General features: G+C 71.4%; 55 protein-coding genes, 4 tRNA genes and 3 pseudogenes (1 of these 62 only partly in view). 28 read left to right on the top strand and 34 right to left on the bottom strand.

What is annotated here, in order from left to right:
- The 4 genes from ACFKCF_RS32000 to thrC all read right to left on the bottom strand — a co-directional run.
- On the bottom strand, nt 1–1,111 hold the 5' portion of the coding sequence (locus ACFKCF_RS32000; protein ID WP_394498981.1) for a thiolase family protein. It extends 56 nt beyond the left edge of the window; 1,111 of the gene's 1,167 nt are visible here — the first part of the coding sequence; the start codon lies at nt 1,109–1,111; its stop codon lies beyond the left edge, outside the window.
- Between the two features lies 1 nt (nt 1,112).
- Nucleotides 1,113–2,474, bottom strand: coding sequence for a class I adenylate-forming enzyme family protein (locus ACFKCF_RS31995; RefSeq protein WP_394498980.1), 1,362 nt, complete (start codon nt 2,472–2,474; stop codon nt 1,113–1,115).
- Nucleotides 2,475–2,481: 7 nt separating this feature from the next.
- Entirely contained in the window at nt 2,482–3,090 is a 609-nt protein-coding gene (locus ACFKCF_RS31990) for a biotin transporter BioY (protein ID WP_394498979.1), read from the bottom strand.
- Nucleotides 3,091–3,193: 103 nt separating this feature from the next.
- Nucleotides 3,194–4,258 carry a threonine synthase gene (gene thrC, locus ACFKCF_RS31985; protein ID WP_394498978.1) on the bottom strand — a complete coding sequence of 355 codons (1,065 nt, stop codon included), beginning with the start codon at nt 4,256–4,258 and terminating at the stop codon, nt 3,194–3,196.
- A gap of 64 nt (nt 4,259–4,322) precedes the next feature.
- Here thrC and ACFKCF_RS31980 point away from each other — a divergent pair, with 64 nt between their 5' ends.
- On the top strand, nt 4,323–5,156 hold the full coding sequence (locus ACFKCF_RS31980) for a MurR/RpiR family transcriptional regulator (RefSeq protein ID WP_394498977.1): 834 nt from the start codon (nt 4,323–4,325) through the stop codon (nt 5,154–5,156).
- On the opposite strand, the gene ACFKCF_RS31975 is transcribed toward ACFKCF_RS31980, so the two are convergent.
- The 4 genes from ACFKCF_RS31975 to ACFKCF_RS31960 form a co-directional block, all read right to left on the bottom strand.
- Entirely contained in the window at nt 5,140–5,679 is a 540-nt protein-coding gene (locus tag ACFKCF_RS31975) for a GNAT family N-acetyltransferase (RefSeq protein WP_394498976.1), read from the bottom strand. The two genes, ACFKCF_RS31980 and ACFKCF_RS31975, sit on opposite strands and share 17 nt — an antisense overlap.
- A 79-nt stretch (nt 5,680–5,758) precedes the next feature.
- The gene (locus ACFKCF_RS31970; RefSeq protein WP_394499099.1) at nt 5,759–6,316 is read right to left on the bottom strand and encodes a helix-turn-helix domain-containing protein; all 558 of its coding nucleotides are present in this window, start codon (nt 6,314–6,316) and stop codon (nt 5,759–5,761) included.
- A gap of 36 nt (nt 6,317–6,352) precedes the next feature.
- Complete coding sequence (locus tag ACFKCF_RS31965; RefSeq protein ID WP_394498975.1) at nt 6,353–6,646, bottom strand: DUF6204 family protein; 294 nt, start codon at nt 6,644–6,646, stop codon at nt 6,353–6,355.
- On the bottom strand, nt 6,643–7,281 hold the full coding sequence (locus ACFKCF_RS31960; RefSeq protein ID WP_394498974.1) for a TetR/AcrR family transcriptional regulator: 639 nt from the start codon (nt 7,279–7,281) through the stop codon (nt 6,643–6,645). Before ACFKCF_RS31960 ends, ACFKCF_RS31965 begins: the two co-directional genes overlap by 4 nt.
- Before the next feature lie 116 nt (nt 7,282–7,397).
- Here ACFKCF_RS31960 and ACFKCF_RS31955 point away from each other — a divergent pair, with 116 nt between their 5' ends.
- Nucleotides 7,398–8,381 carry a DUF1838 family protein gene (locus tag ACFKCF_RS31955; protein WP_394498973.1) on the top strand — a complete coding sequence of 328 codons (984 nt, stop codon included), beginning with the start codon at nt 7,398–7,400 and terminating at the stop codon, nt 8,379–8,381.
- Nucleotides 8,378–9,388 (top strand): nitrilase-related carbon-nitrogen hydrolase, encoded by a 1,011-nt coding sequence (locus ACFKCF_RS31950; RefSeq protein WP_394498972.1) that lies wholly within the window; start codon nt 8,378–8,380, stop codon nt 9,386–9,388. Before ACFKCF_RS31955 ends, ACFKCF_RS31950 begins: the two co-directional genes overlap by 4 nt.
- Here the strand turns inward: ACFKCF_RS31950 and ACFKCF_RS31945 are convergent.
- A complete protein-coding gene (locus ACFKCF_RS31945; RefSeq protein WP_394498971.1) occupies nt 9,385–10,377 on the bottom strand; it encodes an ABC transporter substrate-binding protein in 993 nt (330 codons plus the stop codon). The two genes, ACFKCF_RS31950 and ACFKCF_RS31945, sit on opposite strands and share 4 nt — an antisense overlap.
- Nucleotides 10,378–10,784: 407 nt before the next feature.
- Between ACFKCF_RS31945 and ACFKCF_RS31940 the strand changes: the two genes are divergently transcribed.
- From ACFKCF_RS31940 to ACFKCF_RS31930, 3 genes are read left to right on the top strand one after another with little or no spacing between them, the layout of a single operon-like run.
- On the top strand, nt 10,785–13,565 hold the full coding sequence (locus ACFKCF_RS31940) for a nitrate- and nitrite sensing domain-containing protein (protein ID WP_394498970.1): 2,781 nt from the start codon (nt 10,785–10,787) through the stop codon (nt 13,563–13,565).
- A complete protein-coding gene (locus ACFKCF_RS31935; protein ID WP_394498969.1) occupies nt 13,562–13,960 on the top strand; it encodes a roadblock/LC7 domain-containing protein in 399 nt (132 codons plus the stop codon). The genes ACFKCF_RS31940 and ACFKCF_RS31935 overlap by 4 nt, the downstream gene beginning before the upstream one ends.
- A 6-nt stretch (nt 13,961–13,966) precedes the next feature.
- Nucleotides 13,967–14,362, top strand: coding sequence for a DUF742 domain-containing protein (locus tag ACFKCF_RS31930; RefSeq protein WP_394498968.1), 396 nt, complete (start codon nt 13,967–13,969; stop codon nt 14,360–14,362).
- A gap of 263 nt (nt 14,363–14,625) precedes the next feature.
- On the opposite strand, the gene ACFKCF_RS31925 is transcribed toward ACFKCF_RS31930, so the two are convergent.
- Nucleotides 14,626–14,991, bottom strand: a complete 366-nt coding sequence (locus tag ACFKCF_RS31925; RefSeq protein ID WP_394498967.1) for a YybH family protein — start codon at nt 14,989–14,991, stop codon at nt 14,626–14,628.
- A 70-nt stretch (nt 14,992–15,061) separates the two neighbouring features.
- Here ACFKCF_RS31925 and ACFKCF_RS31920 point away from each other — a divergent pair, with 70 nt between their 5' ends.
- The gene (locus ACFKCF_RS31920; protein WP_394498966.1) at nt 15,062–15,946 is read left to right on the top strand and encodes a LysR family transcriptional regulator; all 885 of its coding nucleotides are present in this window, start codon (nt 15,062–15,064) and stop codon (nt 15,944–15,946) included.
- Here ACFKCF_RS31920 and ACFKCF_RS31915 read toward each other — a convergent pair.
- Nucleotides 15,943–17,013: an FAD-dependent oxidoreductase gene (locus ACFKCF_RS31915; RefSeq protein WP_394498965.1), complete on the bottom strand. Its 1,071-nt coding sequence runs from the start codon at nt 17,011–17,013 to the stop codon at nt 15,943–15,945. The two genes, ACFKCF_RS31920 and ACFKCF_RS31915, sit on opposite strands and share 4 nt — an antisense overlap.
- An 85-nt stretch (nt 17,014–17,098) precedes the next feature.
- On the opposite strand from ACFKCF_RS31915, the gene ACFKCF_RS31910 reads away from it, so the two are divergent.
- On the top strand, nt 17,099–17,785 hold the full coding sequence (locus ACFKCF_RS31910) for a TetR/AcrR family transcriptional regulator (RefSeq protein WP_394498964.1): 687 nt from the start codon (nt 17,099–17,101) through the stop codon (nt 17,783–17,785).
- Here the strand turns inward: ACFKCF_RS31910 and ACFKCF_RS31905 are convergent.
- On the bottom strand, nt 17,769–18,521 hold the full coding sequence (locus ACFKCF_RS31905; protein ID WP_394498963.1) for a MerR family transcriptional regulator: 753 nt from the start codon (nt 18,519–18,521) through the stop codon (nt 17,769–17,771). The genes ACFKCF_RS31910 and ACFKCF_RS31905 overlap by 17 nt on opposite strands.
- Before the next feature lie 224 nt (nt 18,522–18,745).
- On the opposite strand from ACFKCF_RS31905, the gene ACFKCF_RS31900 reads away from it, so the two are divergent.
- The 5 genes from ACFKCF_RS31900 (at nt 18,746) to ACFKCF_RS31880 (ending at nt 20,171) form a co-directional block, all read left to right on the top strand.
- Nucleotides 18,746–18,816, top strand: a tRNA-Ala gene (locus ACFKCF_RS31900).
- Between the two features lie 13 nt (nt 18,817–18,829).
- Nucleotides 18,830–18,902: transfer RNA gene (locus tag ACFKCF_RS31895), tRNA-Leu, on the top strand.
- A 12-nt stretch (nt 18,903–18,914) separates the two neighbouring features.
- Nucleotides 18,915–18,987, top strand: a tRNA-Glu gene (locus tag ACFKCF_RS31890).
- Between the two features lie 38 nt (nt 18,988–19,025).
- Nucleotides 19,026–19,107: transfer RNA gene (locus ACFKCF_RS31885), tRNA-Tyr, on the top strand.
- A gap of 242 nt (nt 19,108–19,349) precedes the next feature.
- Nucleotides 19,350–20,171, top strand: coding sequence for a nitroreductase/quinone reductase family protein (locus tag ACFKCF_RS31880; RefSeq protein WP_394498962.1), 822 nt, complete (start codon nt 19,350–19,352; stop codon nt 20,169–20,171).
- A 13-nt stretch (nt 20,172–20,184) separates the two neighbouring features.
- Here ACFKCF_RS31880 and ACFKCF_RS31875 read toward each other — a convergent pair whose 3' ends face one another.
- The gene (locus ACFKCF_RS31875; protein WP_394498961.1) at nt 20,185–20,889 is read right to left on the bottom strand and encodes a DNA polymerase beta superfamily protein; all 705 of its coding nucleotides are present in this window, start codon (nt 20,887–20,889) and stop codon (nt 20,185–20,187) included.
- A 108-nt stretch (nt 20,890–20,997) separates the two neighbouring features.
- Here ACFKCF_RS31875 and ACFKCF_RS31870 point away from each other — a divergent pair, with 108 nt between their 5' ends.
- Nucleotides 20,998–21,447, top strand: coding sequence for a MarR family winged helix-turn-helix transcriptional regulator (locus ACFKCF_RS31870; protein ID WP_394498960.1), 450 nt, complete (start codon nt 20,998–21,000; stop codon nt 21,445–21,447).
- A gap of 39 nt (nt 21,448–21,486) precedes the next feature.
- On the opposite strand, the gene ACFKCF_RS31865 is transcribed toward ACFKCF_RS31870, so the two are convergent.
- Nucleotides 21,487–22,140, bottom strand: coding sequence for a response regulator (locus tag ACFKCF_RS31865; protein WP_394498959.1), 654 nt, complete (start codon nt 22,138–22,140; stop codon nt 21,487–21,489).
- On the bottom strand, nt 22,128–23,252 hold the full coding sequence (locus tag ACFKCF_RS31860) for a sensor histidine kinase (protein WP_394498958.1): 1,125 nt from the start codon (nt 23,250–23,252) through the stop codon (nt 22,128–22,130). Before ACFKCF_RS31860 ends, ACFKCF_RS31865 begins: the two co-directional genes overlap by 13 nt.
- Nucleotides 23,253–23,383: 131 nt before the next feature.
- Between ACFKCF_RS31860 and ACFKCF_RS31855 the strand changes: the two genes are divergently transcribed.
- Together ACFKCF_RS31855 and ACFKCF_RS31850 are read left to right on the top strand one after the other, a co-directional pair.
- The gene (locus ACFKCF_RS31855) at nt 23,384–23,761 is read left to right on the top strand and encodes a DUF6069 family protein (protein WP_394498957.1); all 378 of its coding nucleotides are present in this window, start codon (nt 23,384–23,386) and stop codon (nt 23,759–23,761) included.
- A pseudogene (locus ACFKCF_RS31850) lies at nt 23,758–24,513 on the top strand (alpha/beta hydrolase); the annotation flags it as partial. The gene ACFKCF_RS31855 and the pseudogene ACFKCF_RS31850, both read left to right, overlap by 4 nt.
- Nucleotides 24,514–24,825: 312 nt before the next feature.
- On the opposite strand, the gene ACFKCF_RS31845 reads toward ACFKCF_RS31850, so the two are convergent.
- Nucleotides 24,826–25,572 (bottom strand): NADPH-dependent F420 reductase, encoded by a 747-nt coding sequence (locus ACFKCF_RS31845; RefSeq protein WP_394498956.1) that lies wholly within the window; start codon nt 25,570–25,572, stop codon nt 24,826–24,828.
- 122 nt (nt 25,573–25,694) lie between these two features.
- Here ACFKCF_RS31845 and ACFKCF_RS31840 point away from each other — a divergent pair, with 122 nt between their 5' ends.
- Complete coding sequence (locus ACFKCF_RS31840; protein ID WP_394498955.1) at nt 25,695–26,597, top strand: helix-turn-helix domain-containing protein; 903 nt, start codon at nt 25,695–25,697, stop codon at nt 26,595–26,597.
- 38 nt (nt 26,598–26,635) lie between these two features.
- Here the strand turns inward: ACFKCF_RS31840 and ACFKCF_RS31835 are convergent, their stop codons facing one another.
- From ACFKCF_RS31835 to ACFKCF_RS31825, 3 genes are all read right to left on the bottom strand, one after another.
- Nucleotides 26,636–27,559 (bottom strand): RNA polymerase sigma-70 factor, encoded by a 924-nt coding sequence (locus ACFKCF_RS31835; RefSeq protein WP_394498954.1) that lies wholly within the window; start codon nt 27,557–27,559, stop codon nt 26,636–26,638.
- Nucleotides 27,556–28,488, bottom strand: coding sequence for an NAD-dependent epimerase/dehydratase family protein (locus ACFKCF_RS31830; protein WP_394498953.1), 933 nt, complete (start codon nt 28,486–28,488; stop codon nt 27,556–27,558). The genes ACFKCF_RS31835 and ACFKCF_RS31830 overlap by 4 nt, the downstream gene beginning before the upstream one ends.
- Before the next feature lie 80 nt (nt 28,489–28,568).
- Nucleotides 28,569–29,477, bottom strand: a complete 909-nt coding sequence (locus ACFKCF_RS31825) for an RNA polymerase sigma-70 factor (protein ID WP_394498952.1) — start codon at nt 29,475–29,477, stop codon at nt 28,569–28,571.
- Between the two features lie 161 nt (nt 29,478–29,638).
- Between ACFKCF_RS31825 and ACFKCF_RS31820 the strand changes: the two genes are divergently transcribed.
- Nucleotides 29,639–30,979 (top strand): FAD-binding oxidoreductase, encoded by a 1,341-nt coding sequence (locus tag ACFKCF_RS31820; RefSeq protein WP_394498951.1) that lies wholly within the window; start codon nt 29,639–29,641, stop codon nt 30,977–30,979.
- A 188-nt stretch (nt 30,980–31,167) separates the two neighbouring features.
- Nucleotides 31,168–31,377, top strand: coding sequence for a hypothetical protein (locus ACFKCF_RS31815; protein WP_394498950.1), 210 nt, complete (start codon nt 31,168–31,170; stop codon nt 31,375–31,377).
- A 191-nt stretch (nt 31,378–31,568) separates the two neighbouring features.
- Here ACFKCF_RS31815 and ACFKCF_RS31810 read toward each other — a convergent pair whose 3' ends face one another.
- Complete coding sequence (locus tag ACFKCF_RS31810; RefSeq protein ID WP_394498949.1) at nt 31,569–33,122, bottom strand: SMI1/KNR4 family protein; 1,554 nt, start codon at nt 33,120–33,122, stop codon at nt 31,569–31,571.
- Nucleotides 33,123–33,201: 79 nt separating this feature from the next.
- Nucleotides 33,202–33,840 (bottom strand): TetR/AcrR family transcriptional regulator, encoded by a 639-nt coding sequence (locus ACFKCF_RS31805; protein WP_394498948.1) that lies wholly within the window; start codon nt 33,838–33,840, stop codon nt 33,202–33,204.
- 81 nt (nt 33,841–33,921) lie between these two features.
- Between ACFKCF_RS31805 and ACFKCF_RS31800 the strand changes: the two genes are divergently transcribed.
- Nucleotides 33,922–34,590, top strand: coding sequence for a GAP family protein (locus ACFKCF_RS31800; protein WP_394498947.1), 669 nt, complete (start codon nt 33,922–33,924; stop codon nt 34,588–34,590).
- A gap of 1 nt (nt 34,591) precedes the next feature.
- Here ACFKCF_RS31800 and ACFKCF_RS31795 read toward each other — a convergent pair whose 3' ends face one another.
- Nucleotides 34,592–35,215 carry a TetR/AcrR family transcriptional regulator gene (locus tag ACFKCF_RS31795; RefSeq protein WP_394498946.1) on the bottom strand — a complete coding sequence of 208 codons (624 nt, stop codon included), beginning with the start codon at nt 35,213–35,215 and terminating at the stop codon, nt 34,592–34,594.
- An 84-nt stretch (nt 35,216–35,299) separates the two neighbouring features.
- On the opposite strand from ACFKCF_RS31795, the gene ACFKCF_RS31790 reads away from it, so the two are divergent.
- Nucleotides 35,300–36,721 (top strand): FAD-dependent oxidoreductase, encoded by a 1,422-nt coding sequence (locus ACFKCF_RS31790; protein WP_394498945.1) that lies wholly within the window; start codon nt 35,300–35,302, stop codon nt 36,719–36,721.
- Here the strand turns inward: ACFKCF_RS31790 and ACFKCF_RS31785 are convergent.
- Together ACFKCF_RS31785 and ACFKCF_RS31780 are read right to left on the bottom strand one after the other, a co-directional pair.
- Nucleotides 36,687–37,724, bottom strand: coding sequence for a BtrH N-terminal domain-containing protein (locus tag ACFKCF_RS31785; protein ID WP_394498944.1), 1,038 nt, complete (start codon nt 37,722–37,724; stop codon nt 36,687–36,689). The genes ACFKCF_RS31790 and ACFKCF_RS31785 overlap by 35 nt on opposite strands.
- Complete coding sequence (locus ACFKCF_RS31780; protein WP_394498943.1) at nt 37,721–38,527, bottom strand: MerR family transcriptional regulator; 807 nt, start codon at nt 38,525–38,527, stop codon at nt 37,721–37,723. The genes ACFKCF_RS31785 and ACFKCF_RS31780 overlap by 4 nt, the downstream gene beginning before the upstream one ends.
- 182 nt (nt 38,528–38,709) lie before the next feature.
- Between ACFKCF_RS31780 and ACFKCF_RS31775 the strand changes: the two genes are divergently transcribed.
- On the top strand, nt 38,710–38,940 hold the full coding sequence (locus tag ACFKCF_RS31775; protein ID WP_394498942.1) for a DUF6289 family protein: 231 nt from the start codon (nt 38,710–38,712) through the stop codon (nt 38,938–38,940).
- Nucleotides 38,941–39,133: 193 nt separating this feature from the next.
- Here ACFKCF_RS31775 and ACFKCF_RS31770 read toward each other — a convergent pair whose 3' ends face one another.
- Complete coding sequence (locus ACFKCF_RS31770; RefSeq protein WP_394498941.1) at nt 39,134–40,126, bottom strand: SMI1/KNR4 family protein; 993 nt, start codon at nt 40,124–40,126, stop codon at nt 39,134–39,136.
- 180 nt (nt 40,127–40,306) lie between these two features.
- On the opposite strand from ACFKCF_RS31770, the gene ACFKCF_RS31765 reads away from it, so the two are divergent.
- From ACFKCF_RS31765 to ACFKCF_RS31755, 3 genes are all read left to right on the top strand, one after another.
- A complete protein-coding gene (locus ACFKCF_RS31765; protein ID WP_394498940.1) occupies nt 40,307–40,678 on the top strand; it encodes a pyridoxamine 5'-phosphate oxidase family protein in 372 nt (123 codons plus the stop codon).
- An 11-nt stretch (nt 40,679–40,689) separates the two neighbouring features.
- The gene (locus ACFKCF_RS31760; RefSeq protein ID WP_394498939.1) at nt 40,690–41,547 is read left to right on the top strand and encodes a haloalkane dehalogenase; all 858 of its coding nucleotides are present in this window, start codon (nt 40,690–40,692) and stop codon (nt 41,545–41,547) included.
- 114 nt (nt 41,548–41,661) lie between these two features.
- Nucleotides 41,662–42,003 (top strand): dihydrofolate reductase family protein, encoded by a 342-nt coding sequence (locus ACFKCF_RS31755; protein ID WP_394499098.1) that lies wholly within the window; start codon nt 41,662–41,664, stop codon nt 42,001–42,003.
- Between the two features lie 289 nt (nt 42,004–42,292).
- On the opposite strand, the gene ACFKCF_RS31750 is transcribed toward ACFKCF_RS31755, so the two are convergent.
- Together ACFKCF_RS31750 and ACFKCF_RS31745 are read right to left on the bottom strand one after the other, a co-directional pair.
- Nucleotides 42,293–42,676, bottom strand: a complete 384-nt coding sequence (locus ACFKCF_RS31750) for a GntR family transcriptional regulator (protein ID WP_394498938.1) — start codon at nt 42,674–42,676, stop codon at nt 42,293–42,295.
- Entirely contained in the window at nt 42,673–43,572 is a 900-nt protein-coding gene (locus tag ACFKCF_RS31745) for a hypothetical protein (protein ID WP_394498937.1), read from the bottom strand. Before ACFKCF_RS31745 ends, ACFKCF_RS31750 begins: the two co-directional genes overlap by 4 nt.
- A 552-nt stretch (nt 43,573–44,124) precedes the next feature.
- Between ACFKCF_RS31745 and ACFKCF_RS31740 the strand changes: the two genes are divergently transcribed.
- The gene (locus tag ACFKCF_RS31740) at nt 44,125–44,709 is read left to right on the top strand and encodes a DinB family protein (protein ID WP_394498936.1); all 585 of its coding nucleotides are present in this window, start codon (nt 44,125–44,127) and stop codon (nt 44,707–44,709) included.
- Here the strand turns inward: ACFKCF_RS31740 and ACFKCF_RS31735 are convergent.
- The 3 genes and pseudogenes from ACFKCF_RS31735 to ACFKCF_RS31725 all read right to left on the bottom strand — a co-directional run bounded on the left by ACFKCF_RS31735 (nt 44,706) and on the right by ACFKCF_RS31725 (nt 47,114).
- Nucleotides 44,706–45,143: a Tn3 family transposase gene (locus ACFKCF_RS31735; RefSeq protein WP_394498935.1), complete on the bottom strand. Its 438-nt coding sequence runs from the start codon at nt 45,141–45,143 to the stop codon at nt 44,706–44,708. The two genes, ACFKCF_RS31740 and ACFKCF_RS31735, sit on opposite strands and share 4 nt — an antisense overlap.
- Before the next feature lie 104 nt (nt 45,144–45,247).
- A pseudogene (locus tag ACFKCF_RS31730) lies at nt 45,248–45,945 on the bottom strand (Tn3 family transposase); the annotation flags it as partial.
- A 431-nt stretch (nt 45,946–46,376) separates the two neighbouring features.
- Complete coding sequence (locus ACFKCF_RS31725; protein ID WP_394498934.1) at nt 46,377–47,114, bottom strand: phytanoyl-CoA dioxygenase family protein; 738 nt, start codon at nt 47,112–47,114, stop codon at nt 46,377–46,379.
- On the opposite strand from ACFKCF_RS31725, the gene ACFKCF_RS31720 reads away from it, so the two are divergent.
- A complete protein-coding gene (locus ACFKCF_RS31720; RefSeq protein WP_394498933.1) occupies nt 47,080–47,376 on the top strand; it encodes a hypothetical protein in 297 nt (98 codons plus the stop codon). The genes ACFKCF_RS31725 and ACFKCF_RS31720 overlap by 35 nt on opposite strands.
- A 257-nt stretch (nt 47,377–47,633) precedes the next feature.
- Here ACFKCF_RS31720 and ACFKCF_RS31715 read toward each other — a convergent pair whose 3' ends face one another.
- From ACFKCF_RS31715 to ACFKCF_RS31705, 3 genes are all read right to left on the bottom strand, one after another.
- The gene (locus tag ACFKCF_RS31715; protein ID WP_394499096.1) at nt 47,634–47,807 is read right to left on the bottom strand and encodes a Tn3 family transposase; all 174 of its coding nucleotides are present in this window, start codon (nt 47,805–47,807) and stop codon (nt 47,634–47,636) included.
- A gap of 453 nt (nt 47,808–48,260) precedes the next feature.
- A complete protein-coding gene (locus ACFKCF_RS31710; protein ID WP_394498932.1) occupies nt 48,261–50,198 on the bottom strand; it encodes an AbfB domain-containing protein in 1,938 nt (645 codons plus the stop codon).
- Between the two features lie 534 nt (nt 50,199–50,732).
- Nucleotides 50,733–51,119, bottom strand: coding sequence for a hypothetical protein (locus tag ACFKCF_RS31705; protein WP_394498931.1), 387 nt, complete (start codon nt 51,117–51,119; stop codon nt 50,733–50,735).
- A gap of 173 nt (nt 51,120–51,292) precedes the next feature.
- On the opposite strand from ACFKCF_RS31705, the gene ACFKCF_RS31700 reads away from it, so the two are divergent.
- Complete coding sequence (locus ACFKCF_RS31700) at nt 51,293–51,466, top strand: hypothetical protein (RefSeq protein WP_394498930.1); 174 nt, start codon at nt 51,293–51,295, stop codon at nt 51,464–51,466.
- Nucleotides 51,467–51,670: 204 nt separating this feature from the next.
- Here the strand turns inward: ACFKCF_RS31700 and ACFKCF_RS31695 are convergent.
- Nucleotides 51,671–53,245, bottom strand: a pseudogene (locus tag ACFKCF_RS31695) (IS1182 family transposase).
- Between the last annotated feature and the right edge of the window lie 182 nt (nt 53,246–53,427).

Raw genomic sequence — 53,427 nt, 5'->3', positions numbered from 1 at the left:
CGAGCCCGCCGCCCACCGCGGCCGCCGCCAGGCCCAGGGTCCCCGGCGGGGCGCCAGCGCGCACGAGGCGGCTGAACAGCCGGGTCACCACGACCGCGCCGGTCGCCCCCCACGGATGCCCCAGGGCCAGCGCACCGCCGTCGGCGCACACCCGATCGTCGTCCAGGGCGTCGATCCCGAGCGCGTCGGTGACGGCCAGCACCTGCGCCGCGAACGCCTCAACGATCTCCACCGCCACGACCCGTTCCAACTCCACCCCCGCACGCGCCAGCACCCGCCGCACCGCCGGCACCGGGCCCCATCCGGGCAGCTCGGGATCGCACCCGACGACGGACCCGGCCACCAGCCGCATCCCCGGCAGACCCGCGCGCAGCCGCTCGGGCACGATGGCCACGGCCGCGGCGCCGTCGCTGACCGGGGAGGAATTACCGGCCGTCACTGTACCGTCCGCCACGAACGCCGCGGGCAGCCGGGCCAGCGACGCCGCTCGCAGCGGCCGGGGCCGCTGGTCGTCGCAGCGCCCGCCGATCGGGACGATCTCCTCCTTGAACCGGCCCGCCTCGCGGGCGGCCAGCGCCCTGGCGTGGCTGCGGCAGGCGTAGGCGTCCTGGCGCGCCCGGCTGACGCCGCGCGCCCCTGCCAGCGCCTCGGCGGCCGGCCCCATGTCGGGGTCGGGGTGGCCGTGCGGTGCGAAGGGCGCCCTGGGGTACGGCTCCGCCGCGCCCCGATGGGTACGCAGGGGCGCGGTCGAGGCGCTCTCCGCCCCTCCCGCGATCACCAGGTCCATCTCCCCCGCCCGGACGGCCTGGCCGGCCACCAGGATCGCGGCCAGCCCGCTGCCGCACTGCCGGTCCACCGTCAGGCCGGGCACCTCGTGCCCGAGGCCCGCCGCCAGCGCCGACACCCTGGCCACGTTCCCGCCGGGCCCCATGCAGTTGCCCAGCACCACGTCGTCCACCCGCCGCCCGGCCAGCTCGCGCGCCACGGCGGCGATCACGGGAGCGGCCAGCCGATCGACCGTCAGGTCCTTGAACGCGTGCCCGGCGGTCCCGATGGGGGTGCGCCGGGCGGCCACGACGACGGGCTGGTGGCGCAGGTAGGAGTCGCGCATGTCAGATCAGCCGCCGGATGTCGGGGTCGCCGCCCGCCAGCCGGGCCGCGACCAGGGCGCGGGCGGGCTTGCCCGTCTGGGTGCGCGGCAGGCTCGGCACCGCGTACCAGCGGCGTGGCCGCTGCGCCTCGTCCAGGCCGCCCCTGGCCGTCGCCTCGAGCAGCGCGCGCGGCGGCGGCGTGGCGCACTCTGCCTCGATGACCGCCGTGACCACGGCACCCAGCGACGGGTGCGGCGAGCCGATCACGACGATGTCCCCCACCCCGGGCACCTTCCTGAGCACCTCCTCGACGTCCTCGGGCACGACGGTGGCGCCCCCGGTCTGGATCGCGCCGTCACCCCGGCCGCGTACCCGCAGCATCTCTCCTACCCGGTACGGCTCCGCCACGTCTCCCACGCTCGCCCAACCGTCGGCGTCCCGGCGCAAGGGGCCCGCGGCGCCGCCCAGGTATCCCTCGGCCAGCCACGGCGAACGCGCCCACACCTCGCCGAGCCCGCGAGCCCGCCTGACCTCGATCTCGACGCCCGGAAAAGGGCGCAACCCGCCCCCATCGGTGTCCACCGCCACGAAGGACAGCTCCGTCGCCCCGTAATAGGACACGACCCGGACCCCCGCCCGGACGGCCGCCGCCCGCGTGCCGGGGTCGAGGGCCGCGCCGCCGACGACGGCCACGCGCAGCGCCCCCGGGTGCTCCAGCACGTCGGGCAGCCGGTGCGGCACCAGGTGCACGACCGTGGCCCTGGCCAGCAGGCCGGGCAGGGCGCGGGCGGGCTCGCGGCCGGGAAGCAGGGCCGTCGCCCCGGTGGCCAGGGTGTGGACGGCGGCGAAGGCGTACAGGCTGGAGACGAGGGGGCCCGGGATCAGCACGACGTCGTCGGGGCCGATCCCGGCCAGCTCGCCGAGATGGGGGAACGACCCCGTCCACGACGCGCGGGTGCGCACGACGGCGCGCGGCCGGCCGGTGCTGCCCGAGCTGAAACACGCCCACGCCCGATCCCCGGGCGCCGGATCGTGCCGCACCGCCGGACCCGCCGCCCCGGGCAGCGGCGCGTCCACGTAGCAGCCGGGGCCGGCCGCGGCGGTGACGCTCGACCACCGCTCCCGGCTCCAGGAGGGGTCGCCCACCAGCGGCGTCGCGCCCGCCAGGTCGGCCGCGAGCACGGCGGTGAGCAGCTCGACCGGGTCCGCCAGGCCGATCGCGACCAGTGCGCCCGGGCCGATCCCCCGGCCGAGCAGGTGGCGGGCGGCGGCGTGGATCCGTTCGGCGAACCGGGCGTAGGTGAGCTCGCCCTGAGGGCCGCACACCGCCGGGCGCGAAGGGCGCTCGGCGGCGTGCCGCATCACGTGTTGTGCTACGGGCATCGAGCGGTCAACGCCCCCCGCCGGAGCGCAGCCGTTCGCGGTGCACGGCCGGGACCGCGTCCGGGTAGGCCCGCTGCGTGCCCCTGGCCACGACGGACGCCAGCACCACCTTGATCAGGTCGCCGGGCAGGAAGACGAGGCTGGACACCGCCGTCGCGCCCAGGGACACGCCCGTGACGAGCGACTGGACGGGGATGCCGAACAGGTAGATCACCCCGATCCCGCCCACCAGGCAGGCCGCCATCAGCGGGAAGATCCCCGGGTTGCGGCCCGCGCGCTCGACGAGCCAGCCGGTCACCGCCGCGCCGGGGATCCAGCCGATCAGGTATCCGGCCGACGGCATGGCGAACACGCCGAGCCCGCCGCGCCCGCCCGCCAGCAGCGGCAGGCCGGCCGCGACCAGCACGAGCAGCACCACCACGGCCAGCGCGGCCCGCCATGTGCCGAGGATCGCCCCCGCCAGCATCACGCCCAGCGTCTGGAGCGTGATCGGGACCGCGTTGCCGAACAGGTTGAGCGAGCCGGGCACGCCCAGCACCGCGATCAGCGCCGCGAACACGGCCACCCGCGCCAGGTCGCCCGTGGGGAACCCGCGCCGCTTCGATGCATCCGTCATGGAGTCGATCCCACACCAGATCCGCACGCTTCAGGCATGGAGAGATCCCACAACTTTCCGGGTGTTCCTCTGCGACCGATCGATACCCTCTCCACAACTGGGGTCAGGCTGCCAGGCGGAGGGCCCGGGCCACGTCGGAGGCGGACGAGGAGGTCTCCGTCGAGGAGTAGCCGCCGCGCAGGGAGGCGTCCAGGTCCTTCAGGCCGTTGCCGCTGAGCGTGATCACGATCCGCAGGCCCGGCTCCAGCAGGCCCCGCTCGTGCCGGTCGAGCAGGCCCGCGACCCCGGCCGCGGAGGCCGGCTCGGCGAAGACGCCGTCGCGGCGGGCCAGCAGCCGGTACGCGGCGAAGATCTGCTCGTCCGTCACCGCCCCGATCAGCCCGCCGGACTCGTCGCGGGCGGCCACGGCGCCGTCCCAGGTGGCCGGGTTGCCCACGCTGATCGCGGTGGCCGCCGTCTGCGGAGCCGGCACGGGAGCGCCGTGAACCAGCGGGGCCGCTCCGGCCGCCTGGAAGCCCCACATGCGCGGCAGCCGGCCGGCCAGGCCCGCGCCGTGGTAGTTGCGGTAGCCGCCCCAGGTGGCGGTGATGTTGCCGCCGTTGCCGACCGGCAGGCAGTGCACGTCGGGGGCCTCGCCGAGAGCGTCCACGATCTCGTAGGCGACCGTGCGCTGCCCGGCCAGGCGCAGCTCGTTGCCGACCGAGTTGACCAGCGCGATCGGGTGGTGGTCGGCCAGCTCGCGGGCCACGCGCAGGCAGTCGTCGAAGTTGCCGTCGATCTCGACGATCTCGGCGCCGTAGCGTACGGCCTGGCTCAGCTTGCCGAGCGCGATCCGTCCCTTGGGGACCAGCACGGCGGCCGTCACCCCGGCGCGGGCGGCGTAGGCGGCGGCCGAGGCGCTGGTGTTGCCGGTGGAGGCGCAGATGACGGCCTGCGCGCCGGCCTCGGCGGCCTTGCTGATCGCCACCGTCATCCCGCGGTCCTTGAACGAGCCCGTCGGGTTGGCCCCCTCGACCTTCAGCCAGACCTCGCACCCCGTGAGCTCCGACAGGTGCGCGGAGCGCAGGAGCGGCGTGTTGCCCTCATTGAGCGAGATGGAGGGGGTGTCGGCGGTGACCGGCAGCCAGCGCCGGTAGTCGCTGTCGATCAGACCATGCCAGGTTCTCATGCCCCGAACCGTAACATTCGTTTCGCGAACATGGGTAGCTGGGCTTGATGTAACATTTGTCATTGTGGAGAACGATCCGGTGGCCGACCGCCTCAGCGCCGTCTATCCCGAGCTGCCGCCCGGGGAGCGGGCGATCGTGCGGGTGCTGCTCGACGACTATCCGTTCGCGGCGCTGGGCTCGCTGCGGGCGCTGGCCGAGCGCGCCGGGGTGAGCCCGCCCACGGCGTCGCGGCTGTTCGACCGGCTGGGGTACGGCGGGTTCGCCGACTTCCAGGCCGCGGTGCGGGACGGGGCGCGGGACCGGTCGCGGCTGCTGGAGTTCGTCACGCGCGCACCCGACGCCCCCGCCACCAGTCCCGAGCTGCGGCAGGCCGCCGAGGACCTGCGCGCGGGGCTGGACGGCACGCTCGCCGCCGCCACGGACCCGCTCCTCGACGCGTCCGCGGCCCTGCTCGCCGAGGCCAGGACGGTGTGGGCGCTGGGCGGGCCGCTGAGCGAGCTGGCCGCCGAATACCTGATCCGCCAGCTGGCCAGCCTGCGGCCCGGCGCGCACCGGGTGCCCGACTCCGCGCAGGCCCGGGCGCGTACCGTGCTGGACCTGAAGGGGTCCGACGTGGTGGTGGCGTACGACTTCCGGCGCTACTCCTCCGGCACCGCCCGCTTCGTCACAGCAGCGCGCGCCCGGGGCGCGAAGCTGGTGCTCGTCACCGACGCGTGGGAGTCGCCGCTGGCCGCCGAGGCGGAGGTGCTGATCAGGCTGCCGCGCGAGGCCGCCGGGCCGATCGCGCCGCTCGCCCACGAGATCGCCGTCACCGAGCTGCTGCTCGTCGCCGCGGCCGCGCGCCTGGCGCCCGCCGAGCGGCTGGCCGACCTCGACGCGCTCACCCAGACGCTGTGAGTCGTTTGTAGAAGAAGCTGCAGTCCTGGAGCGTGCCGTCAGGGGATCCGGCATAGCCGGGGACGATGCCGTAGCGGGTCCAGCCGCCGGTGAGGTAGACGTGCTCGGCGGTGCTGCCGGTCTCGGTGTCCAGGAGCAGCAGGTTTGCCCCGGCGTCGAGGGCGGCCTGCTCGGCGGTGGCCAGCAGGGCGCGCGACAGGCCCCGGCCCCGGGCGTCGCGGTGGACCATCAGCTTGACGATCTCGGCACGGTGGCGGGCGTTCGGCTTGCTCGCCAGAGCCAGGCCGATGGTGCCGGTGACGGCGCTCCCCTCACGGCACACCCACACCAGCAGGCTGCCGTCGGCCACCGCCGGAGCCTGGGATCGCCACCAGGCGGCGGCCTCCTCATGGCCGAACGGCGCGAGGAAGCCCACGGACGCGCCGTCGTCCACGGCGTCGACCAGCAGGCCGGCCAGCTCCTTGACGTCGGCGTCGAAGTCGTCGGCGGTCAGGCGCTCGATGGCGTGCACGAAATCCCTCATCTCGACGTCCTTCGGGAAGGAAGAGGTGCCTGCCGATGGCGGCGGCCCTGGCGGGCGGGGTCGAGCCGAGCAGGTGGGGTCATGGGAGGACGACCAGGAGGGCGTAACGGACCGGGTCGGGGCCGGGGCAGCGGAAGCGGGACGGACCCCACAGGCGGAAGCGCAGGCAGTCGCCCGTCTCCACGGTGTGCGTGTGACCGTTGGCGGTGATCTCCACCGCCCCCTCCAGCACCCAGATGTGCTGCTCGAGCCCGGGCACCGGCGGCGCGTCGTACGAGATGTCCGCCCCCGGCCGCAGCCTGCCCTCCACGACCTCGCCCCGCATCCCGGGCTGGGGCGGCGACACCGAACGCCGGATGAACCCGGACTCCTGATCACGGAACACCGCCTGCGATCCCGCCCGTACGAGCTGTGGCGGCTCGGACTCCACCTCGGCCAGCAGCCGCGACATCGTGCGCCCGTAGACGGCGCACAGCCTGCCCAGCAGGGCGGCGGTCGGGCTGATCTCGCCCCGCTCCAGCCGCGACAGCGTCGAGCGGCTGATCCCCGACCGGCTCGCCAGCTCCTCCAGCGACCAGCCCCGCTCGACGCGCAGCTCCGCGAGCCGGCCGGCCAGCCGGACCTCGACCTCCTCCATCTGTCTCACATAAGGGAATATATCCCAGATCTGAGATCAGCGGCGACGCCGGACCTTGATGTCGCGCATGTCGGTCACCGCGAGCTGCAGGATCTCGTGGGGATGCCCGTGCGCCTCCAGCGCCGCCATCGCCCCCAGTGCCGCCTCGTCCTCGCCGTCGTCGGGCCCGGCGGGCACCTGGCAGCGGAAAGTGAACGCCGTGACGCCCGCGTCATGGGTGAAGGTCCCGGCCTCGGTGTACGCCGCGCCGCTCACGGCCAGCACGGCGGCCCGCCCGGCCTCGTCGAGCTCCTTGAACTTGCCCCTGATCGTCACTCTGAACACGGTCATCCCTTTCGTACGGCATAGGCCAGGACACGCTCGCCCAGCAGCCCTTCTGCGACATCCATCAGCTCCAGCACGGCGGCGGCGATGGCGTCGGGCGACTCGCCCGCGACCGTCCGCCGGCCGATCTCGGCGTAGACCAGCGCGTGCAGGCACCCGATGTGCCAGGCCACCACGCGCGGCAGCGGATCATCCTCGGCCGCCCCGGTCTCCTCGGCCAGCACGACGGCCAGCTCGTCGGTCATCCGGCGGCCCAGGTCCTCCAGCCGGGCGGCCAGCGTGGGCGCGGCCCGCATCATCTCCAGCACCGGCCCGAACCCCTTGGTCAGCCCCACCTGGCGCTCGCGCCCGCGCACCTCCGCGCGCAGCCGCGCCAGCACCGCCCCGGCCGCCGACTGGCCGGGCGGACGCTCCCGGACGATGTCGGCCAGCCGGTGCGGCGAGGCCTCATCCGGCGGCAGGACGAGGTCCTCCTTGGCCGGGAAGTAGTTGTAGACGGTGTTCACCGACACCTCGGCGGCCGCCGCGACCTCGGCGATCGTGACGTGCTCGAAGCCGCGCTCCACGAACAGGCCGATGGCCACGTCGCTGATGCGCTGCCGGGTCTGCCGCTTCTTCCGCTCCCGAAGCCCCTCCATCATGCTTGGAGTCTAGTCCAAATTTGGAGTCCATTGCAGTTTTCTGCGGGCGATGGACAGCGCCGCGCGCGACATGATCACATTGGGCTCCTTGCTCGTCTAAGCGTTCGGAGTGACCCATGGTCAAGCGCAAGTTCATCCGGGTCTTAGCCCTCGCCGCCCTCTTTCTGGGCGTGACCGCTCCCGGTGCCGTGGCTGACGACAAGCCCGCCGACCCGACCTATCCAGGGCCGGTCTACAAGACGGTCACCGACCGGAACGGGCTGCTCTCCCTCCAGACTTTCGGCCGCCCCGACGGCAAGGACATGGTCTTCCGGATCTCCGGCAGCGTGTACGGCAACATCGAGGGCAACAGCCTGGACCCGGCGATGCGGCACGGCCAGAAGCTGTTCAACATCGAGGGCTACAACATCAGGCGGCTGTACCGGGTGCCGGACACGACGCAGCTCTACCAGCTCTCCCGTGAGATCGTCTTCTACACCGACCCGGCCGATCCCACGCGGATCCTGCGGGAGTGGACCAACCCGATCGACCAGAAGACCTATCCGGTCATCCCCATCAACAACGACGCGGTGAACTTCGGCCCGTTCAACATCACCTCGTCCTACGTGGGCCCGCCGGTGCGCCAGTTGCATGATGAGAACGTGTGGACCAGTGACATCCCCGTACGCTCCGACTTCGGCGCCGCGCTCGGCGAGCGGTTCGGCCTGGTGGGCGGCGTGTACGCGGCCCAGGAGATGTTCGACTTCTCCGTGGACGAGCGCGAGGCGGCCGCCAGGACCGTCGCGGGCACCGTCCCCTCGGGGGCCATGAAGACGAAGATCAGCTGGGCGCGGACGAGCCCGTGGGCGCCGTTCATGTGCCTGGCCGAGAGCGACGTACGCGGCCAGCTCACCTACCACGCCCGCAGCTGGTCGCTGAACTCCTACGCCGAGATCGAGCCCTGGCTGCGCGCCGAGGTCGAGGCGAACCACCCGCTCTTCCAGGCCGCCCCCACCGCGCCCGGCGCCAGCGAGAACTCCTGGAGCTCCTTCTACAACAAGCAGCTCGGCAAGGGCGCCACCACCTGGTCGGCCTGGTGCGCGGCCAACGGGCGCCCATGACCGCCTGCACGGCCCTGGCGCTCCAGATGGAGACCAGGGCCGTCAACGCCGCCGCCGACCCGAGGGCCGCCATCCGCGCCGCCATCGAGCGGATCGCCGAGCAGGTCGGCGGCAGCAAGGCCTGGCTCGGCCGCGATCTGCGCCTGGTGGTGCTGCCCGAGTACGTGCTGACCGGCTTCCCGATGCGCGAGAGCTTCGCCGAGTGGCGCGACAAGGCCGCGCTCGACCCCGGCGGCCCGGAGTACGAGGAGCTGGCCGGGATCGCCGCCCGGCACGAGGTCTACCTGTGCGTGAACGCCTACGAACGCGACGAGCACTTCCCCGAGCTGTACTTCCAGGCGTCGGTCATCCTGTCTCCGCAGGGTGCGCCGGTCCTGCGCTACCGCAGGCTGCACTCGATGTTCACGCCGAGCCCGTACGACGTGTGGGAGCGCTACCTGGAGGTTTACGGCATCGACGGGGTGCTGCCGGTGGCCCGCACCGAGATCGGCAACCTGGCGGTGCTGGCCTCGGAGGAGATCCTCATGCCCGAGCTGGCCCGCGCGCTGGCCCTGCGCGGCGCCGAGATCTTCTGCCACCCCACCTCCGAGGCCTCCTCGCCGGCGCTGACCCCGAAGGCGATCGCCCGCCGGGCCAGGGCCGCCGAGAACCTCGCCTACGTGGTCTCGGCCAACAGCGGCGGCCTGAGGGGCATCCCGATCCCCGGCGACTCCACCAACGGGGGCTCGGAGGTGCTCGACCACCAGGGACGCGTGCTCGCGCAGGCGGGCGCGGGCGAGTCGCTGGTGGCCGCCGCCGAGCTGGACGTGGGCGCGCTGCGTCGCCTGCGCCGGCGGCCCGGCATGGGCAACCTGCTGAGCAGGGTGAAGACCGGGCTGTGGGCCGAGGAGTACGCCAGGCACGACGGGGAGCGGCCCGGCGGGCTGTCGCAGGGCGCGCGCGACCGGGCCTGGTTCGCCGCCCGGCAGGCCGAGGCGATCGAGCGCCTGTACGGCCCCGGCGACTAACCGGGTTGCGAAACGGGCTCGGGGACGACCATGGAGGCCACGTCCACCTTGGACTTCAGGTACCCGAACTCGTACATCAGGTCGGCCACCCGCTGGATCCGCTTGGGGTTGAGCGAGGTCGGGAAGGTGCCCATCGCCATGGTCATCACCGCCTGCTTGGGCGTCTGCGTGTAGAGCGGGACGACCTCGGCCAGCTCGGCGCGGTTGGTGGCGGCCAGGCGCTGGGCCCTGGCGACCGCGCGCTGGAAGGCGGCGGTGGTCTTCGGGTGCTTGCGCACCCACTCCGCCGTACCCGCCCAGCCGTCGATCGGCAGCGCGTCGGTCGGGCCGGTGTTGGTGTCGAGCAGCAGCCGGGCGCCCGCCTGCTGGGCGGCCGACAGGAACGGCTCCACCATCCAGGCCGCGTCCACCTTCTCGCTCGTCAGCGCGCCCAGCTGCGCCTGGAAATCGATGGCGACGAACTTGACCTGTTTCGGCGTTACTTCATGTGCCTTCAAATGGGCGCTCATGGACATGGTGCCCAGGTTGTTCAGGGAGTTGACGGCGATCGTCTTGTCCTTGAGGTCTTTGGGGCTCTGCAGCGGGGAATCCTTGCGTACCACGACGCCGGCGATGCCGGGCGCGCCCTGCAAACTGTCTGAAAGGATCTTCAATTTGGCGGCGCCGCTGTCCTGGATGTTGATCAGGGAGACGTAGCTGCCCTTGAATATGTCGATGCTGCCGTTGAGGATCTTCGGCATGACCGCCTGCGGGGCCTGGATGATCTCCGTCTTGATGGTCAGGCCCTCGGCTTTGAAGAAGCCTTTGCGATCGGCGATGAACACCGGCGCCGAGGAGGGAGTGGGGCTGACGCCGATGGTCAGCGTGGTCTTCTCCAGCTCGCCCGGAGCGGCCGGGTTCGCCACGGAGCCGCTGCCGCCGCCGCACCCGGCGAGGGCGGCGGCGGCCAGTAACGCCAGCAACGCGCGAAAAGCAGAACCGGATTCCATTGAGGGTTTCTCCTTGGCGAGTCCACGCATCCGAAAGGCCGCCGGTGATCGTACAGCAGGATCTGCGGCAATTGCCATGAAATGTCATGAGTCATGACTTGGCGGATCATTACGGCTTGTCCAAAAGTGTCCTATTTATGGCAACCTTGGGCAGAGAGGAGGGATTCCAGGTCAATCAGCCATTCCAATGGAAGTCACGGTCTTTGTAAGGTTGGCCTACCTCGTCGGTGTGTGCTCAAATTGCTCTTCGTCTCAGGGCGCGCATCACGCGCCTCGCATGCCGGCGTGCGTTCAGGAGACAGAGTGGGGAGCCAGTGACGAAGCAACCGACCGCGCGCGGCCCTCGCCCCCGATTAGCGCACGTCCGCAGGAGGCAGAAGCGGAGGCTGCGACTGCGGGACTGGCGGGTGCGGGCGCGTCTCGTCGCCCTGATCCTCATCCCCACCGGCGTGGGCGTCATTCTCGGCGCCCAGCAGGTGATCACCTCGTGGGCCGCGGCGGGCCAGTACCAGCGCGTGCTGGAGAAGGCCGAGCTCGGCGACGCCGTCATCGAGCTGACCCACCAGCTCGCCCGCGAGCGTGACCTCGCGGTCTACTTCGTGGCCGCCGGCCGTTCGGCCAAGCGCGCGGAGCCGCTGCGCCGGCAGTTCGCCCCCGTCGACGAGGCGGTCGCCGCCGTACGCGCGAAGGCCCAGGCGCTCACTCCCGACCACGGCGAGAGCGCCTGGACCATCACCCAGCAGATGATCAGCCGCCTGCCGGAGATCCCCGCGACCCGCGGCATCGTGCAGTCCACCCAGTTGATCGCGCTGCCCGCGCTGACCAAGTACTCCCAGATCATCAGCGCCTTCCAGCAGTTCCTCGACCAGATCGCCCAGGGCGGCGACCAGGAGGCCCTGGGCAACAGCGTCCGCGCGCTGTCGGCCCTGTCCAAGGCGCACGACGCCGCCTCCCAGCAGCGCGGCCTGCTCGCCGCGGTGGCCTCGGCGGGCCGCTTCCAGAGCGGCGAGCTCGAACGCTTCATGGCCGCACGCGCCCAGCAGGAGAGCGAGATCGCCGTGTTCAGGTCGGTGGCCACGCTGGACCAGCTGCAGACCTACGACGACACCGTCACCGGCACGCTCGTGGACCGCGCCGAGGTGATCAGACTGCGCGCGCTGGCCCAGGTCACCGAGCGCGGCCGGATCGATCTCGACCCGGACCGCGAGGACGACGCCGACCGCTGGTTCGAGGCGATCAGCGGCACCGTGGACGCCATGTGGACCGTCCAGCGGCGGCTCGGCGAGTCGATCAACGTGCAGAGCCGCACGCTGCAGGACTCCGCGCGCCGCGACGCGCTGCTGGCCGCCACCCACAGCCTCCTGCTGCTGCTCGCGGTCCTGATGGTCACCGCGATCATGGCGCGGTCGCTGGTCAGGCCGCTGCGCCGGCTGCGCACCGAGGCCCTGCACATCGCCGGGGTACGCCTGCCGCAGACCGTGCGCTCGCTCCACGAGACCGGCGATGAGACCACCTGGGCCATCCCGCCCATCGGGGTCGACTCCCTGGACGAGGTCGGCGAGGTCGCGCGGGCCTTCGACGAGGTCCACCGCGAGGCCGTCCGGCTGGCCGGCGAGGAGTCCAGGCTGCGTGCCAACGTCAACGCCATGTTCGTCAGCCTGTCCAGGCGCAGCCAGACCCTGGTGCAACGGCAGATCAAGCTCATCGACGGGCTGGAGCGGGGCGAGCAGGACGAGCAGCGGCTGGCCAGCCTGTTCACGCTCGACCACCTGGCCACGCGCATGCGGCGCAACAACGAGAACCTGCTGCTGCTGGCCGGTCAGGAGCCTCCCAGGCGGTGGAACAAGCCGGTCAGCGTGGCCGACGTCGTACGCGCCTGCCTGTCGGAGGTGGAGAACTACGAACGGGTCACGCCCCGGGTCGCCACCCGCGGCGCCGTGTCGGGGCAGGCGGTCAACGACATCATCCACCTGCTGGCCGAGCTGGTGGAGAACGCGCTGTCGTTCTCGCCCCAGACCACGCCCGTTGTCGTCACCGCCGCCGCCATCGAGGGCGGCGGCGTCGTGCTGTCCATCTCCGACAGCGGCATCGGCATGGTTCCGGACGAGCTCGCGCAGGCCAACGAGCGCCTGGCCCACGTGCCCACGGTCGACGTGTCGGTCTCGCGGCGCATGGGGCTGTTCGTGGTCGCCCGGCTGGCCCACCGCCACGGCATCCGGGTGCAGCTGCACCTCAACGACTCCAAGGGCCTGACCGCCACGGTGTTCCTGCCGGAGGCGCTGCTGCAGGCGCCCGCCCAGCCGACGCCGGCGGCCTCCTTCGGGCGGCCGTTCGACATCTCCGACTCCTGGGCCACCAATCCCCCGCCCGTGGTCCCGCCCCCGCGGCCGTACTCGCCGGCCGTGGCGCCGGGTTCGGCCGACTGGCCGTCGTTCGCCACCGATCCCGTGCCCGACAAGCCCCTGACGGACTGGTCGGCGCCCGCCATCTGGCCGGGCGTGTTCGACACGCCCGGCGCCAGGGCGCGCTTCGACCTCCTGCGCGGCGGACCCGGGCCGGTCCCGGGAAGCCCGGCTTTCGGCGGCTCGGTCCCGCAGAGCCCCGCCTTCGGCGGCTCGGTCCCAGGTCCGGTTCCGCAGAGCCCGGCCTTTGGCGGTCCGGTCCCAGGTCCGGTTGCGCAGAACCCGGCCTTCGGCGGCCCGGCGACGGGTCCCGTCGCCGGCGGCTCCACCCCGGACAGCGCCGTCCCCGCCAGGGTGATCCCCATGGACCCGCTCGGCACGGGGCTGGGCGTCGCGCCCGTCCCCGACGCCGGCGACGGATACCTGCCGATCTTCGCGGCGGTGAAGTCGGCCTGGTTCAGCCACGACACCTCCGACGGCGCCTGGAGCTCGGCCCAGGCCGACGCCGGGTGGAGCGCGGCCGAGGCCGCCGCCAGCCCGGCCAACGACGGCACCACCGCCTCGGGCCTGCCCAAACGAGTGCCCAAGGCCAATCTGGTGCCCGGCAGCGCCGACACCCCCTCGGTGCCCAAGGGCGTCGCCCCCATCCCGCAGATCTCGCCCGAGCAGGTACGCGACCGCATGGCCAGCTACCAGCAGGGGTTCCGAGCGGCCCGCGACGACATCTGCATGCGCAGCATCCCTCCCTTCGATGCAGGGAGCACGACCCGCGAGGAAGGCCCATGACCCGCAGCAGCAATCTCGACTGGCTGATCACCGACTTCGTCCGGTCTGTTCCCGGCGTCGCCCACGCGGCGGTCGTCTCCTCCGACGGACTGCCGCTCGCCGTCTCGGCCGGTTTCCCACCCGAACGCGCCGAGCAACTGGCCGCCGTCGCCTCGGGCCTGACCAGCCTGACGCAGGGCGCGGCCACGCTGTTCGAGGGCGGGCCGGTCATCCAGTCCGCCATCGAGATGCAGCGCGGGCTCATGGTGAACGTGTCCATCAGCGACGGCTCCTGCCTGACCGTGCTGGCCGCCCCTGACTGCGACATGGGCGTGGTGGCGTACCAGATGACGCTCCTGGCCGACCGGGCCGGGCAGGTGCTCACCCCCGCCCTTCGCGCCCGGCAGCCCTGGTGAGCGCGCATGACCGACCCGCCCTGGGGCGGCGGCTGGCGGCCGCCGCCCGACCCCGACGAACAGGACCAGGATTCGCCGGTGCGGCCTTACGCCGTCACCGGCGGGCGCACCGCGCCGCGCATCAAGCTGGCGATGGAGGCCCTGGTCTGCTCCGCCGACACGCCGCCGCACACCTTCGCCCTGATCACGCCCGAGTACGCCGCCATCAGCGAGCTGTGCCGGCAGGTCCGCTCGGTGGCCGAGGTGGCGGCGGTGCTGCGGATCCCGCTCGGGGTCGCCCGCGTCCTGATCGCCGACATGGCGGCCGAGGGCCTGCTGCACCTTTACCACCCGCGCCTGCCCGGCGGGCGACCGGAGGCCGGCCTGCTGGAACGGGTGCTCAGCGGGCTGCAGCGGCTCTGAGCCCGGCGTCCGCGAGCTGACCAGCCTGTCAATTATCCGGGTATATATTCGAATATTGGGTGACGAGGCGTCTTGAGAGCCACCCCGCGAGCCGGGGTGGTCCGGCCGGCGGTGACGTCTGCCCCGCCTGGCAGCGGGGTCCGCGCCAAAGGCGTCCCGCCGGCCGCCTCCGCCGAGGAAGCGCTCCCTGAGCTCGCAGAGCCACAGCAGGGGCGGACGATCACCCCTCATGACCGGCCTCGGCCCTGGCAGGCGACCGGTTCTCAGCGGGCGGGTGGGACGAATTCGGGCTGGTCGATCACGCGCAGCCAGCTCCCGTCCGGCTGGCGGCGTACGACCTGCGCCCGCGCCCCGGCCCCGTCCCTCGGCGGGGTGGAGGTGAGCGCGATGTCGCCGTGGATCAGCGTCGGCAGCGGCTGCTCGGGCTCGAAGTGCGGCCGCCCGGCCAGCACCTTCTCCCACAGCTCGCGGATCGCCTCCCGGCCCACGGTCTGGCTGCCGGGCGGGTAGGCCAGCACCGCGTCCTCCTCGTACAGCGCCGCCACCCCGGCCGCGTCACCGGCGTTGGAGCGCTCGACGAACAGGCGGGTGATGTCCTCGGGCCGCATGGCCTTCTCATGTTCCGTCATGGCTCCAGCCTGCCCGCTCCCTTTCCAGAAGTCCAACAGATGGTTCTGATGGAAGCTAGAATCTACGGTTATGGAACTGAGGCAGCTGGAGTATTTCGTCGCGGTCGCCGAGGAGCAGAACTTCACCCGCGCCGCCGAACGGGTGCACATCAGCCAGTCCGGTGTCAGCGCCCAGATCCGCCAGCTCGAGCGCGAGCTCGGCGCCGAGCTGTTCGACCGCTCGGGCCGCACCGCCACGCTGACCGTCGCGGGCCGGGCGGCGCTCGATCACGCCCGGGCCGCGCTCGCGGCGGCGGGGGCGGTCAGCGAGGCGGTGGGCGAGGTGACCGACCTGATCCGGGGGCGGCTCACGGTCGGGATGGTGATCGCCTGCACGGTCACGCCGCTGTTCGACGCGCTGGCCGCCTTCCACCGGGCGCATCCCGGCGTGGAGCTCTCCCTGCTGGAGGACAACTCGGACCGGCTCATCGACGGGGTCCGCGCCGGCACGATCGACCTGGCCCTCGTGGGCACGGCCACCGACGCCCTCGACGGGCTGGAGGCGCTCACGATCATCAGCGAGCGCCTCGTCGTGGCGGTCCCGCCCGGCCATCCCCTGGCCGAGCTCCCCCAGGTCGGGCTGCGCGACCTGGAGGCGTACCCGATCGCGTGCATGCCGCCCGGCACGGGGCTGCGCGCCGTGTTCGACCAGGCCTGCGCCGCGCGGGGCCGCAGTCCCGTGATCGCCCTGCAGGCCAGCGCCGCCGACGCCATCGCCGACCTCGCCGCGCGCGGCGTCGCCGTGGGCGTCCTCAGCGACTCCATGGCCGCCCGCCACCCCGACCGGCTCGTCGCCCGCACCATCGCCGACGTCGAGGCGCCCGCCCTGCTGGCACTGGTCTGGCGCACCGGCCACGGCCCGGCCGTGCGGGAGCTCCTGGCCCGCGGCCGGCAGGCCTTCGCGGTCAGTGCCTAGAACTCGCTGAAGAGCCGCAGGGCGCCCTTGACGCCTTCCGGGGAGAAGAGGGCGTCGAGGCCGTCGGCGGCGAAGCGGGCCAGTCGCGCCGCACGGGGGAACATGACGCTCTCGTAGGCGCGGACCGCCGCGTCCACGTCGGGCTCGGCGGCCAGGGCGTCGGCCAGCTCGGCGCCGTCGAGCATGGCGAGGTTGGCGCCCACGCCCAGGGGCGGCATCAGGTGGGCGGCGTCGCCCACCAGCGTGCGGCCCGGGGTGTGGGGCCAGGAGTGGCCGACGGGCAGCGTGAACAGCGGGCGGCTCTCGAACGGCTCGTCGGCCTCCAGCAGGAGCGCGCGCACGCTCTCCGCCCAGCCGTCGAACATCGACAGCACCTCCGGGACGGGCCGGTCCTGAGGACCGCGGAAGGCGGCGTAGACGCGGATGCGGCCGTTGCTGTTGCGCTGGGCGAGCACGGCCTTGTTCGGGCCGTAGGCCGACATGCTGCCGTCGCCGACCAGGCGCGCCAGCTCGGGGTGGCGGGCCTCCTCGAAGCCGGACTCGGCGAAGCTGACGCCGGTGTAGGCGGGCGTCACCTCCGACAGGCTGGGACGCACCCGCGACCAGGCGCCGTCCGCGCCCACGACCAGGTCGAACTCCTCGCTGGAGCCGTCGCGGAAGAGCACTCTGCGCCCGGCGGCCCCTTCCACGCCGTGGCCCCAGCGGACGGTGCCGCCCGCGAGCGAGTCGATGAGCAGGCCGCGCAGCTGCCCCCGGTCGATCTCGGGCATGCTCTCGTCGCCGTCGGCGGGCTGCTCGTGGTGGAGCAGGGTCCCGTCCTCGTCGAGGATCCGCTTTTCCTGGCCTTCCGGCCGGGCCAGCGCGCGGAACTCGTCGAGCAGCCCGGCCTTGGCCAGCGCGGTCTGCCCGGACCCCACGTGCATGTCGAGGGTGCCGCCTTGGGAGCGGGAATCGGGCGACGGCTCGCGTTCGAAGACCGTGACGGGCAGGCCGTGAACCTGCAGGACGCGGGCGAGAGTGAGGCCGCCGAGCCCGGCTCCGACGACGGCGATGCGGGGAGAGGTCACGAGACGATCCCTTCGATACAGTGTATTGGTCAATACACTGTATCAGGACAGACGGTGTATTCTCATTCCCCAAGGAGGTGAGCCCATGCTCGTCTGGGAGCGGCCCGAGCCGCCGAGCAGGCCCACGCCGAGCCCGCTGAGCAGGGAGCGGATCGTGCGCGCGGCCATCGACCTCGCCGACCGCGAGGGGCTCGACGCGGTGTCGCTGCGCAAGGTCGCCGCCGCGCTCGACGCGGGCCCGATGCGCCTGTACGGCTATCTGTCCACCAAGGAAGAGCTGCTGGACCTCATGGTGGACGAGGTCTACGGCGAGATCGTCCCGTCGGAGCCGGCCGGCGACGACTGGCGGTCGGCGCTGCGGGATCTCGCCCGGCGCACCAGGCAGGCGGCGCTGCGCCACGAGTGGTTCGCCGACCTGCTGGGCGGGCGGCCGCACCTGGGGCCCAACGCGCTGGCCTACCTCGAGACCTCCCTGGGCGCCCTGGGCGACGTGCCGGTCACCACGGTGCTGCGGGTCGTCGGCATCGTCAACGCGTACGTGATGGGCGCGGTCCGCCTCGAGATCACCGAGTTGCGGGCCGAGCGTGCCTCCGGCATGGACGAGCGCGAGTGGCAGAGCACCGTCGGGCCGTACCTCACCCGCATGCTGGCCACCGGCCGCTACCCGGCGGTGGCCAGGTCCATCGCGGACGGCGACGTCCAGCCCGACTTCGATGAGGGTCTCGACTGGGTGCTCGACGGGCTCGCCCCGCGCGTCACCGGCGCGCCATGATCCGCATCGCCTGCCGTACGACCTCGGCCTGCGCGGGAGCGAGCCCGTCGAGGAACGGCTCCACCACCGCCGGGTCCCAGTCGGGCGGGCCGGAGCCGGCCAGCAGGTGCACCACGCTGTAGTCGGCCAGCGACTCCGCCAGCGGCCCCACCCGCGGATCGGCCGGCGAGGCGTCGGCCAGCTCGTCGAGCCTGCGATAGAAGTCTTGGCCGCGCGCCACCATCTCGGGGTCGGCGGCCAGCGCGTCGAACATCGCGAACGCCTGCTTGCGATCGTCGCTCGTCGCCATGCTGTCCATCAGCACCAGCAGATCGCGGTCCCAGGCCGCCGCCTTCGACGCCGGGAGCTCCACCGTGCGCAGGAACGCCAGCAGATCGGGCGATGAGGTGTCGTCGGGGCCCAGCGACCCGGTCTCGGCCTGCTTGAGCACCTCGGCCAGCCGCCGGCGGCGCAGCTGGATCTCGTGCTCCTGCCGGGCCAGGTCCGCGTCGATCTCGGCGAGGATCTCCGACAGCTCGCGGGAGCGGTCGTCCGCGATGACGTCCCGGGCCTCCTCCAGGCTCAGCCCGAGCTCCACCAGGCGCCGCACGCGGGCCAGGGCGATGGCGTCGCGCATGCCGTACTCACGATAGCCGTTGGCCAGGCGCGCCGGCTCCGGCAGGATGCCTTGCTGGTGGTAGTAGCGCACGGTCCGGGTGGACACCCCGAGCAGCGCGGCAAGCTCTCCGATCCGCATGCCTCACCATAAATCAATGGCATTCGCCGAGGCACACCGGCTACTGTCGGGTTCGTCGGAAGAACGAAAGGAAAGGCCTCCCATGCGATTCGCAGCCGAACGCCGCTATCGCCGGGGCGCGGCGTGCGGCGGCACGCTCGTGCTCGCCGGGCGGGTTTCTGGATAATCCCTTTCAAGGATCCTCCAGAGGCCGCCGGGAAAGCATCCGGGCGGCCTTTCTCTTTGGGCTGATGGTGAAAAGGCATCACACCTGCCCTGCAAGCAGGAGTTCAGGTTTCGAGATCCTGTCGGTCCACGTAAGCGCTGGCACGTCCGTAGCCCAATGGCAGAGGCACCGGTCTAAGGAACCGGACGGTGCGGGTTCGAATCCCGCCGGACGTACGAAAGTAAAAGGCCCCGTTGGTCCAGCGGTCAGGACGCCCGGCTTTCACCCGGGAAATCGCCGGTTCGAGTCCGGTACGGGGTACGGCCTGCCATTTCTCGGCCCGATAAACGGTCGACCAGGCGCGAGCCGGGCACATTGGGGAGCCCATCCGGCGGTAAACCGGACGCTTCGGCTGTGGCGGTTCGACTCCGTCCTCGCGCACTCCTGCCCGGGCGAGTTGACATCCGTCGCGGATCAACGTGTAATGGCCGTCGCGTCGCGTGACGCCGGCCGTGGGGACGGCGGCGGCATGGAGGCGCCGAAACCAAAAGGGGATGAGGCCGATGACTTCTCACATCGCTGGGCGTGCCTGAACGCAGCTGACCCGCGCACGCCGTTTCGACGTGCCATGACGGGTTTCCAGGTCATCCAAGAGCCAACCCCGCTTTGGAGCGAAAACACGTATGCCCATTGACTTCAACCAGCAGATCATCGACGAGTTCCGGGCCAACCGCGGCCAGGTCGGCGGCATGTTCGAGGGAGCCAGGCTGCTCCTTCTGACGACCGTCGGAGCGCGCACGGGCGCGCGCCACACGACGCCGCTCGGCTATCTGCCCGACGGCGAGCGCAACCTGATCATCGCCTCGGCCGGGGGCGCGCCGCGGCACCCTGCCTGGTACCACAATCTGGTCGCCAACCCGCAGGTCGGCGTGGAGGACGGCGTCTTCACCTACCAGGCGAAGGCGGTCGTGCTGGAGGGCGAGGAACGCGACCGCATGTTCGCCCGCGCCGTGGAGGCCGACCCCGGCTGGGGCCGCTACCAGGAGAGCGCGGGTCGCGTCCTGCCCGTCGTCGCGCTCCTCCCGATCTTCGACGGGCCGCCGCAGGGCCGTCTGGGAGACGCGCTCAAGCTGGTGCACGACGCCTTCCGCAGGGAGCTGTCCCGCATCCGCACCGAGGTCACCCGCTCGGGGCCGCGCCTGGGCGCGCAGCTGCGCGTCAACTGCCTGACCATGTGCAGCAACCTGCACGAGCATCACACCCGCGAGGACGGCTCCGTCTTCCCCGCGATGGAGGCCCGCTATCCGGAGCTGGAGCCGGTGACGGCCCGGCTGCGCGCCGAGCACGAGACCGTCCAGCGGCTGCTGGAAGAGCTTCAGGCGCTGCTCCGTGACGACGCCCTCTCCCCCGGTACGTTGCTGGCGGAGGTCGACCGGCTCACCCGGGAGGTCGAGGCTCACCTCGACTACGAGGAGGAATACCTCGTGCCGCTGCTGAACGGCTGATCCCGCACTACGGCTACGAGGTCCGCGGGTCCCAGTGGGCGATGCGGACCTCGCGCAGCCATGCTTCGACCGTCGCGGCGTCGGGCTGGTCGGGCAGCGGCGTGCGCACGGTGTCGAACGCCTCCTCGGTGGCCGCCAGGAGGGCCTGGGCCTCCTCGAAGTTGCCGGCGGCGACCCGTTCCCCGAAGGCGCGGATGCCCTCGGGGTCGGCGAGCCGGATCGGCAGGTGGCCGGTCTCGTACAGCTCTCGCCCCTGGTGCAGGAGGCGGGCGAGGTGGCGGGCATGCTTGCTGGTCCGCTTGCGGGTGTCGGCCGAGAACGAGCCGTCGCCGCGCTGGTCGAGGCGTTTGAACTGCTGGGTGGCGTACCCGAGGTAGGCGTTGCGGACCCGCGGGCCGGACAGGAACGCGGTCCGGATGGCGATGAGCTGGTCACCGAGCGGGGTGCGGGTCTCGTACAGGTCGTCGGGCAGCCACACCAGCTCCATCACGGTCGGGTTGCCTCCCAGCGAGAGTGAGCACCACTTGCCCACCTCGTGGAGCGACCGGTCGGGGTTCGTCCGGACGATGCTCTCCTTGGGCCGGGACAGGCCGACCAGGTCCAGCGTGGCGGTGGCGAAGATGCCGAGCCGGTCGACGTCGGAGTCGGGCCCCGCCAGGCCGTAGGCGGTGGAGCCGACGATTCCGGCGAGCAGCACGTTGCTGGGGGTGTCGGTCACGGGATGCCCTTCAAGTCGCACGCTTCCGTTGAAGATAGGGCAAATGATCAAATTTCGTGGCCGTTCCTGAGTCAGCGCAGCTCAAACAAGATCCGGTATGTTCTCGGCGTGGACGACACCTCGCGCGACGACCTCGACGTGGACGCCTTCACCACGGCGATCGAGCACTTCAACCGCTTCTACATCCGGCTGCCCGTGCTGGAGAAGCTGCCGTTCACGACACTGTCGGTGCTGGACACCCTCGCGTTCAGTGAAGGGCCGATGCGGCTGACCGACCTGACCAGGACCGAGCAGGTCAGCCAGCCCGGCATCACCCAGCTCATCACCCGGCTGGAGCGCGACGGCCTGGTGGAGCGCCGCCCCGACCCGACCGACGGCCGCGCCGTGCTCGTCCACATCACCGAGGCCGGCCGCCGGATCGGCCGCTCCCGCCACGCCGACCGCACCCGCCACCTGATCCCGCTCGTCGCCCGGCTGACCCCCGAACAGCGCCGGGCGATCGCCGCCGCGCTCCCCGCCCTGACCCGCCTCGCGGAGCTCGGCCGCGAAAGCCCCTGATCATGGCCGATCATGGTGACACGTCCGGTGCCCTGATGCTCAGGCGAGGCCCGCGTCGTGGGCGAGGAGCGCGATCTGGGTGCGATTGTCCAGGCCGAGCTTGGTGAGGATGTTGGAGACGTGCGCCTTCACCGTCGTGATGCCCATGGCGAGCTCCGCGGCGATGTCCGCGTTCGTCCGGCCGCGCCCGATCGCGAGGGCGACCTCGTACTCGCGAGGGGTGAGGGCGGCCAGCGTGGCGCGGGCCCGCTCGTAGGCCCCGGCCTGGGCGACGGTGCGCTCCATCAGCCGCCGGGTGATGCGCGGGGAGAGGATCGGCTCCCCCGCCGCGACCCGGGTGACCGCCTCCACGATCTGCGGCGGCGGGGTGTCCTTGAGCAGGAACCCGCTGGCGCCGGCGCGCAGCGCGTGCAGGATGTTCTCGTCGGTGTCGAAGGTGGTCAGCACGATCACCTCCGGCGGACGGGCGCGGGCGCGGAGCCGGCGGGTGGCGGTGATGCCGTCCAGCCGCGGCATCCGCAGGTCCATCAGCACGACGTCGGGCGCGTGGGCGTCGGTCGCGGTGATGGCCTCCTGGCCGTCGGCCGCCTCGCCGACGACGGAGATGCCTGCGGCGCCGTCCAGCATCATGGCCAGCCCGGCGCGGACCAGGGCGTCGTCGTCGACCAGGAGCACGCGGATCACGCGGGCCATGGTAGCCAGGCCTGGAGCCGGAACTGCCCGCCGGTGCTCTGGTGGTCGAGTTGCCCGCCGGCCAGCCGTACCCGCTCGGTGAGCCCGACCAGGCCGACGCCGCTGCCGGGCGCGGTCGGCGCCGAGCCGGGCGGGGGCAGCGGGTTGCTGATGTCGATCAGCAGGCGCGTGCCGGGGCCGCCGCGCAGCAGCACCTCCACCGGCTGGCCGGGGGCGTGCTTGCGGGCGTTGGTCAGCCCCTCCTGGACGACGCGGTAGCCGGTCCGTCCGGCGGCGGGCGGGGCGGCGCCGTCGGTCTCGTCGCTGACCTGTACGGCCTGACCGGCCTGGCGTGCTTCGGCGGCCAACCGCGCCACGTCGGCCAGCGTGGGCTGGGGTTCGAGCTCGTCCAGGAGGTCGTCCTCCTCGCGCAGCAGGCCGATCACCTGGCGCAGCTCCTCCAGCGCCTGGTGCACCCCGGAGCGGACCACCCCGGCGGCCCGGGCGAGCTGGTCGGGCGAGGAGTCGGGCCGGTACTCCAGCGCCCCCGCGTGGGTGGCCACCAGCGACAGGCGGTGGGCCAGTACGTCGTGCATCTCCCGGGCGAGCCGCCGGCGCTCGGCCATGCGGGCCTCGGCGACCCGCCTGCCCTGCTCGGCTTCGGCGCGGCGGGCGCGTTCGTGCAGCGAGACGAGCAGGGCGCGGCGGGAGCGGGCCAGCGCGCCCCAGCCGAGCAGCGCCCCGTACGCGGCGCAGATCAGCAGCAGCCACCAGCCGAGGGAGATTCCGGAGTTCGGCCGCCACAGCCCCTGGAGCAGGTGGGCCGCCATGCCCGCCGCCGCCACCGCCGCCGCGACGGGGAAGCGCCTGCGCTGGGCCACCTGCAGCGCCCCGGCCGTCGCCGCCGGCGTGGCCACCGGGGAGGCCACGGCGAGCAGGGCGGCGGCGAGCGTTCCGGCGACCGGCCACCACAGCTGGGCGACCGCCGCGACCAGGCTCAACGCCGCGACCGCGATGTCCAGCCCCAGCAGCGGCCCGCCGCCCCGCCCCCACAGCGTCACGCCGGTCAGCACGCCCAGCCCGAGAATGATGCTCGCCACGGCCACGGGCCGCGAGGGTCGCCTCTCGCTCACCGGCCCAGGTTAGTGGCCGGTGCGAAGGAGCCATCACCTACTAAAGGAGGACCCGTACCCCACCGGGGACGGACAGAGCGCGACCGCCGGCCCGATGCGGCGACCCGCCCGGCCGGGCGAGGCTGAGCGGCGTGAACACCTCCCTCAGAAGACTGCTCCTCACCGCGATCGGCGCGCCCGCGGCCGCCCTGGCCGTGTGGGCCCTGGCGGTGCCGCTGGCCGGAACCGCGCTGACCGTGCGGACGGGCGGCGCCACCCAGACCGTCGGCCCGGTATCGGTCCTCGTGGCGAGCCTGGTGGCCGGGCTCGCGGGCTGGGCGCTGCTGGCCGTCCTGGAACGGCGGACGGCCCGGCCCGGCCGCAGCTGGACGATCATCGCCCTGGCCGTGCTCGTCCTGTCCCTTTCCGGCCCGCTCACCAGCGGCGTCGGCGCCGCCGCGACGCTGGTGCTGGTCCTGTTGCACCTGGTCGTCGGCGCCGTGCTCGTCGCGGGGCTGGCGCGGCGATGAACCTGCCCTACGGGTACGTGATCACCCTGGTCCTGGTCGCGACCTGCACCTTCTTCGCGCTGGCCGCGCCCGGTCGCACCCGGCTCCTGGCCATGCTGAGCTTCCGGCTCGGCCTGGTCGTCAACGAACTGCCCTTCGTGGCGTCGGCCTGGCTCCTGGCAGCCTCGGTGCTGGCCTTCGTCGAAGGCGACCTGACCTCGCCGATCATCGCGGGGGCGGCGGCCGTGACCATGGCGGGCCTGGTCCGGGTGGCCTGGCGCGGTCGCCAGGCGCTGCCCGTCGTGCGACGCGCCCTGGGGACGGTGCCCGTCTCGCGCCGCCTGCCGTACGGGCGCATCCTGCTCGGCCCCTTCCTGCGCCGCCGCCGTGCCGTGGAACGGATCCCCGACCTCCCCTACGGCACGGCCGGCAGGCGCAACCTGCTGGACCTCTACCGCCACCGCTCCCGGCCCACCGCGGCCCCGGTCCTGATCCACCTGCACGGCGGCGGCTACACCGGCGGCAGGAAGGACAGCCAGTCCCTGCCGCTCCTCTACCGCCTGGCCGGCCAGCGCTGGGTGTGCGTCAGCGCGAACTACCGGCTGCGCCCGCAGGCGACCTTCGAGGACCACCTGGCGGATGCCAGGAACGTGATCGCCTGGGTAGGAGAGCACGGCCGCTCCTACGGCGCCGATCCCGACCGGATCTTCCTCGCGGGCAGCTCGGCCTGCGCTCACCTGTCGGCCATGGCCGCCCTCACGTCCGACGATCCGGCGTCCATCGCGGGGGTGATCGGGCTGGGCGGCTACTACGACGCCTACTACGGCGGGGACCCGCGCACCTCGCCCCTCGCCCAGGTCCGGCCGGACGCGCCGCCGTTCTTCCTCATCCACGGGGACCACGACACCGTCGCCCCGGTCGAGGGCGCCCGGCTGCTGGCCGCACGCCTGCGCGAGCTCTCGGCCCAGCCGGTCTTCTACGCCGAGCTGCCCGGCGGGCAGCACGCCTTCGACCTGTTCCACTCGCTGCGCTTCGAGGCCGTCATCAACGGCATCGAGGCGTTCTGCGCGGTGAGCCTCAGGCGGTCAGCCGGCGCTCGGGAGCCTGGCCTCGCCCGCCGGCCGGCGGGACGCGGTCTCGACGAGCCTGCCGACCCGCGCCGCGGGGACGGCGATGCCGGGATTCCGGAGAGTCCAGCGGAGGAAGTCCGCCACGTTCATGGCGGGTAGTTCGCCGAGGTAGGGCTGGATGTAGACCGGTGTGTTCGGTTCGCTGCGCCAGCTGTCGGCGAGCGTGCCGATGTCCACCGCGTCGTAGCCGAGGACGTCCAGCAGCCGGGTGGCCGCCGCCTTGGCCTCCGTGTCGTCACCGGCGATGGGCAGGGCGCTGCGGTCGGGCGCGCCGGTGGGCCGGGCGAGGGTGCACAGCTGGTGCGGGGTGATGTTGTTGAAGGCCTTGACCACCCGGGAGCCGGCGAGGTGGCGCTGCATGAGGGCGCTGGAGGTCAGTTCGCCCGAATCGAGTTCGGCCAGGTGACCGTCCCGTTCGGGGTAGTAGTTCGACGTGTCCAGCACCGTCTTGCCGGCCAGGGCGTCGGCGGGGAGCTGTTCGCGGGCCTTCAGCGGGATGGCCGCCACCACCAGGTCCGCGGCGCGGGCCGCTTCCGCCGGTGTGGCCGCCCTGGCACGTCCGCCCAGCTCGGCGGCGAGCTCGGCGAGCGTCTCGGGCCCTCGCGAATTGCTGAGGACGACCTCGAGGCCGGCCGCGACGGCCAGGCGGGCGACGGAAGAGCCGATCATGCCGCTCCCGATGAGTCCGAGCGTTTGAGACACGATTCATCTCCAATGCGTTCAGGTGGGTGACTCGCCTGACAGCCTGGAGCCCCTGCGGCCACCCGGCCAGGTCCGTGTCTTGCGTACTCACGGCGTGATCACCCACGGCGTAGGGTTGTCGCGTGAACGACCGGACCGAGCTGAGCGAGTTCCTCAAGTCGCGCCGCGCCCGCCTGCGTCCGGAGGACGTCGGGCTGCGCGACCACGGCGGAGCGCGGCGGGTCGCGGGGCTGCGGCGCGAGGAGCTGGCCCGGCTCGCGGGGGTGAGCATCGCCCACTACACGCGCCTGGAGCAGGGCAAGGGCGACAGCGTCTCCGACGAGATCCTGGACGCCGTCGGCGCGGCGCTGCGCCTGGACGGCGACGAGCTGACCTACCTGCACCGGATCGCCCGGCCTCCCCTGTCGTGCGCGGCGGGCGCGGCCACAGTGCCTGCGAGCCTGCGTTACCTGCTGGAGTCGTTCGTGATGACGCCGGCGCTGGTGGTCGGGCGGCACACCCAGATCGTCGGCTGGAACCAGCTCGCGGTGGCGGTGTTCGGCGACTTCCCCGCGCTGCCGGCGGACCGCCGTACGCTCTCGCACCTGCTGTTCATCGAGCCCCACCTGCGCGAGCTGCACCGCACCGGCTGGGAGCGGGCGGCGCGCGAGCACGTGGCGCATCTGCGCGTCCTGCTCGGGCGGTATCGCGGGGACTCCGGCCTCGCCGCGCACATCGACCACATGCGGGAGCTGAGCGCGGACTTCGCGCGGATGTGGGCCGCGCACCCGGTCGCGCAGGTCCGGTCCCGGACGTACGTGCTGCACCACCCGGTCGTGGGCGAGCTGACCCTGCACGGCGAGCTCATCGCGCTGCCCGACGAGCCGGCGTGCTGCGGGCTGGACCTGTTCGCAGCCGAGCCGGGCTCGGCCTCCGAGCGGGCCCTGCGGAAGCTCGCGAGCCCGGACGCGGCCTCCGAGCAGGCACGGCGGAAGGTCGCGAGCCCGGGCGCGGCCGAGTCGGCGGTGGTGGCATCGGCCCAGTGAGCCGGCCGCCCCCTGACCGGGTCGGCCGGCTCTTGGGGTCAGTCCGCCGGCCGGCGGGCCCGGGTCGTCTCGCGGAGGATCGCCCAGGCGTCCGCCACCGGGCCCACGTGCTCGAGCTTGTCGGGGTTGAGCATCGTCCGGATGGCCTGGACCCGTCCGTCGAGGACGTCGAGCGTCCAGGTGTTGACGACCCTGCCGTCCCGGTCGCGGAAGATCGCGCCCGGCTGGCCGTTCACCTGGTGCGGCTCCACCACGCCACCGATCCGGGCGAACTGCGGGGCGAGCGTGGCGAACACCCGGACCACGTTCTCGGCGCCGAAGATGCCCGTACCCCACTGCGGGGCCTTGCCGCCGCTGTCGGCGACCAGGTGAACGTCGGCGGCGAGCAGTTCGCGCAGCCCGTCGAAGTCGCCCTCACGGAAGGCGTCGAAGAACCGTCCGGCGAGCTCCTCCCGCTCCTTGCGGTCGGCCGCGAACCGGGGCCGGCCCGCGTCCATGTGGCGGCGCGCCCGCGTCGCGAGTTGCCGGCACGCCGCCTCCGAACGTCCCACCGCCGACGCGATCTCGCCGAAGCCGAACCCGAACACCTCCCGCAGCACGAAGACCGCGCGCTCGAGCGGGCTGAGCCGCTCCAGCAGCAGCAGGGCCGCCGTCGACAGCGAGTCGGCCAGCTCCGCCGAGCGCTCCGGGTCCTGGTAGGGGTCGGCGAGCAGCGGCTCGGGGAACCACGGCCCGACGTACTCCTCGCGCCGGACGCGGGCCGAGCGCAGCACGTCGATGGAGATCCGGGTCACCACGGCAGCCAGGAAGGACTTGACCGAGACGGGCTCGGTCGGGGAGGTCTGATAGCGCAGCCAGGTCTCCTGGACCGCGTCCTCGGCCTCACTCACGCTGCCGAGGATCCGGTAGGCGATCGAGAACAGCAGCGGCCGCAGCTCCTCGAACTCTTCCGCGCGGGTCATGCCAGCTCCTCCTTGAAGCCCTGCCGCCACGACGGGTAGCGCGGCTCCCAGCCGAGCTCCCGCTTGGCCCTGGCGTTGGAGAAGCCGCGCCCTTCGGTCATCATCGTCACCGCCACGTCTCCGGCCAGCGGCCGGGCCAGCCAGACGGGGACCCGCATCGGCCGCTTGGCGCCCGCGCACTCGGCCAGGTAGGGCAGCCACTCGCCGGCCGGGGCCGGTTCGTCGTCGACGATGTTGAACACCCCCTTCGCCCGCTGCTCCACCGCCAGGACGGTGGCGCTCGCCGCGTCGTCCAGATGCACCCACGAGCAGTGGCCGGCGCCGCTCCCCACGACCGGGAACTGCCGCTTGCGTACGGGCTCGACCAGGTCGTCCGTGGCACCCGGCCCGTAGAACCAGCCGTACCGCAGGACCGCGCCGCCGGCCTTGACGACCGCGTCCTCGACGTGGCCGATCGCCTTCATCCCCGGCTCCGCCGCCGTCCCCGTCATCGGATCCACGGGGTCCCGCTCGGTCTTCACCCAGCCGCCCGCACGGATGCCGTTCCAGGCGCCGTAGCTCTGCGCGACGAAGTTGGTCACGCCGGTCGCCTCCGCGGCGGCCAGCAGGTGGTCCGTCCCCTCGGTACGCAGCCGATTGGTGCCGGCGAACCACCGGTCCATGTGCTTCATGTCGGGCTTGCCGGCGTGCGTCACGGAGATCGCGGTCATCTGGTGCATGATCGCGTCCGGCCGGGCCGCGGCCACCGCCTCGCCGACCGACACCGCGTCCAGCCCGTCCATCACCACCGCCTCGGCGCCCAGCTGCTCCAGCGATCCCACCTTGGCCGCGCTCGTCGTCGAAGCCGTCACCTGGTGCCCTCGAGCCACCAGCAGCGGCACCAGCCGCCGCCCCAGAACCCCGCTCCCACCAGCCACGAACACCCGCATGACCCTCACCTGCCCGATCAACAGAACCTGTCTTCGCACCCTGAGACGAGCCAGCCCGCCCGGATGTGACATCGCCGGACTCAGCGGTGCAGGGCGGTCTCCCGCTCCATGTGCGCCAGCTTCTCGGGATTGCGCACGGCGTAGAGCCCGGTGATGCGACCCTCTTCGATGCGCACCGCGATGACGGTGTCGATCTCGCCGTCGAGCCGGAGGACCAGCGCCGGGTAACCGTTGACGTGCGCTGCCTGCAGCGACGCCACGGGGCTGATCCTGCTCAGCACGGGGGCCACCCTGTCGGCCCCCAGGACGGGCGCCAGCGCGGCCTGCTTGATCCCGCCGCCGTCGGTCAGGAGGACGACGTCCGGCGCGAGGATGTCGAGCAGGCGTTGCAGGTCGCCGGTTTCGACCGCCCGCTGGAACGCCTCGAACGCGTCTCGGGTCTCGGCCGGGGAAACGACCTCGCGCGGCCGGCGTGCGGCGACGTGCGCCCGTGCCCGGTGGGCGATCTGGCGTACGGCGGCGGGGCTCTTGTCGACGGCTTGGGCGATCTCGTCGTAGTCCAGGTCGAACACCTCGCGCAGCACGAACACCGCCCGCTCGGTCGGCGCCAGCGTCTCCAGCACCAGCAGCATCGCCATCGAGACGCTGTCGGCCAGCTCGACGTCCTCGGCCACGTCGGGCGCCGTCAGCAGCGGCTCGGGCAACCACGGCCCGACGTAGGACTCCTTGCGCCGGCCCAGCGTACGCAGCCGGCTCAGCGCCTGCCGGGTGGCGATCCGGACCAGGTACGCGCGCTGATCCCGCACGCCGTCAAGGTCGACGCCCGCCCACCGCAGCCAGGTCTCCTGCAGGACGTCCTCGGCGTCGGCGGCCGAACCGAGCATCTCGTAGGCGACGGTGAACAGCAGGTTGCGGTGGGTGAGGAACGCCGCGGTGGCGGCGTCCGGGCTCATGTCCCCGCCGCGATCTTCGGGTGCGGTGTGCGGCATGGGTGGCTCCTGTTCGCTCTGAACTGTGTCACTCACCAGACGCCGGACCCCGCCGTTTTGTGACGCCGTGGTGCTTGTGACACACCTCACGTGCTCCGGGCTGTCACAAGGATCGCCTCGCCGGCATCTCGTGTTCGCCCAGTCCATGTGAAAGGAACATCATGAGCTCAGCACTTGAAACCCTGCGGCGCCACTTCGGCGGCGACATCATCGAACCGGGCGCGGCGGAGTACGGATCGGCCAGCCGCTCGGTGTTGACGTCGGGCAGCCCAGCCTATGTTCTGCGGCCCGAGGACGTCGCGGACGTGCGAGCGGGTGTCAGGTTCGCCGCCGGCACCGGACTCCTGCTGTCCGTACGCGGCGGCGGCCACGCCTTCGCGGGCTTCGGCACCAACGACGGCGGCATCGTGATCGATCTCGGCCGCCTCGCGCAGGTGGAGGTCATCGACAAGGAACGTCACCTCGTACGGATCGGCGGCGGCGCCACCTGGGGCCAGGTCGCCACCGCCCTGGCCCCGCACGGCCTGGCGATCTCCTCGGGCGACACCAGGAGCGTCGGCGTCGGCGGGCTGACCCTGTCCGGCGGCATCGGCTGGAAGGTCAGGAAGTACGGCCTGGCCCTGGACAGCATGGTCGCCGCAGAGCTGGTCACCGCGGGCGGAGAGGTCGTGCGCGCGAGCGCGGAGGAGAACCCGCAGCTGTTCTGGGCGATCCGCGGTGGCGGCGGCAACTTCGGGATCGTGACCGCCTTCGAGTTCGCGGCGCACCCGACGACGGACGTCTTCCACGGCAAGATCGTCTTTCCGGCGTCGGAGGCGGCCGGCGTGCTCCAGGGCTGGGCGGACCACCTCCGCACCGCCCCCGAAGAGCTCACCTCCATCGCGAACTTCGCCAACCCCTTCGCCGGCGGTCCCGAAGCGCCGGTCGAGATCCTCGTCGCCTTCGACGGCGCCGACCCGGAGCTCGCCGCGCGGGCCATCGACCCGATCCGCCGGCTCGGCACCGTGATCGACGACGACGTCGCGCTGAAGCCCTACGCGGACACGCTCGTGGACGGCGCGACCCCGCCGCCCGGCATCCGGCTCGTCACCCGGAGCGCCTTCGTCGGCACGGAGTCGGTGCCCGAGGTCCTTCGGATCCTCACCGAGGTCGGGGCATCGACGGGGTCGCCGTTCATCGCGGTTCGCAGCGTCGGCGGTGCGGTGTCCCGCGTGCCCGACGACGCCACCGCCTACGCGCATCGTCGGGCGGAGTTGATGTTCGTGACGACCACCCTGGGTCCGGAGCCGGTCGTCGAGGCCGCGCGTCCTGCTCTGGAGGCGATCTGGGCGCGGCTCGCACCTCACGTCAGCGGCGCGTACGCGAACTTCCTCGCCTCCGCCACCGAGGAGGACGTCGCCGCCGTCTATCCGGCGGGGACCTACGAGCGGCTCGCGGCGGTCAAGCGCCAGTACGACCCCGGCAATCTGTTCGCCCACAACCACAACGTCCGGCCCGAGTAGGCCGGGCATCCTGCACCGTGCCTGCGCCCCACCCCCGGAGTGTGCGTGCACCTCGGCCGGGTGGGGCCCGCGTCGGTCGGGCACCCCGACTCACCTGCGCACGGGCGGCCTCACCAGGGCAGCGGGCCGTTCTCGCTGAAGAACCGGTCGTCGGCGATCATCGACGCACACCTGGGCGGAGCGGACGCGTGAACAGCACGACCCGGCGGCGCCTGTCGCTGATCGTCAGCGCCGCGGGCGCGATGCTGGTCGCCCTGGACGGCACGGTGCTCATGGTGGCGCAGCCCAGCGTCCAGCGCGGCCTGGGCGCCAGCGTGGCGCAGACGCAGTGGACCAGCACCGGCTACCTGCTCGCCGTGGCCGCGTTGGCCTCGGCATCGGCGTCGCCGCCGGCCTGATGCAGGCCGACGGGTTCCCCGCACTGCTGCGAACGGCGTCCGAGTCCGTCCAGGCCGCACAACCGGCGCTCCTGGGACTGTCCGCGCTCGCCGCACTCGGGCTGCTCCCCAGCCTGCTGCTGCCCACCCGGTCAGGCTCTGCCGATCAACCCGGGCAAACGACGGCACGGACCGCCCGTAAGCCTCTCCGGTCAGGCGGAGCCGTCGAACCGTCCCGCGAAGTACTCGTAGCCGCCGAGCTCCCCGCCGGCTCCGAACCGGGCCGCCCACTCGTTCACCTGGCTCGGCGTGGGGTCGCCGCCCAGCCCGGCCGCGGCCAGCGGCGGCGGCTCGCCGAGTCGCCGCCACTGCTCGGGCGAGAGCGTGAGGGACAGCAGCCCCTTCAGCTCGTCGATCACGGCGAGGTCCTGGACGGCGGACCCCGCCAGTTCGAGTCCTTCCAGGCGCGGCAACGTCCCCAGCACGCCGAGATCGACGGGTTCCCGCGTGCGGAGGGTCACCACGCGCAAGGTCGGATGTGCGGCCAGCGGGCTCAGGTCGGCCGCGTTCAGTTCGAGCCGCAGCGCCTCGAGCGGGACCTCGCGCAAGGGGCGCAGGTCGACGGGCCCCTCGCCGAACAACGCCACCATGCGCAGGTGGGGCGCGCCCCGGACCGGCTCCAGATCGAGATCCGCGACCTTGTCGACGACGAGGGACTGGATCCTGCGCGGCTTCTTCCGGATCGGGGCTACCCCGCGCCAGTGGGTGCGGCTGTCGTCCAGGTAGCTCGGGAGCTTGGCGTCCACATCGAGGTAGCCGCCGTCTTCCTCGTAGTCGCCCCGGTCGAGTGCCGCCACGAGGCGGCGCAGCATGGTCGTGACGGAGTCGGCGACGTAGACGGGCGCGCCGTCGTAGTGGATGCCGACGCGGATGACCTGGCCGGGGCGGCCCGCGGGCCCCGGGTCCATGTCGACCGCCAGGTAGTCGCCGCCGGTGCTGGTGGCGAACGGGATCCAGCCCGGGCTGCTGAGCTGCCGCCGGATGGTGCCGGGCGGCTCCGCGTCGCCGCTCATCGACCAGAGCGGGTCGCCGGTCCATGTCCGCTCGGGCCGGTGGTGGACGAAGGTCGTCGTGGACTCCAAGGTGAACCACGGGTGGTTGTGGAAGAGCCCGATCTCTTCGTCGCCGTCGGCCTCGCCGTAAAGGGCCACCAGGTCAGGGGGCAGGTCGCCGGGGAAGGCGTCCAGCAGTGCGGCCCGCTCGGCCGGGTCCAGCGGATCGGGCAGGAGCTCCTCCTCCCCGAGGATGCCGGCGCGTTTTCTGAGGTATTTCCGGAACAGCTGGACGGCCTCCTCCGGATCGCCCGCCGGCGTCGGGTTCGACGGGGGGTCCTGGTCGGCGCCGGGCTCGCGGGGCAGCGTGTCCGGATGCAGGACGTACAGGAACCGGCCCTGATCGTCCCGGCTGATCGCTCGGCTGGTCACCGCCTCGAACCGGCCCGAGGGCTCGACGGCCAGTTCGACCATCAGATCCGCCGGCGAGACGCCGCTGAGCTGGTAGAGCTTGCTCAGTCCGCCGAGGCCGACGCGCATGCCGTCGACGCTGCCGTCGGGCATCTCGTAGCCCGCGCCGCGGTGCCCCGAGGAGGACGGGCCGCGGTAGGCGTGCACCCATCCTCGCCGCCAACCCTGCGGCGCGCCTTTCGCGACCTGTGCGGCCACGCCTCGCAGGACCCCGGCCATGGCGTCTTTGCGTTGATCATCCATGCGGGTCAGTTCTACACGTACTTCGCCGCCGCCGCTCACGCCCTGGCCACTCGGACCGCCCTGAATGCGCCCTCGGCGGTCACTGATCCGGCCGTGCACGAGGCACGGCTTCCAGCAGTGAACGCAGCAGTTGTGCGGCGGTGCCGGCGGACACCTGGCCGGGGGTGTTCATGAGCTGGGAGGCGAGCCCGTCGACGAACGTGTGCAGGATCGCCGCCCAGAGCTCGACCTGGGCATCGGGGTGCGGGAGCGTGGCCTGGCCCGGTTCGCGGACCGGCTCGTGTCCGCGCAGGGCGGCGATGCATTGACGGTGCAGCGCCCGTTGGTCGTTCCACGTCGCGGAGCCTCCTTCCGGAGGGTGCTGACGTTCCCATTCCACGATCGCCGACCACAGGGCGTACTCCTCGACCCGCTCGGCATCGAGCGGCAGCATCTCCTCCACGATCGTGACGATCTGATCGATCATCGAACCTCGCGTGCGGGGCCGCTGGACGCGCGGGAGCACCCGTCGGCGGAGGGTGTCGGTGGTGGCCTGGACGACGTAGGCCTGCAATCCGTACTGATTGCTGAAGTAATGCCGCAGGGACCCGGTGGACCAGCCGGCTTCGGCGGCGACTCCGCGGATGGTCACGCCGGCCAGGCCTTCGCGCAGGATCACCCGGATGGCCGCCTCGCCGAGCTCCGCCCGTCGCCGGTCATGATCAACGAGTCGCGGCACAGCGACATGTTAACACGGGTGTGCTAGCTTAACTAACACGGGCGTGCTATTACGTCGCGCCGGCTCCGCGAGGAGGCAGGTTTGTCGATCGGGACGATCGGAGCGGTGCTCGGACTGGCCGTGCTCGACATGCTGAGTCCCACCGTGATCGGTGCAACCCTCTATCTGCTGCTCGCCGGGCCGCGCCGCGTGTGCGCGCTGCTCGGCGGGTATCTCGGGACGGTCGCGATCGCGTACTTCATCTTGGGCGCCCTGCTCATGCTCGGCCTGGGCGCCGTCGTGCCGCTCGTTGACGACACCGTGTGGGCCTGGGGGCAGGCCGCCCTCGGCGTGGCGCTCATCGTGGGGAGCTACTTCATCCCCCGCAAGAACCCCGAACGCGGATCCCTCCGGGCCCGCTCCTTCACCATGAGGTCGATGGTGCTCTCAGGGCTGGGGACCTGGCTGTTCGAGTTCGCCACCGCGGTGCCGTACTTCGGCGCGATCGGCGTCATGACCTCGGCCGGCCTGCCCGCCGCCCAATGGTCGCCGCTCCTCGGCATGTACGTGTCCATCATGGTGCTCCCGGGCATCCTGCTCTACGCCGCCTGGGTGGCCCTGCGCGAACGGATGCGGGAGCGGTTCGAACGGTGGCAGGACAAGCTCTCCTCCGGATCCCGCACCGCACTGAGCTGGATCGTCTGGATAGCGGGGCTCCTGCTCCTCCTGGACGCGGCACCGGACCACATCACCATCACGCTGAGTCCGTGAGCTACAGATGCCCGGCCAGGCCCTCGGACAGCAGCGTGAAGGCGTGTTCGGCGTCGGCGACCGCCTGCGGATAGCGCTCGTCGGCGGACTGGCCGCCGTCCAGCGCCTGGGAGTTGTCCATCGACAACAGCCAGTGCACGCCCACCACCTGGCCGGCCGCCAGGCGCGCGGTCAGGGCGGGGACGCCGGCGCTCTCCTGGAGCGCCTCCGCGAGCGCCCGTTCCGAACCCTCCTGAAAGCGGACCGCCCTCGCCCGTAGCGCAGGAGTCTCCCGGACCATGCGGGTGAGCGCGATGATCTCGGGGACGTCGTTGAGGCCGGTGATGGGGTCGCGGTCGCGCAGGCCGTACAGGAAGTGGTCGCGGAGGGCGGCCAGCGGCCCGACGCCCGGCGGGCGGGCGCGCACCACGCGGGCCGCCTCGGTCTCGTGGTCGGCGAAGCGGTGGACGACGAGGTCCTCCTTGGCCGCGAAGTAGGCGAACAGGGTCCGCTTCGACACCTCGGCGGCCTCGGCCACCTCCGCCACCGACACCTGGTCGAACCCGCGCTCGAGGAAGAGCGCGATGGCGGCTTCCGAGATGGCGGCATGGGTCCGCGCCCGTTTGCGTTCACGCAGCCCTGTCATGCCGCCACGGTATCAAAACCCGCACTCGTACGTTTATTGCCCCAGGTATATGTTTGCACCCGGTCGAGTATTTGGGGAGGAACGATGGCCGAAGTGATCGTGGCGGGCGCCGGGCCCACCGGGCTGGCACTGGCCTGCGAGCTGGCTCTGGCCAGCGTGGACGTCCTGGTGGTGGAGCGCCTGCCGGACCGGATCAACCAGACCAAGGGCGGCGCGATCCAGCCGCGCACACAGGAGCTGCTCGAACTCCGCGGCCTGCTGGCTCCGATGCAGGCCAGGTCGCTTTCGCGCGAGCCGACGGGCGGGCACTTCGCGATGCTGCCCGTGCCGCTCGACTGCACGGCGTGGGACACCGCGCACCCGTACCCGCTCTCGATCCCGCAGGGGGAGATCGAGGAGGTGCTGGAGGAGCGTGCCACGGCGCTGGGGGTCAAGGTGCTGCGCGACACCGCCGTGACGGCGGTGGAGCAGTCGGACGGCGGCGTGGTCGTGACGGCCGGCGACCGGCGGATCGAGGCCCGCTACCTGGTGGCCTGCGACGGCGCGCACAGCACGGTCAGGAAGCTGCTCGGCGTGGCGTTCCCCGGCAGGCCGGGGACGTACACGGCGGTGCTGGCCGACGTGCGGCTGTCATCGGTGTCCGACCTCGTGCCGAAGACCCTCGGGCACATCAGCACGCTCACGCGCGAGGTCGACGACCGCTGGGTGATGCTGGTGCCGCTGGGCGGCGGCCGCTACCGGTTCACCGGCGGTGCGGCGGGCGAGGAGGAGCCGGCCAAGGACAGGCCGGTCACGTTCGAGGAGATCGCCGAACTGCTGCGCGTCGTGTACGGCGAGCTGACCGTGCTGGCCGCCGTGGACAACGCCTCGCGGTTCAGCGACGCCACCCGGCAGATCGAAAGCTACCGGGTGGGCAACGTGTTCTTCGCCGGCGACGCCGCGCACATCCACCCGCCCTTCGGCGGGCAGGGCCTGAACCTGGGCGTGCAGGACGCCTTCAACCTGGGCTGGAAGATGGCCGCCGTACTGCGGGACCGGGCCCCGGCGGACCTCCTGGACACCTACCACGCCGAGCGGCACCCGGCCGGGGCCTGGGTCCTGCACATCACCCAGGCACAGCGCGTCTTCGCCACCCCCCGGCCCAGCGCGGACGTCATCGAGCTGCGCAAGGTCTTCACCGACCTGATGCGCCTGCCCGAGGCCAACAGACACCTGGCGGGCCTGATGTCGGGACTGTCTCACTCCTACGACCTGCCCGGCGACCACCCCCTGGTCGGCCACCGGGTCGCCGGCCTCGATCCGTCGCTGTTCCTGGCCGGCAGGCCCGTCCTGCTCGACCTGGCCGGGATCCTCCCACCCGACCTCGGTGCCACCCGCGCCCAGCCGGTGGACGGCCTGCCCCACGCGATCCTGGTCCGCCCCGACGGCTACGCGGCCTGGGCGGCGGACACGGATCCCGACCTTGAGTCCCTCATGAGCGATCCGTGCTGGTCCCTCCTGCCGTAGCTCCGCTCGGGGTCTCACTCCCCAGGCGGCTCAGCGCCTGCATGGCCTCGCGCTCCACGCGTGAAAGATCGCACAGGACGGTGCCCGCCTGTTCGAGGCACTGCGCATCGCCCGATTCACCGGCTTTCGTGATCAGTGCCGCGGCTTGCGTCCACAGGGTGGCTGCCTCGGCGTACAGCGCGTGGCCGGTGCGCAGGTGGCTGCTGTCGAGCAGGTCGGTGCATTCGGCGAGGAAGTCGCGGTAGAGGTTACGGAACATGGCGCCGCCGGTGCCGGCCTTCTCCATCAGGAGGGCGGCCTGCGGCAGGTCCCGCTGCGGGTTGTCGGTGCGCTGAAGCCAGGCGCGTACCAGCTTGCCGGCCTTCGCGATTCCACGGTGCCCCACGTTGGCGATGGGCGGGTTGAGGAAGGCGTCGGCGCAGGCGGTGATGGCGGGGATGATCCGGCTCTGCGGGGAAGGCAGGCTCCTCGGGGCGGTGAGGGTGAAGGACCGGTGCTTGGCGGTCATCGGGCCGCGCGCGGACCTGGCCTGGGCGAGCGTGGTCAGGCTGGTGGACACCGCTCCCCCCTGCTGGTCGGTGTCCACCAGGTAGGCGTCGTGGTCGTCGTAGCCGTACATGGCGACGATATGACCGCCGAAGTGCACCTTCGACCTGAAGTAGTCCAGGTGGTAGCTGTCGAGTTGCAGTCCGACGGGGTGGCCGGCGTCGATGGTGGCCGCCACGTTCTCCCAAGCCTTTCGGGGCGAGGTGGTCTCCTGAACGAGGAGCTCCAGCCCGAGCCTGGTGGCCAGGTTTCTGGTGAGGTCGAACGGCTTGACCCGGCCCCCGAGGAAGGGGAAGCCCATGTTCTTGCTGTCCCAGTAGATGAAGGACAGCCCGGAGCCGAGGCCGAAGAGCATGGGCTCGGACAGATCGAGTCCTTGATGCCGCAGCAGCACCCCCAGAGCTGTCGTCTCGCAGTGCTGTGTACCGCGGGTGTCGACGTCTTTCACCTTCGTCATGCCATGCTCTCCTGGATGGGGATGATCAGCCGGGTCATCAGTTCTTCTTGCGGTGCCTCTGCCGGTCCGACAAGACAGGCCTCACGTACGGGCGCCCGCGGACGCAGTCCGCGCTCGTAGATGGCGGCGAAGAGCGCGTTGTAGGCCAAGGGCAGCTGGGCGTACGGCCCGATGTGCAGGGTCTCGGCCACGGGCCCGCCGGGCAGCACCTCGTACTCCAGGCCGGGCGCCCCTGCCCCCTGCGACGTCTGCGCTCCGACGGCGATCTCCATCCGCTCTTCCAGATCCAGCGGGTACAGCACCCACAACGGCGGCTCCCACCCGATTCCCGCCTGGCCGAGCAGGGGCAGGAGGCGGCCTACGCACTCCGCGATCTTCCCCCCGATCTCCGCGGGGTCGCAGAGCGCTCGCACCACTGCCAGCCGCCGCTCCGGCTCTGTGCCCATCGTCACCTCATAGCCGGGCAGGCCGCCCTCCGCCAGCCGCTCGAGCATCTCCATCCGTGCCTGGTCCCTGCTGATCCGCTCGGCCAGCCGGTCGCGCTCGGCGCGCAGGATCCGCGCCCTGGACTCCGGCTCGGCGGCCAGGGCCTGGGCGATCACGGCCAGGGGAAGATCCATATCGCGCAGCAGGGCGATGGTGAGGGCATCGCGGGCCTGTTCGGGGGCGTAATAGCGGTAGCCGGAGCCGGCCTCCACGTGGACCGGAGCCAACAGCCCCATCTCGTCGTAGTGCCGTAGCTGCTTGACGCTGAGCCGGCACAGGCGGGCGAAGCGCCCGATGGTGAGAAGTTCGCCTTGCACGCCACCATGGTGAACCCTCCCACGGTGGGAGAGTCCAAACGCGGCACCACCGCGCTCCAAGGCCGCCGCGCTCTGACAGTGGTTTTGACCCTTTGAGTACTGGTATTGACCTTATTGATCAATTCGCTGCGGCAGTCGATCATCGAGGGCAGTAGCGCTTCCGCACCTCAGGAAGGATCTTCATGATTCGCCGCGCATCGTTAGCCGTCCTGCTCGCCGTCGGCACCCTCACCGTCATGGGCTCGCCCGCCCACGCCCGCGCCTGCAGGATCGACTACCACTGCGAAACGTACTACTACAGCGACTCCTCCCGCACCACACTGGTGGGGATCAAGTACGAGAACTGCGTCGGGGACGAGACGTGGGTGGGCAGGCGCGGGTCGTATCCGGAGTTCTTCGAGACCCCCTGCTGAGGGTCCGCCCCCCGATCGGCCTCGGCCACGGGCCGGGGAACGGCAGTGTCGTAGGCCGGCTCGCCACCGTCGACGGCGAGCCGGCCGATGTCTGCCCCCCCCTCGTCCCGGAGCGGTTCACCGTCACCGTGAGGCAGGCGTGTCTGGTCGCGGCGGCCCGACGCTCCGGCGGGATCACCGGGTTGCTTTCCGGTCAAGGCGACCGTCGGTGCCGCGTCGGGGTGGGTGCCGAGGTGGGGGTGGGCGAAGGGCGCGGGGCGCCCGCGCAGTTCGTTGGCGGCGACGCGGCGGGCTTGTCCGCCCAGTGCAGCTCGCAGCCCGCGGTGACCGTGGGATACCACTCGCGCAGCGGCCCGCCCGACTCCAGTGCGGCCGCCACGCCTTCCAGCAGGTCCAGGTACGACGGCCAGCTCATCGGGCCGTCGTAGCGGATGCGCCGGCCGCCGCTCTTCTGGCCCACCCGGCCCGTTCGCGGGTCGATGAACAGTTCCTCGCCCCCGCCGTCGGACGCGAACGGCAGCAGGCTCCCGTGCCAGAACCCGTCATCGGGGTCGGCGTCCTCCTGCGACCCCGCCATGATCAGGTCGATGCAGTTGTAGCTGTGCAGACTGGAGTAGCTCGACAAGGTGGCCAGGCCGATGTCGAGGGGCAGCTGGAAACCCGCGCCGAAGTTGCCGCCGGCGCCGTCGTGCCGCATCAGCGACGCATACAGCGCGTCGGGAATTTTGATGCCGGAGTAGCGTTCCCAGCTGTCGACGTCGCGGGGAGTGGCCGGAAGGGAGAGCTTGCGCAGCGTCGCGGAGGCATGGGCGGCCAGCCAGCGCTCGATCGTGTCCCAGGCGGCGTTCACGCGCGCGGTCACCGCCGGGTCGGTGGCCCTCGCCGGAACAGGGGGTTCGGACGGCGGGTCCATGTTCACGAAGTACGTGCGGCCGGGTTCGTCCGAGGGCGCCGGCTCCGCCTCCACCAGATCGGGGCACCCCGCCTGGCGTGCCTGCTCGCCGGTGAGCATCCGGGCACGCATCGCGGCCTCCGTCCGGGCATCGCCGCAGTCGAGCGACATGCCGCCGCCCCACATGTAATTGCAGGTGACGACGCGGGTACCGAGCACGGCCCCGCCGCCCGTGGCACAGGCCCCGACGAGCACCAGCGCAACCGCGACCCGTAATGCCCGAACCTTGATCATCGCCGCACAATAGCGCGCTTCGCCCACTCCGTGGCGGCTGTTTTCCCGAGCAGGTTTCAGCCGAGCCGGCGCCGGCCCAGAGTCAGCCGTCTGACTAACTCTGGACAGATGCCGGCGTCAGCCGCTATGGTCCCGCTAGTAAGTCAGTCAGCTCACTAACAAGCGGACGGAGTTCACGCCATGACCGGCTCGGAGTCCTTCTTGGCCGAACCTCGCGTGGCCACGCTGACGACCCTGCGGCCCGACGGGTCTCCGCACGTGGTGGCGGTGCGCTTCACCTGGGACGGCGACGCCGGAACGGCCCGCGTGCTGACCGTCGCCGCCTCGCGCAAGGCCCGCAACCTGGTACGGGGCGGCCGCGCCGCGCTCTGCCAGGTCGACGGGTTCCGCTGGGTCACCCTCGAGGGCGCCGCAACGGTGTCCGACGATCCGCGCCGGGTGGCCGAGGCCGCCCGGCGCTACTACCGACGCTACGGTTCGCCGCCGCCCGCGCCGCCCGGCCGGGTCGTGATCGAGATCGCGGTGGACCGCACCATGACACTCAACACCTGAACGGATCCGACATGCCCTTCCAGAACGTGCTCGACTCCGCCATGCACTACCGGGAGCTCGGCGCCGGCGCGCCGATCGTCTTCCTGCACGGCAACCCCACCTCCTCCTACCTGTGGCGCAACGTCATGCCCGCCGTCGGGCCCGGGCGTCTCCTGGCTCCCGACCTGATCGGCATGGGCGAGTCGGGCAAGCCCGCCATCGACTACACCTTCGCCGACCACGCCCGCTACCTGGACGCCTGGTTCGACGCCCTCGACCTCGACGACGTGGTACTCGTCGGCCACGACTGGGGCGGCGCGCTGGCCTTCGACTGGGCCTCCCGCCATCCGGAACGGGTCCGCGGGATCGCCTTCACCGAGGCCATCGTCAAGCCGATGCGCTGGGACGAGCTCCCCAAGGACGGTCGCGACCTGTTCCGGGCGATCAAGACCGAGGGCGTGGGCGAGTCCATGATCCTCGACGAGGACGCCTTCCTCCGGCAGGGCCTGCCCACCACGGTCACCACCCCGCTCACCGAGGAGGACATGGCCGCCTACACGCGGCCGTACCCGACCAGGGAGAGCCGCCTGCCGCAGCTGCGCTGGGCGCGCTCGTTGCCGCTGGGCGGGGAGCCGGCCGACGTCGTGGCCAGGATCGAGGCGTTCGACCGGTGGCTGGCGACCAGCGTCGAGGTGCCGAAGCTGATGATCGGCTTCCGTCCCGGCATCGGCACGATGTGGACGGCGGAGACCATCGCCTGGTGCGCCAAGAACGTGGCCGCACTGGAGATCGTCGAACACGAGGAGGTCGCCGGACATCACACGCCGGAGGACCAACCCCTGGCCATCGCGGCGGACATCGAGAGCTGGCTGGCCAAACTGGCAGGCTAGCTCGAACCGCCGGATGACCACCGATGGCTCGGGCCCGGCGGTCGAGGCCGCCGGGCGGCGGTTCGCCCCGGGCACGGCGGCCGTCGTTTCTCACCGTCGTGGGGACCCGTCACGCTGCTGTCCGGGGATGCGACCGCGGCGATCAGGGAACTGAAGGAATCGTCATCGGGCGAGATCCAGGTGCACGGGAGCGCGACCCTGATCCGCTCGCTGCTCGCCGCCGGCCTCGTCGATGAACTGACGCTGCTGGTCGTTCCCGTGCTTCTCGGGCAGGGCATGCGGCTGTTCCCAGACGATGGGCCCGCCGCCGCGCTCGAGGTCATCAGCTCCTGCACCGACGCAAGGGGCGTCGGCGTGCACGTGTACCGGCCGGCCGGACAACCGGAGTTCCACCCGGCGCGGCCGACGTGGCCCTCCGCTCCCGAACGTGTCCCCAGCCGCCAGGTAGCGGAGTGAGAGATCACGATTGCGGTTCGGTCCTGGCTTCCGGCTGTGCCTCGCCGACCAGGCGGCCCTCTCGCGGCACCTGCGGTCCGCGCAGGTGCCGGCCAGGGCAACGTGGACGGCGGAGCGGGCCGCGCCAGGCTCCTTGGGCCGCCACCGAGCAGGAGGGCATGGCGCCTCGTCAAGGATTTTGATCGGGAAATACCCGGTGATTTCAAGCGCGAGAGGTGGGATCCCAGAACCCGCCGGTGGAATCAACCCGGCGACCACGACGCGGAGGCAAGCCGGAGTCAAGGATCCTTCAGCGGCCCGCGACCGTCTCCAGAGCCAGCTTGGCCTGCTGCAACGCGCGGGTGGCGTCGACGCCGAGCTGCCGCGCCTGGACGGCGAACGCCTGCGCCGCCTCGGCCAGGCGCTGCTCGGCGTCCACGGCGGGGGCGGAATCGGAAGCCTCGCAGACGTAGGTGCCGTGCCGCCCGCGGGTCTCGATGACGCCGTCACGCTCGAGCTCGCGGAAGGCGCGCGCGACCGTCGCCGTGGCCAGGCCCAGGTCTCGGGCGAGCTGCCGGATGCTGGGCAGGCGGGTCAGCGGCGGCAGCACGCCGGTGGCGGCCATGGTAGCGATCTGCGCCCGCAGCTGCTCGTACGGAGGGAGCGGTGAGGCAGGGTCGAGATGGAGGATCATGTCGCCGTCCAGCCGGCGATGTCCGTCCGCGGTGTCGCCTCGCTGGACGTATGGCGCCTGACCAGCCACAGGCGAGGATGCCCGACGCGCCGCCAGCTCAGGGGGGCGCCCACGAACGCGCACGCCATCCCGGCCCACGGCAGGATGATCCGCAGGGCCTGACCCTCGATGCCGCCCCCGATGGAGAAGAGCTCGTATCCGAGGAACAGGAACATCATGCCGAGGCCGGCTCCGGCCATCCTGTGGATCGTGGTAGAGCGCAGGGCGTCGTCGAGCATCATCTGTGACTCGGATCCCACGGGCTGGCGCCGGTGCACGATGAACCAGAGCGATGCCTCCATCGTCACCAGCACGGCCGCCGCCGTCACCGCCGGTGCGGGTCCGAACTCGAACCCGGCGCCGATATGGCCAGCGAGGAACCAGTGCCCGATCACGCCCACGGCGATCGTGGCCAGGCCAACGACGCGGATGAGGATCAGCGCCGGGCGCCCGATGTAGTCGGCCACCCGTCTGGGCACGAGGGCAGCGGCCTTCTCGGTGCGTGGACGGGTCCAGGTCGCCTCGGCCAGGACCGCCCCGAGCAAGTACCCCACCAGCCAGGATGGCTGGCCCAGCAGGTCGAACGGGAAGGGCGGGGACGGCTGGGTGTAGACCAGCGCCCAGACGATGCTCGTCGTACCTCCCCCGAGGAGAGGGATGACGAACCCGACGGTGCGCAGGCACCGGCTGCGGTGGAGGTAACGGCCGGCCTGGTCCCAGTCGAGGTCGGTGGTGCGCAGGCCATGGCAGGCAGCCCACTCGATCACCTCGGGGCGGCGCTGAGGGCGGAAGGCCCGGTACAGCAGCAGTCCCACGATGGCCACGTAGAACGCGATCACCAGACTCCAGCCGACCATGGCCCGCTCCTTATGTACTAATGATGCAGCACATTAGCACGCAACCCGGGAAACCCTGGGCGTCGGGACGGTGACTTCGATGTTGCGTTGCAGACAGCGCCAAGCACGCCATCGTCCCCGTCACCCTCGCCCAGTACTACTGGGACCTCCACACCCGCCGCGGCCAAGCCGAACTCCTCCTTCCCTCACCCGAAGGCACACGGCCCGGGCGCCCGCAAGGTGCACCGGGCCGGCACGGAGGGCCTTCCAGTCGAGGACCATGAAAGGTGCGCTCCCCACGGATGTCGGGATCAGATGCGGGCAGGGTTCGATCCTCGGTCGCAGGATTGAACCCTGGTGAGGGTGTCCAGCCTGCCCGTTTCCCGTCGCCCCGTTCGGCCTTACGCCTCGCGGCCGCCAGAGGCCGACGACGGCGCCCGCTCTTGGCCCCGAGGCAGTGCCGTCCGTGAGCGTGAACAACGGCGGCCATGGCCAGGCCCCGGCTCTGCCAGCCGTCGCGGACCAGGTACGGGAACTTGAGACCACGAGCAGCCCATGGCAGGCTCATGCCGCATGATCGATGGATTCGCGAAAGACCACCTGCACGGGAGACTGCGGCGGGACCGCAAGGCGCTGCTCTGGAAGCTCGACAGCTTGTCCGAATACGACGCCCGCCGACCTTTGACAGCGACCGGGACCAACCTCCTCGGCCTGGTCAAACACGTGGCCACCGTCGAGGCCAGGTACTTCGGCGAGGTCTTCGACCGCCCTTCCCCGGAACCGCTGCCCCGGTGGCAGGACTCCGACGGCAGCGATCTGTGGGCGACCGAGGACGAGACCCGCGATCAGATCATCGGGTTCTACCGGCGCACGTGGGAACACTCGGACGCGACGATCAACGAGCTTCCCATCGACGCCCCCGGCCACGTGCCGTGGTGGCCGGAGCCTTATGCCGACACGAACCTGTTCGCCGTCATGGTCCATGTCCTCGGCGAGTCCATCCGGCATACCGGGCACGCCGACATCCTGCGCGAGGGCCTCGACGGCCGGACCGGGTTGCGCGCCGAATACGAGGAGCAGATCGACGAGGAAGCCCGTGCAGCCTACTGCGCGAAGATCGAGCAGGCCGCCAGGTCGGCCGCACCAATCAAGGCTTAGTTAGACATACCAGGCAGCCCGGCATCAGCTCCCCTACCGGCGCTGGTGATTTCCGAGCACCCCGGCACCTGATATGCCCGCGTCACCCGATGTGGGCGTGCAGTCCACGCCTTCGCCGTCCTCGTCCAGCACGGGCGCGTCCGGGTCGCGCAGCGGGCGCAGGCGGCGGGGGCCGAGGCGGTGAAGCCGCAGCGGCCGAGCAGGTTCAGGTTGCGGTGCTTGAGCGGAGAAAGACGGGCGATGTCCTCCTCCCGAAGGTCGTGGCCTTCGGCACGGAGCTGTTCGACGGCGGCGTCGATGGACTTCGTCGTCCGGAGCACGATGGCGTTGAGGACCGGGTCGACCACGCGCAGCAGGTGCTCGGTCTTGGCGATCCGCCCGTACTTCGCGAACGCCGCACCCAGCGGAGTCGGACGCCTCTCGCGTCCGAACATGCGCAGCAGGTCGTAGGCGCGGACCTGGTTGGTGACCAGGGACCGGCGACCTTCAGCATGTCCGGCCAGTGGGTGATCACCTTGTTCAAGTTGACCCGGTTGCGGGCCAAATCCTCCACCGTGCCGTACGTGCCCGTCTCGACGCCGGGCATGGTGACACGCCAGAACCACTGGTCGCCCAGGTCGCGGAACCGCGGGCTGAAGTTGTAGCCGAGAACCTTGAACAGGCCGAACAGCATGTCGGAGTACGCGGCGTTGTCGGTCGCCACCATCTCCGGCTTGACCCCGCCGTCCAGGTTCAGCAACGCGTCCAGGAGGTGCAGGGAGTGGCGCGGAGTGCCCGGGACGACCATCTGCCCGATGCCCGCGACTGGTCGTTGACGGCGTCGAGCCAGGTGATGCCCCGCTTGAACCCGTAATGCTTCGGCGACGGCGCCGCGCTGACCGTACGGACGGGGACGGCGAACCGCAGCCCGTCCACCGAGGCGAGAATCCCTTCGCCCCAGAACTTCACGACGGGCACCTCGGCCTGGGCGGCGTTCGCCGCGGCGATCGTGTCGGCCCGCAGGTAGTACTGGTCGACGTGCACGAGCCGTGCCCGGGTCAGCGCCTCATGGGCCGGGGTTGACCACCGGTGGCCGGGCCGATGTTGCACGCCTCCAACACCAGCAGCGCGACCCCCGAGGTGGACAGGTCCTTCAAAACGGGTGGTGCCGTCGCCCAGGTGCACGAAGACGTCGAGGAAACCGGTCCAGGCGTTCACCTCGAACGGCAGGTCCGGCAGGTCGATCTTCGGCAGCATCTTCTCGACCCGCTTGCGCAGCCAGGTCAGGGAGTTCGGCTCGCCGAGCGCGCCGAGCCTGTCGACGTTCAGCTTCACCCGCCCGTCGTCCTGCACCTCGATGGAAACCTTCGCCGCCGGCCCCGCCTCTTCCAGGCGTTCGGCGAGCTGCTTCCACCCGGCGTCCAGGCCCCGCACCAGCTCCGCCAGGTGCTCCTCAGGGCGAAACCGAGCCGGCTGTGGTCCCCGCGCCGCTTCGCGATCAGCTTGCGGTCCTCGTCGTCCGTCGTCCAGCAAGAAGAACCGCTCCAGCGACGGCCGGGTCGGCTCCTCGTTGGGGGGCAGAGCAAGTACGAGAGAAAGGGATAGTCATGTCGCTGACCAGGGCAATCACACGGCCCCGCCTAGCGTGCCGCACGGCCGCGATGGCTGTGCTCCAGAGCTGACGATGTTCACGCAGGTGCGGCGGAGGCGGCGGTTGTGGTGGCCCACCACCGGCGCAAGGGGGCGGCTCCTGCGCCTTTGGCGAGGGAGCCGTCGGGGTTGCGGTCGGGGGCACCAAGCAGTTGGCGGGTGATCGGGTCGAGGTCGGCGCGGTGCAGCAGGTGGGGGGCGGGGTCGTCGACGGGCTGCAGCCCGGGGTAGCCGTACTGGAGCATGAAGGCGATGCGGGGCTGGCCGGAGGTGTTGACGCCGCTGGCGTGGAAGGTGCGGTTTTCGAACAGGACGACGTTGCAGGGGCCGAGGTCGGGGGTGATGGCGCCGGGCGGGTCGATGGCGCCGGCGTCGATGGTGGGCGGCTGGGTGGCGTGGTGGCTGCCGGGCAGGAACATGGTCAGCCCGCAGTCGGGGGTGAGGTCGGTGAGGTAGTGGGCGACCTTGATGGCCATGCGGGGGGTGTGGGCGGGGCTGAGGTCATCGGTGACGCCGTACATGTCGCGGTGCCGGCCGCCTCGTTTGGGGTGCGGATGGTGCGCGGGGTGCCGGAGGGCAGGACGATCAGGTGGGCCGACAGCAGGTGGATGTTGGGGCTGAGCACGGCGGTCACGGTGGGCGGCGGCCGGGTTGACCAGCAGCGGCAGGAAGGTCTCGTCGAGCGCGATGCAGCCACGGAAGCCGTCCTTGCCGTCGCCGCCTCGGTAACGGCCTCGGGTGATGGTGGAGGCGAGCAGTCGGCGGGCGGCGCTCAAGAAACGCGATCCGCTCCAGCGCGGGATCGTCACTGTGCTGAATGGCGCGCCGGGGCGGGCCTTCTCCCTGCCGGAGTTGGCCGAGGAGGTACATGCCGCGCCAGGGGAAGTGCGGGAAGCGATCACCTATCTGAACCGGATCGCGGAAGCCTTCGGCTACTTGCCCCTGATCAACGACACTACACAAGAGGTGTCCATTGATCCGGAGACGGGCACGGTTGTCCGCTATGCGCTGGAAGAGTTGAAACGTATGGGAAGCTGACCGGTCCCGCGATGCGCGGGACCGGGCCGGCCGCCGAGAGGGCGCGGGCGCGCTGGCCTCCTCAATGCCCGGCGTCGCCGCGAGCGGGCGCACCAGTCCTGTTCGACGTCGAGACCATGACGGCCGCTCACGGCATGCTCCAGTCACCGTCGCGCGCCTTCAGAACGGGCCGTAAGCACAACAGGGGTGGGCGCGCCCGACGCAGGCCACCCCTGAGATCATTCGTCGCTCAGAGCAAACCAGCCGACGGTTGGCCTTCAGCGCTCGGCGTCGGTGAGCTTCTTTCGCCACTTCGGCTCGGCGAGGACGATCTGCACCATCCTGGTGTTCAGGTAGACGATCGCGGCCTGAACCAGGTGAAGGACCAGCGCGGAGACCTCGACGTGCTCACGGTCGTCGCCGGTCAGATCACCGGCCTTGCGATAGAAGATGTCCTTGTTGGGGCACCACTGGCAGGGGCGCGGAATACGCCGGATACGGGCCGCGTGGGTAGCGGCGTGTCTTCTGACCTGGGGTTTCGGCCTCTGCGTCAGGGTGTGACGAGCAGACCGTCTTTCCGATGGCGCATCCCGAGACGGTCAATCACAATCGGGGAATGAACGCGGTGGGTAGTCAGTATGCCTTCGTGATCCAGGCGCGGGACGACCTGGATCGATCGTGGTCATGGGTCTCGGATTACGGCCATGCGGACAACCCGGTGGCGGGATGTGGACAGTCCGCAGGAATCGCCCGGCTCCGCCCAGCGTCACCACCTCCCGCCGATCCCTCGGCCGTGCCGCGGCGGTTGCAGGTGTGCCTTTGTCGAGGCGTGAGCGCAGCGTCCTCCCGATCAGCTGACGGGCAGCGCGCCCAGGTCATACGCTGCCCGTCGAGCCGTCACAGGTTCAGCGGAGAGGCAGGAGCGGCTGGAAGGAGCTTGCGGCGCGGAAGGCGGCGGTCGCCTGCCGGGGAAGGAGCCATAGCTGACGGTTGCGCTGGACGACGACCCGGTTCGGGTAGTTGGACGACTCCAGTGTCACCGATGTGCCGGTCGAGCCGGGACGGGCGTAGAAGGTGGCGTCCTTGTTGAACAAGGAACTGCCATCCCTGAGGTCGAAACGCAGCCGGAAGTTCTTGTGGCGTAGGTAGCGGCCGTCGGGGCCGACGAATGAGTATCCGTTGGGATCGGCGAGGCCCGGCACGATGCGCAAGCCGGCGCGCTGCCGGGCTGCGGCCGGGTCGTCCTCGCGGATGGCGGCTAGCCGGGCGAAGCCGCCGGTCGCCTGGATGAACAGTGGAGGAGTGCCGAGCGATCGGAAAGACCGCGTGACGCCTGTGGGCAGTGCGGTAGGCGCCGGGGTTGACGTGGGCGAGGGGGATGCCGTGGCCGGCGGATTCGGCGTGGAAGTCTGGGACGGCTGAGGGCGGGCCGACGGGGTGGCGGAAGGTGCCGTGTCCGGATTCCGTTTGACCAGCTTGATCGTGGGATTGCCCGCCGGCACGAAGCTCGCCCAGGCGGACGTGTCGCCGGTGTAGTAGATGGTCAGCTTCGCCGGGTCGGCTCCTGTGAACGCGGCGGCGTCCTGGGCGGGCGGCTTCTGGCCGAGGTACAGCGCTCGCAGGCGGGGAGTCTGCGCGAAGACGCGCGGACCGAGCTTGCTCAGGCTCGGTGCGTAGACCGATTCGAGGCTCGCGTTGCCGGAGATCGAGTCATGCCAGGCGGTCGTCAGCGCGGGCGCGTACAGCTCCTTGAGGGAGGCGAGGTGGACGATGGCGTTCTTGTCCAGCGTCTGCAGGCTTGGCAGCCTCAGCACCTTGACGCCTGTCCCGGCGGCGGCGTCACCGTTGAGATCGAAGCAGTTGATGCCCATGTAGCGGAGCTTGGGCAGGTTGACCGCTTCCAACACGTGGCTGTCGTTCAGTCCGTTCCGGCCGATCGACTCCAGTTCGGGGGCGTTGAAGTAGCGCAGGCGGGAAGCGTCGTCGAACGCGAAGTCGTCGATGGTGCGCACCCGCGGGAGATTGACCTTCGTCAGGTACTGGTTGCGGCGGAACGCGTTCGCACCGATCTCCGTGACGCTGGGCAGATAGAGCACGCTCAGCTTGGCGTACGGCCCGTGTCCGAACGCCATCGCCCCGACGGTGCGGGCCGCCTTCAAGCTGACCGAGGCGAAGTTGTGGTTGCTGAAGGAGCCGGGCTTGACGTCCTGCAGATCGTCCAGCACCAGGTGCCTGACCCACGACCCCCACCACCCGTTGTGCCACAGGTACGGAGAGCGCCCGCCGCGTGCGATCTGCCCGGCGCACGCCAGTCCGGAGTCCGGTGTGCACTCCGTGCCGCCCTGGAGGGATCGCAGGTTGTAGATGTGCAATCGGTTCAAATTGGTCAGCCCGAGCCCGCCCGCGCTCTCGGCGTTCCCGGCCGTCTGCACCGCCCTCAGGTCGGCGTCGTTGAGCGCGGTTCCGCCGGTGAGGTAGAGCGCGATGCCGGTGCTGCGGGCGAGCTCCGCTCGGGCCTTGACGAGCTGCGCCTTCAAGGGGTGCCGCGAGGCTTGGGACACGTCGTAGGACAGCAGGAACGTGCCGGACGGCAAGGCGTGGTCGCCCGGTTTGGACGGCCGGTAGGTATAGGTCTCCTTCCTGCTCAGCTCCCCATCGGAGGAGAAGACGGGGTCGGTTCCCGGATCGGGCAGGCCCGTGCCGCCGTGCAGCGCCGCCGGGATGGCGGTGCGCACGGCGGCGGATGCCGTCGGCCCCGGGGTGCCACAGACGGCCACCGCCGTCGCCAGCGCGGTAAGAGCCAGATGGCGGGCGGAGGAGTTTGCACAACTCTTGTCGATCATTGCTGCCTTACTGCCGTTGCCTCCGGTGTGGAGGCTTTTGTGAGAGTGACGGAGGGGACGGATGGGAATAACAGAAACATACCGGGGCGTTCGCGATTTCACCCGCCGCTGCGTCAGGACGGCAGGCTCCTCCTAACGGCGGCGACGGCAGATGCCAAGCTGCCCGGCATCGCCGTGGAGAACACGGCGCCGTCCCGGCTGTTCCGCGCCGGGATAGCCGATCTTTGCCGTGCTGGCCGCTATCCGTCGCCTGGTGCGGGTTCTCGGCGACAGGTTGCGGGAGCCGAGGCCCGGGGGGAGCGACTTTCGGCTCCCGCAAGTCAGGCCGGTACCGCCTCGGCCGCTTCGGCGCGGGCGGGAGGCTGGCACGTGCCGCCCCGCACGATCTTGTGCGCAATCTGGACGGCACCGCTGTGGATTGCCGCCGCCTCGCCCGCGCCGTGCTCAGGGACGCCCTCGGCGGGGCCTCAGCCGGGTGGCATCAGGCGATGTGTGCGACCTGGCCGTTGTCGTCCACGACGTACAGGTCGATGCTCACCTCATGATCTGCCGGATGGAGGCGGGGACGCGTTCAGTGTGTCGGCAGATTGAGATGGGCACTATCAATGCGTAGCGGATCTCCGGGCCGCCATGGCTCATGCGGCGCAAGAGTTGGCCGTAGGCGGTGTCCAGGTCGGTGCCTGGATCACCGGTGTGGCCCTTGACCTCGCCGATCAGCTGCTGGGTTCCGCGAGAGGCGACCACGTCGGCACTGCCGCGGCCGGCCGGCTCGACAATCCAGCCCTGGGCTGTGAGCCAGCGCCGGAAAGCGGCCGTTGCCCGCACCTCGTCCATGCGTCGCCCTGCGCTCTCGGCCGGTGTCATCGCCGGCACCCAGATGGAGCACACCGGTATGCGTTCACGAGCAATGCTGCCCCCCATGCGCTGACCGTATCCTGCGCACGGTGCAGGAAGCTCAGTAACACATTCACCAACAGTCAGGCCCAGCAAGGAATCTATGACCGAGAACGGGGGTGCGCCGCGTGAATCGAGGACCGGCCGCCCCTCGTCGCGCGGGGTGGCCCAGTCCGTCTCGGTGTGACAGATTGACCTGTATGCCCCATCGGCTGGCCGAGCCGCTGTTCGCCGAAGTCGAGGGCACCACCGTGGCGTATGCGCCCACCGACGGCGCTGAGGATGCTCTCGCGGTGCGTGACCTGAGCAACCTCGACGCCGGCACCCTGCGCCTGCCTGGCGCCGTGTTGCGCGAGCTGGGCGTAGCCATCTAGGGCAGCTCAAAGACCTTCCCGGCGCTCGCCGGCGCGACGCCGGGGACCCCAGGCCAGAGGCTTGCTGCGAGCGCGGGTGCCTCAGGCACCCTTTTCGGCCCGGTCGCGCTGATCGCGTCGGCCAGGCCGGTGGCCTCCGCTAGAAGATCACTGAAGATCTTGGGTAGGCCGCTGCATGTGTGAGGTGGATCGACTCCAGGTTGCCTAGGCCGGGCTGGGGGCGAGTGTCCAAGTGCCGCCGGTCCGGGTAAGTCCGAGGTTGACCAGGGTTCGGAGGTTGAGGGCGGCGGCGCGGATGTGGAGCCACGCGTTGTTCTTGATGGTGCCGATGTAGCGTAATCGCCGGTTGCCGCGGCTGACGATCCAAGCGACGGCGCGTTCGACCGGTGGTCGCCAGCGGCGGTAGTCGGCCTGCCAGTCCGGATCGGTGGCGGCTTGGCGGCGGGCGGCGGCCTGCAGGTCATGCTGGGGGCGGATTTGGACGATGCGGCCGTTCTTGGCGGTGGTGCACCGGTGCCGCAGTGGGCAGCCGTCGCAGATCTTGCCGAAGACAGCGCGTTTCTTGTCGGTGTTGCCGGACAAGGAGGTGGTGTGTCCGGCTGGGCAGGTGACGGTGCCCGCGACGGTGTCAATGGTGAAGTCGTCCAGGTCGAAACCGCCGGGGACTGCCGGACGCAGTGGCGCGGGTTTGATCACCACCCGATGGCCGGCCAGGGTCAGGGCCTGTCGGCAGGCGCCGCCGGAATAGGCCGCGTCAGCGAAGACCTATACCGGAGCGCTCTCCTGGGCCAGTAGTTCGCCGGCCAGGGCCCCTTCGTGATGGGCGGCGCCGCAGCCGGGCCGCAACGCGACCGCGGTGAACAGGCCGGTCTGGGGCTTGATGGCGAGATGGGCTTTGAAGCCGTCCTGGCGATGGGTGCGGGTCTTGTGCACATGCCGGGACTCGGGATCGACGGTGGAGATCATCCGATCGGGGGCGGTGCGCTGAGCGATGCGCCAGCGCCCGTCACGGCCGTCGGAGTCTTCAGCCGGTTCCACGTCCTGGCCGGCGACCAGGGCCAAGATACCTACCGCGTTCGCCGCCTTGTCGTCCAGAGCCTGCTCGGGCAGGTCCGCCAGCAATCGGATGGCATCACCGACCAGCGCATCCACCAGAGCTGCCCGGGCCTGCTCGTCGTTCCAGGCGATGCGTGGCTTGCCCGGATCGGCGTAGTCATGGGCGGTGCAGCAAGCCGCTGCGACCTGCGCGGCACCAGGCACTTGGCGGATCACCCGGCGGATGGCGGCGATCAACTGGGTGACGGTGTCCTGGGTGGCCACCGCGTCGTCCAGCACCGTGGAATCCAGCGCCCGCCGTTGCTTGCCCTTCAGCGCGCCGGTCGCGGTCACCACCTCGCGGACCGCCTCAAAGATCCGGTTCGGCTGGCTCGAGCGGGCTAACCGGCGCCGGAAGTAGGTCAGCAACGACGCATCGAAGGCCGTATCCAGCAATCCCAGCCCACAGGCCGCCTTCCAGCGCAGGTCACAGCGCAATTCCTGGACGGTGTCGAAGTCCGACAACCCATACAGCGTTTGCAACACCATCGCGGCCGCCAGCACCTGCGGGGGCATACTCGGCCGCCCGTTCGCTGACGGATACATGTCTGCGAACATCGCACCGGGAAACACCACCTGGCGATGCTCGGCCAAGAACGCGAACACGCTGCCCGCCGGGATCAGCTCACGGCAGGTCTGCCACACATCCGGACCGACCAGTTCCCCGCTCCACTTGCCCTGCATATCGACGAGTCTGACCCCTCGCCCACAACACGACCAGGGCCCAACATCTTCAGTGATCTTCTAGCTTGATCTTTAACCTTGGTGGCTGGTGAGACCGCGCCAGATTTCTCAGCAAGACAGCCCTTGGGTGATCATTCTTCTTGTCGAGGGAAGAAGATCCATAACCAAGGGCTGTCGTGATG

The organism is Nonomuraea sp. JJY05, assembly GCF_043496855.1.
In the GTDB taxonomy this organism is placed as follows: Bacteria; Actinomycetota; Actinomycetes; order Streptosporangiales; family Streptosporangiaceae; genus Nonomuraea.
This window is presented reverse-complemented; position numbering and strand designations above follow the sequence as displayed.

Bases quoted from the DNA above. Each gene is read 5' to 3' on its own strand.
- ACFKCF_RS31995 (WP_394498980.1), bottom strand. From the start codon at position 2,474: ATGCCCGTAGCACAACACGTGATGCGGCACGCCGCCGAGCGCCCTTCG.
- ACFKCF_RS31990 (WP_394498979.1), bottom strand. From the start codon at position 3,090: ATGACGGATGCATCGAAGCGGCGCGGGTTCCCCACGGGCGACCTGGCG.
- thrC (WP_394498978.1), bottom strand. From the start codon at position 4,258: ATGAGAACCTGGCATGGTCTGATCGACAGCGACTACCGGCGCTGGCTG.
- ACFKCF_RS31975 (WP_394498976.1), bottom strand. From the start codon at position 5,679: ATGAGGGATTTCGTGCACGCCATCGAGCGCCTGACCGCCGACGACTTC.
- ACFKCF_RS31970 (WP_394499099.1), bottom strand. From the start codon at position 6,316: ATGGAGGAGGTCGAGGTCCGGCTGGCCGGCCGGCTCGCGGAGCTGCGC.
- ACFKCF_RS31965 (WP_394498975.1), bottom strand. From the start codon at position 6,646: ATGACCGTGTTCAGAGTGACGATCAGGGGCAAGTTCAAGGAGCTCGAC.
- ACFKCF_RS31960 (WP_394498974.1), bottom strand. From the start codon at position 7,281: ATGATGGAGGGGCTTCGGGAGCGGAAGAAGCGGCAGACCCGGCAGCGC.
- ACFKCF_RS31955 (WP_394498973.1), top strand. From the start codon at position 7,398: ATGGTCAAGCGCAAGTTCATCCGGGTCTTAGCCCTCGCCGCCCTCTTT.
- ACFKCF_RS31950 (WP_394498972.1), top strand. From the start codon at position 8,378: ATGACCGCCTGCACGGCCCTGGCGCTCCAGATGGAGACCAGGGCCGTC.
- ACFKCF_RS31945 (WP_394498971.1), bottom strand. From the start codon at position 10,377: ATGGAATCCGGTTCTGCTTTTCGCGCGTTGCTGGCGTTACTGGCCGCC.
- ACFKCF_RS31935 (WP_394498969.1), top strand. From the start codon at position 13,562: ATGACCCGCAGCAGCAATCTCGACTGGCTGATCACCGACTTCGTCCGG.
- ACFKCF_RS31930 (WP_394498968.1), top strand. From the start codon at position 13,967: ATGACCGACCCGCCCTGGGGCGGCGGCTGGCGGCCGCCGCCCGACCCC.
- ACFKCF_RS31925 (WP_394498967.1), bottom strand. From the start codon at position 14,991: ATGACGGAACATGAGAAGGCCATGCGGCCCGAGGACATCACCCGCCTG.
- ACFKCF_RS31920 (WP_394498966.1), top strand. From the start codon at position 15,062: ATGGAACTGAGGCAGCTGGAGTATTTCGTCGCGGTCGCCGAGGAGCAG.
- ACFKCF_RS31910 (WP_394498964.1), top strand. From the start codon at position 17,099: ATGCTCGTCTGGGAGCGGCCCGAGCCGCCGAGCAGGCCCACGCCGAGC.
- ACFKCF_RS31905 (WP_394498963.1), bottom strand. From the start codon at position 18,521: ATGCGGATCGGAGAGCTTGCCGCGCTGCTCGGGGTGTCCACCCGGACC.
- ACFKCF_RS31880 (WP_394498962.1), top strand. From the start codon at position 19,350: ATGCCCATTGACTTCAACCAGCAGATCATCGACGAGTTCCGGGCCAAC.
- ACFKCF_RS31865 (WP_394498959.1), bottom strand. From the start codon at position 22,140: ATGGCCCGCGTGATCCGCGTGCTCCTGGTCGACGACGACGCCCTGGTC.
- ACFKCF_RS31835 (WP_394498954.1), bottom strand. From the start codon at position 27,559: ATGACCCGCGCGGAAGAGTTCGAGGAGCTGCGGCCGCTGCTGTTCTCG.
- ACFKCF_RS31830 (WP_394498953.1), bottom strand. From the start codon at position 28,488: ATGCGGGTGTTCGTGGCTGGTGGGAGCGGGGTTCTGGGGCGGCGGCTG.
- ACFKCF_RS31825 (WP_394498952.1), bottom strand. From the start codon at position 29,477: ATGCCGCACACCGCACCCGAAGATCGCGGCGGGGACATGAGCCCGGAC.
- ACFKCF_RS31820 (WP_394498951.1), top strand. From the start codon at position 29,639: ATGAGCTCAGCACTTGAAACCCTGCGGCGCCACTTCGGCGGCGACATC.
- ACFKCF_RS31810 (WP_394498949.1), bottom strand. From the start codon at position 33,122: ATGGATGATCAACGCAAAGACGCCATGGCCGGGGTCCTGCGAGGCGTG.
- ACFKCF_RS31795 (WP_394498946.1), bottom strand. From the start codon at position 35,215: ATGACAGGGCTGCGTGAACGCAAACGGGCGCGGACCCATGCCGCCATC.
- ACFKCF_RS31790 (WP_394498945.1), top strand. From the start codon at position 35,300: ATGGCCGAAGTGATCGTGGCGGGCGCCGGGCCCACCGGGCTGGCACTG.
- ACFKCF_RS31785 (WP_394498944.1), bottom strand. From the start codon at position 37,724: ATGACGAAGGTGAAAGACGTCGACACCCGCGGTACACAGCACTGCGAG.
- ACFKCF_RS31775 (WP_394498942.1), top strand. From the start codon at position 38,710: ATGATTCGCCGCGCATCGTTAGCCGTCCTGCTCGCCGTCGGCACCCTC.
- ACFKCF_RS31770 (WP_394498941.1), bottom strand. From the start codon at position 40,126: ATGATCAAGGTTCGGGCATTACGGGTCGCGGTTGCGCTGGTGCTCGTC.
- ACFKCF_RS31765 (WP_394498940.1), top strand. From the start codon at position 40,307: ATGACCGGCTCGGAGTCCTTCTTGGCCGAACCTCGCGTGGCCACGCTG.
- ACFKCF_RS31760 (WP_394498939.1), top strand. From the start codon at position 40,690: ATGCCCTTCCAGAACGTGCTCGACTCCGCCATGCACTACCGGGAGCTC.
- ACFKCF_RS31750 (WP_394498938.1), bottom strand. From the start codon at position 42,676: ATGATCCTCCATCTCGACCCTGCCTCACCGCTCCCTCCGTACGAGCAG.
- ACFKCF_RS31745 (WP_394498937.1), bottom strand. From the start codon at position 43,572: ATGGTCGGCTGGAGTCTGGTGATCGCGTTCTACGTGGCCATCGTGGGA.
- ACFKCF_RS31740 (WP_394498936.1), top strand. From the start codon at position 44,125: ATGATCGATGGATTCGCGAAAGACCACCTGCACGGGAGACTGCGGCGG.
- ACFKCF_RS31735 (WP_394498935.1), bottom strand. From the start codon at position 45,143: ATGTTCGGACGCGAGAGGCGTCCGACTCCGCTGGGTGCGGCGTTCGCG.
- ACFKCF_RS31720 (WP_394498933.1), top strand. From the start codon at position 47,080: ATGGTGGAGGCGAGCAGTCGGCGGGCGGCGCTCAAGAAACGCGATCCG.
- ACFKCF_RS31710 (WP_394498932.1), bottom strand. From the start codon at position 50,198: ATGATCGACAAGAGTTGTGCAAACTCCTCCGCCCGCCATCTGGCTCTT.
- ACFKCF_RS31705 (WP_394498931.1), bottom strand. From the start codon at position 51,119: ATGGGGGGCAGCATTGCTCGTGAACGCATACCGGTGTGCTCCATCTGG.
- ACFKCF_RS31700 (WP_394498930.1), top strand. From the start codon at position 51,293: ATGCCCCATCGGCTGGCCGAGCCGCTGTTCGCCGAAGTCGAGGGCACC.